The sequence below is a fragment of the Kitasatospora atroaurantiaca genome (assembly GCF_007828955.1).
Lineage (GTDB): Bacteria > Actinomycetota > Actinomycetes > Streptomycetales > Streptomycetaceae > Kitasatospora > Kitasatospora atroaurantiaca.
In genome coordinates this window covers 7,317,967-7,374,401 of the sequence record NZ_VIVR01000001.1, presented here as the reverse complement: position 1 = coordinate 7,374,401, position 56,435 = coordinate 7,317,967, and the positions used below count along the sequence as shown (strand labels likewise).

Annotated in this window: 50 protein-coding genes and 2 pseudogenes (2 of these 52 only partly in view); 22 read left to right on the top strand and 30 right to left on the bottom strand. The window is 72.6% G+C overall.

The genetic code is table 11. The features are described from left to right. Both FB465_RS33040 and FB465_RS33035 read right to left on the bottom strand, forming a co-directional pair. A protein-coding gene (locus FB465_RS33040) for a polysaccharide biosynthesis tyrosine autokinase (protein ID WP_170290746.1) crosses the window boundary here: on the bottom strand, positions 1-2,565 show its 5' portion. Its footprint begins 234 nt before the window's first position; the window shows 2,565 of its 2,799 coding nt (coding positions 1-2,565); the start codon lies at positions 2,563-2,565; its stop codon lies beyond the left edge, outside the window. Positions 2,566-2,725: 160 nt separating this feature from the next. Further along, the gene (locus FB465_RS33035; protein ID WP_145796511.1) at positions 2,726-3,802 is read right to left on the bottom strand and encodes an LCP family protein; all 1,077 of its coding nucleotides are present in this window, start codon (positions 3,800-3,802) and stop codon (positions 2,726-2,728) included. A 255-nt stretch (positions 3,803-4,057) separates the two neighbouring features. On the opposite strand from FB465_RS33035, the gene FB465_RS33030 reads away from it, so the two are divergent. Further along, positions 4,058-4,699, top strand: a complete 642-nt coding sequence (locus FB465_RS33030) for a sugar transferase (RefSeq protein WP_281292371.1) — start codon at positions 4,058-4,060, stop codon at positions 4,697-4,699. 32 nt (positions 4,700-4,731) lie between these two features. Further along, positions 4,732-6,189 carry an oligosaccharide flippase family protein gene (locus FB465_RS33025; RefSeq protein WP_170290745.1) on the top strand — a complete coding sequence of 486 codons (1,458 nt, stop codon included), beginning with the start codon at positions 4,732-4,734 and terminating at the stop codon, positions 6,187-6,189. Positions 6,190-6,198: 9 nt separating this feature from the next. Here the strand turns inward: FB465_RS33025 and FB465_RS33020 are convergent, their stop codons facing one another. The 5 genes from FB465_RS33020 to FB465_RS33000 form a co-directional block, all read right to left on the bottom strand. Next, entirely contained in the window at positions 6,199-7,092 is an 894-nt protein-coding gene (locus FB465_RS33020) for a glycosyltransferase family 2 protein (RefSeq protein WP_145796506.1), read from the bottom strand. 66 nt (positions 7,093-7,158) lie between these two features. Then, a complete protein-coding gene (locus tag FB465_RS33015) occupies positions 7,159-8,304 on the bottom strand; it encodes a glycosyltransferase family 4 protein (RefSeq protein WP_145796505.1) in 1,146 nt (381 codons plus the stop codon). Beyond that, on the bottom strand, positions 8,301-9,065 hold the full coding sequence (locus FB465_RS33010; RefSeq protein WP_211785912.1) for a WecB/TagA/CpsF family glycosyltransferase: 765 nt from the start codon (positions 9,063-9,065) through the stop codon (positions 8,301-8,303). Before FB465_RS33010 ends, FB465_RS33015 begins: the two co-directional genes overlap by 4 nt. Next, the gene (locus FB465_RS33005; RefSeq protein WP_145796501.1) at positions 9,065-10,060 is read right to left on the bottom strand and encodes an NAD-dependent epimerase/dehydratase family protein; all 996 of its coding nucleotides are present in this window, start codon (positions 10,058-10,060) and stop codon (positions 9,065-9,067) included. The genes FB465_RS33010 and FB465_RS33005 overlap by 1 nt, the downstream gene beginning before the upstream one ends. A 147-nt stretch (positions 10,061-10,207) precedes the next feature. Beyond that, positions 10,208-10,741 (bottom strand): GNAT family N-acetyltransferase, encoded by a 534-nt coding sequence (locus tag FB465_RS33000; protein ID WP_145796500.1) that lies wholly within the window; start codon positions 10,739-10,741, stop codon positions 10,208-10,210. 135 nt (positions 10,742-10,876) lie between these two features. Here FB465_RS33000 and FB465_RS32995 point away from each other — a divergent pair, with 135 nt between their 5' ends. The 4 genes and pseudogenes from FB465_RS32995 to FB465_RS32980 all read left to right on the top strand — a co-directional run bounded on the left by FB465_RS32995 (position 10,877) and on the right by FB465_RS32980 (position 13,398). Next, positions 10,877-11,215, top strand: a complete 339-nt coding sequence (locus tag FB465_RS32995) for a metalloregulator ArsR/SmtB family transcription factor (RefSeq protein ID WP_145796498.1) — start codon at positions 10,877-10,879, stop codon at positions 11,213-11,215. Beyond that, positions 11,212-11,940 carry a DUF2071 domain-containing protein gene (locus FB465_RS32990; RefSeq protein WP_211785910.1) on the top strand — a complete coding sequence of 243 codons (729 nt, stop codon included), beginning with the start codon at positions 11,212-11,214 and terminating at the stop codon, positions 11,938-11,940. The genes FB465_RS32995 and FB465_RS32990 overlap by 4 nt, the downstream gene beginning before the upstream one ends. A 43-nt stretch (positions 11,941-11,983) precedes the next feature. Next, positions 11,984-12,238, top strand: a pseudogene (locus FB465_RS32985) (GH25 family lysozyme); the annotation flags it as partial. 71 nt (positions 12,239-12,309) lie between these two features. After that, entirely contained in the window at positions 12,310-13,398 is a 1,089-nt protein-coding gene (locus FB465_RS32980) for a hypothetical protein (RefSeq protein ID WP_145796495.1), read from the top strand. Positions 13,399-13,405: 7 nt separating this feature from the next. On the opposite strand, the gene FB465_RS32975 is transcribed toward FB465_RS32980, so the two are convergent. The 5 genes from FB465_RS32975 to FB465_RS32955 form a co-directional block, all read right to left on the bottom strand. Next, positions 13,406-14,305 (bottom strand): Gfo/Idh/MocA family protein, encoded by a 900-nt coding sequence (locus FB465_RS32975; RefSeq protein ID WP_145796493.1) that lies wholly within the window; start codon positions 14,303-14,305, stop codon positions 13,406-13,408. Next, positions 14,305-14,973 (bottom strand): O-methyltransferase, encoded by a 669-nt coding sequence (locus FB465_RS32970; RefSeq protein WP_145796491.1) that lies wholly within the window; start codon positions 14,971-14,973, stop codon positions 14,305-14,307. Before FB465_RS32970 ends, FB465_RS32975 begins: the two co-directional genes overlap by 1 nt. Before the next feature lie 54 nt (positions 14,974-15,027). Then, on the bottom strand, positions 15,028-15,690 hold the full coding sequence (locus tag FB465_RS32965; RefSeq protein WP_145797736.1) for a DedA family protein: 663 nt from the start codon (positions 15,688-15,690) through the stop codon (positions 15,028-15,030). Positions 15,691-15,813: 123 nt separating this feature from the next. Continuing rightward, positions 15,814-16,653 carry a class I SAM-dependent methyltransferase gene (locus tag FB465_RS32960; RefSeq protein WP_145796489.1) on the bottom strand — a complete coding sequence of 280 codons (840 nt, stop codon included), beginning with the start codon at positions 16,651-16,653 and terminating at the stop codon, positions 15,814-15,816. A 122-nt stretch (positions 16,654-16,775) separates the two neighbouring features. Next, positions 16,776-17,630 (bottom strand): spermidine synthase, encoded by an 855-nt coding sequence (locus FB465_RS32955; RefSeq protein WP_211785909.1) that lies wholly within the window; start codon positions 17,628-17,630, stop codon positions 16,776-16,778. Between the two features lie 129 nt (positions 17,631-17,759). Here FB465_RS32955 and FB465_RS32950 point away from each other — a divergent pair, with 129 nt between their 5' ends. After that, a complete protein-coding gene (locus FB465_RS32950) occupies positions 17,760-18,719 on the top strand; it encodes an alpha/beta hydrolase (RefSeq protein ID WP_170290744.1) in 960 nt (319 codons plus the stop codon). 102 nt (positions 18,720-18,821) lie between these two features. Here the strand turns inward: FB465_RS32950 and FB465_RS32945 are convergent, their stop codons facing one another. The 4 genes from FB465_RS32945 to FB465_RS32930 are packed head-to-tail and all read right to left on the bottom strand — an operon-like array spanning position 18,822 to position 22,958. Next, positions 18,822-20,033 (bottom strand): cytochrome P450, encoded by a 1,212-nt coding sequence (locus tag FB465_RS32945; RefSeq protein WP_145796486.1) that lies wholly within the window; start codon positions 20,031-20,033, stop codon positions 18,822-18,824. Then, positions 20,030-20,620, bottom strand: coding sequence for a cupin domain-containing protein (locus FB465_RS32940; RefSeq protein ID WP_145796484.1), 591 nt, complete (start codon positions 20,618-20,620; stop codon positions 20,030-20,032). Before FB465_RS32940 ends, FB465_RS32945 begins: the two co-directional genes overlap by 4 nt. 2 nt (positions 20,621-20,622) lie before the next feature. After that, positions 20,623-21,828, bottom strand: a complete 1,206-nt coding sequence (locus FB465_RS32935; RefSeq protein WP_145796483.1) for a cytochrome P450 — start codon at positions 21,826-21,828, stop codon at positions 20,623-20,625. A 29-nt stretch (positions 21,829-21,857) separates the two neighbouring features. Next, entirely contained in the window at positions 21,858-22,958 is a 1,101-nt protein-coding gene (locus tag FB465_RS32930; RefSeq protein WP_145796481.1) for a type III polyketide synthase, read from the bottom strand. Between the two features lie 268 nt (positions 22,959-23,226). Here FB465_RS32930 and FB465_RS32925 point away from each other — a divergent pair, with 268 nt between their 5' ends. Beyond that, the gene (locus FB465_RS32925) at positions 23,227-24,177 is read left to right on the top strand and encodes a hypothetical protein (protein WP_145796480.1); all 951 of its coding nucleotides are present in this window, start codon (positions 23,227-23,229) and stop codon (positions 24,175-24,177) included. Positions 24,178-24,230: 53 nt separating this feature from the next. Here FB465_RS32925 and FB465_RS32920 read toward each other — a convergent pair whose 3' ends face one another. The 4 genes from FB465_RS32920 to FB465_RS32905 form a co-directional block, all read right to left on the bottom strand. Further along, complete coding sequence (locus FB465_RS32920) at positions 24,231-25,319, bottom strand: winged helix DNA-binding domain-containing protein (protein WP_170290743.1); 1,089 nt, start codon at positions 25,317-25,319, stop codon at positions 24,231-24,233. Then, the gene (locus FB465_RS32915) at positions 25,316-26,008 is read right to left on the bottom strand and encodes a glycerophosphodiester phosphodiesterase (RefSeq protein WP_145796478.1); all 693 of its coding nucleotides are present in this window, start codon (positions 26,006-26,008) and stop codon (positions 25,316-25,318) included. The genes FB465_RS32920 and FB465_RS32915 overlap by 4 nt, the downstream gene beginning before the upstream one ends. Positions 26,009-26,039: 31 nt before the next feature. Continuing rightward, positions 26,040-26,456, bottom strand: a complete 417-nt coding sequence (locus tag FB465_RS32910; protein ID WP_211785907.1) for a TOBE domain-containing protein — start codon at positions 26,454-26,456, stop codon at positions 26,040-26,042. Between the two features lie 285 nt (positions 26,457-26,741). Next, entirely contained in the window at positions 26,742-27,923 is a 1,182-nt protein-coding gene (locus FB465_RS32905; protein ID WP_145796476.1) for an ROK family transcriptional regulator, read from the bottom strand. An 84-nt stretch (positions 27,924-28,007) separates the two neighbouring features. Between FB465_RS32905 and FB465_RS32900 the strand changes: the two genes are divergently transcribed. The 5 genes from FB465_RS32900 to FB465_RS32880 all read left to right on the top strand — a co-directional run bounded on the left by FB465_RS32900 (position 28,008) and on the right by FB465_RS32880 (position 32,849). Beyond that, the gene (locus FB465_RS32900; protein WP_145796474.1) at positions 28,008-29,201 is read left to right on the top strand and encodes an MFS transporter; all 1,194 of its coding nucleotides are present in this window, start codon (positions 28,008-28,010) and stop codon (positions 29,199-29,201) included. 271 nt (positions 29,202-29,472) lie between these two features. Further along, positions 29,473-30,144 carry a hypothetical protein gene (locus tag FB465_RS32895; protein WP_170290742.1) on the top strand — a complete coding sequence of 224 codons (672 nt, stop codon included), beginning with the start codon at positions 29,473-29,475 and terminating at the stop codon, positions 30,142-30,144. 210 nt (positions 30,145-30,354) lie between these two features. Then, positions 30,355-31,308, top strand: a complete 954-nt coding sequence (locus FB465_RS32890) for a deoxyribonuclease IV (protein WP_145796471.1) — start codon at positions 30,355-30,357, stop codon at positions 31,306-31,308. Positions 31,309-31,361: 53 nt separating this feature from the next. Then, a complete protein-coding gene (locus FB465_RS32885; protein ID WP_145796469.1) occupies positions 31,362-32,093 on the top strand; it encodes a hypothetical protein in 732 nt (243 codons plus the stop codon). 96 nt (positions 32,094-32,189) lie between these two features. Further along, a complete protein-coding gene (locus FB465_RS32880; RefSeq protein WP_145796467.1) occupies positions 32,190-32,849 on the top strand; it encodes a TVP38/TMEM64 family protein in 660 nt (219 codons plus the stop codon). Positions 32,850-32,920: 71 nt separating this feature from the next. On the opposite strand, the gene FB465_RS32875 is transcribed toward FB465_RS32880, so the two are convergent. From FB465_RS32875 to FB465_RS32865, 3 genes and pseudogenes are all read right to left on the bottom strand, one after another. Beyond that, positions 32,921-33,583: an ATP-binding cassette domain-containing protein gene (locus tag FB465_RS32875; protein WP_145796466.1), complete on the bottom strand. Its 663-nt coding sequence runs from the start codon at positions 33,581-33,583 to the stop codon at positions 32,921-32,923. Next, positions 33,580-36,329, bottom strand: a pseudogene (locus tag FB465_RS32870) (ABC transporter permease subunit). The gene FB465_RS32875 and the pseudogene FB465_RS32870 overlap by 4 nt, the downstream one beginning before the upstream one ends. Before the next feature lie 6 nt (positions 36,330-36,335). Next, positions 36,336-36,842 carry a hypothetical protein gene (locus FB465_RS32865; protein ID WP_425461228.1) on the bottom strand — a complete coding sequence of 169 codons (507 nt, stop codon included), beginning with the start codon at positions 36,840-36,842 and terminating at the stop codon, positions 36,336-36,338. Between the two features lie 210 nt (positions 36,843-37,052). On the opposite strand from FB465_RS32865, the gene FB465_RS32860 reads away from it, so the two are divergent. The 6 genes from FB465_RS32860 to FB465_RS32835 all read left to right on the top strand — a co-directional run bounded on the left by FB465_RS32860 (position 37,053) and on the right by FB465_RS32835 (position 42,523). Next, a complete protein-coding gene (locus tag FB465_RS32860; RefSeq protein ID WP_246193022.1) occupies positions 37,053-37,655 on the top strand; it encodes an MTB12 C-terminal domain-containing protein in 603 nt (200 codons plus the stop codon). Continuing rightward, positions 37,646-39,073, top strand: coding sequence for an ABC transporter substrate-binding protein (locus FB465_RS32855; RefSeq protein WP_145796464.1), 1,428 nt, complete (start codon positions 37,646-37,648; stop codon positions 39,071-39,073). Before FB465_RS32860 ends, FB465_RS32855 begins: the two co-directional genes overlap by 10 nt. A gap of 73 nt (positions 39,074-39,146) precedes the next feature. Continuing rightward, a complete protein-coding gene (locus FB465_RS32850) occupies positions 39,147-39,656 on the top strand; it encodes a DinB family protein (RefSeq protein ID WP_145796463.1) in 510 nt (169 codons plus the stop codon). A gap of 260 nt (positions 39,657-39,916) precedes the next feature. Then, entirely contained in the window at positions 39,917-40,309 is a 393-nt protein-coding gene (locus tag FB465_RS32845; RefSeq protein WP_170290741.1) for a cell division protein SepF, read from the top strand. A gap of 118 nt (positions 40,310-40,427) precedes the next feature. Then, positions 40,428-40,982: a TetR/AcrR family transcriptional regulator gene (locus FB465_RS32840; protein ID WP_145796459.1), complete on the top strand. Its 555-nt coding sequence runs from the start codon at positions 40,428-40,430 to the stop codon at positions 40,980-40,982. Then, the gene (locus tag FB465_RS32835; RefSeq protein WP_145796458.1) at positions 40,979-42,523 is read left to right on the top strand and encodes an MFS transporter; all 1,545 of its coding nucleotides are present in this window, start codon (positions 40,979-40,981) and stop codon (positions 42,521-42,523) included. The genes FB465_RS32840 and FB465_RS32835 overlap by 4 nt, the downstream gene beginning before the upstream one ends. Before the next feature lie 7 nt (positions 42,524-42,530). On the opposite strand, the gene FB465_RS32830 is transcribed toward FB465_RS32835, so the two are convergent. From FB465_RS32830 to FB465_RS32820, 3 genes are all read right to left on the bottom strand, one after another. Then, a complete protein-coding gene (locus tag FB465_RS32830) occupies positions 42,531-44,996 on the bottom strand; it encodes a SpoIIE family protein phosphatase (protein ID WP_145796456.1) in 2,466 nt (821 codons plus the stop codon). A gap of 274 nt (positions 44,997-45,270) precedes the next feature. Then, positions 45,271-45,909, bottom strand: a complete 639-nt coding sequence (locus tag FB465_RS32825; RefSeq protein WP_145796454.1) for a TetR/AcrR family transcriptional regulator — start codon at positions 45,907-45,909, stop codon at positions 45,271-45,273. Between the two features lie 59 nt (positions 45,910-45,968). Continuing rightward, positions 45,969-47,549: a 4-coumarate--CoA ligase family protein gene (locus tag FB465_RS32820; RefSeq protein WP_145796452.1), complete on the bottom strand. Its 1,581-nt coding sequence runs from the start codon at positions 47,547-47,549 to the stop codon at positions 45,969-45,971. A gap of 140 nt (positions 47,550-47,689) precedes the next feature. Between FB465_RS32820 and FB465_RS32815 the strand changes: the two genes are divergently transcribed. Next, positions 47,690-48,292: a hypothetical protein gene (locus FB465_RS32815; protein WP_246193021.1), complete on the top strand. Its 603-nt coding sequence runs from the start codon at positions 47,690-47,692 to the stop codon at positions 48,290-48,292. Then, positions 48,279-49,016 carry a class F sortase gene (locus FB465_RS32810; RefSeq protein WP_145796450.1) on the top strand — a complete coding sequence of 246 codons (738 nt, stop codon included), beginning with the start codon at positions 48,279-48,281 and terminating at the stop codon, positions 49,014-49,016. Before FB465_RS32815 ends, FB465_RS32810 begins: the two co-directional genes overlap by 14 nt. Before the next feature lie 99 nt (positions 49,017-49,115). On the opposite strand, the gene FB465_RS32805 is transcribed toward FB465_RS32810, so the two are convergent. The 4 genes from FB465_RS32805 to FB465_RS32790 are packed head-to-tail and all read right to left on the bottom strand — an operon-like array spanning position 49,116 to position 55,602. Continuing rightward, entirely contained in the window at positions 49,116-50,276 is a 1,161-nt protein-coding gene (locus FB465_RS32805; protein WP_145796448.1) for an acyl-CoA dehydrogenase family protein, read from the bottom strand. 44 nt (positions 50,277-50,320) lie between these two features. Beyond that, positions 50,321-52,252 (bottom strand): acetyl/propionyl/methylcrotonyl-CoA carboxylase subunit alpha, encoded by a 1,932-nt coding sequence (locus FB465_RS32800; protein WP_145796447.1) that lies wholly within the window; start codon positions 52,250-52,252, stop codon positions 50,321-50,323. 15 nt (positions 52,253-52,267) lie between these two features. Further along, a complete protein-coding gene (locus FB465_RS32795; RefSeq protein WP_145796445.1) occupies positions 52,268-53,866 on the bottom strand; it encodes an acyl-CoA carboxylase subunit beta in 1,599 nt (532 codons plus the stop codon). Then, the gene (locus FB465_RS32790; RefSeq protein ID WP_145796444.1) at positions 53,863-55,602 is read right to left on the bottom strand and encodes an acyclic terpene utilization AtuA family protein; all 1,740 of its coding nucleotides are present in this window, start codon (positions 55,600-55,602) and stop codon (positions 53,863-53,865) included. Before FB465_RS32790 ends, FB465_RS32795 begins: the two co-directional genes overlap by 4 nt. Before the next feature lie 126 nt (positions 55,603-55,728). Here FB465_RS32790 and FB465_RS32785 point away from each other — a divergent pair, with 126 nt between their 5' ends. Continuing rightward, a protein-coding gene (locus FB465_RS32785) for a transglycosylase domain-containing protein (RefSeq protein ID WP_145796442.1) crosses the window boundary here: on the top strand, positions 55,729-56,435 show its beginning. It continues 1,342 nt past the right edge of the window; 707 of the gene's 2,049 nt are visible here — the first part of the coding sequence; its start codon is at positions 55,729-55,731; its stop codon lies off the right edge, out of view.

Genomic DNA, 56,435 nt, shown 5'->3' with positions numbered 1-56,435 from the left:
CCGCACCACCAGGACGGCGCCGTCCACCAGCGGGGCCAGACCCACGGTGTCGGCCACGGGCATCAGCGGTGCGCTGTCCACGACGACGACGTCGAAGGCCTCGGCGAGGCCCTCCAGGACCTGCCTCATCCGGTCGGAGGTCAGAATCTCCGCCGGGTTGGGCGGGATGGGCCCCGAAGTGAGCACGCTCAGCTTGCCCTCACCGCCCTGCTGCAGCACCTCGTCGACCGTCGCGGTGCCGATCAGCACGGTGGTCAGTCCCGCGTCCTGCACGAGCCCGAAGGTCTTGGCGACACTCGGGCTGCGCAGATCGGCGTCGACCAGGCAGACGCTGCGGCCGGCCTCGGTCAGGGAGAGCGCCAGATTCGCCGCGGTGTTGGTCTTCCCCTCTCCGGGGAGCGGGCTGGTCACCACGATCACCCGCGGACTGCGGTCCACCTGGGCGAACTGCAGGTTCGTACGGACCAGCCGGAACGCCTCTGCGCGTGCGCTGTGCGCGCCGGGGCCGACGGCGAGCGGGCTGTCCTGGGCGTCCTTGTCGTACGGCACCGCCCCGAGTACCGGCAGCCCGGTGGCCTCGGCCAGCGCGTGGCTGGTGCGCAAGGTGGTGTCGAGGATGTCGCGCAGCACGGCGAGCGCGACACCGGCGATGAGCCCGGCGAACAACCCCGCCGCGGCGTTCAGCAGCGGCCTCGGGGACAGCGGTGCGGTCGGGGCCGAGGCGCTGCGCGTGGTGCCGATGTGGACCGGCGCCGACTGCCCGGGCGGAGTCTCCAGACTGACGATCTGCACACCGGCCTCGTCGGCGACGGTGTTGGCGATCTTCGCTGCGCGCACGGCGTCGGTGTCGGTGACCGCGATGTCGATGAGTACGGTGTTGGGCTTGACTCCGGCATTGATCCGCTTCGCCAACTGATCCGGTGTCATGTCGAGCCCGAGCCGGTTGATGACGGGCGCCACGATGCGGGCGCTCGACACGATGTCGGCGTAGGACTGCACTCGCGCCTGGGAGAAGGCACTCCCCTGGTTCAGCTCCGCGATGTCCGAGGTGGCCCGGGTGGAGACGAAGATCTGACTGCGCGCCTCGTACTGCGGAGTGGAGACCTCGGTGACAGCGAGCCCGGCGCCGAGGCCCGCCACGGTCAACATGGTGATGGACACCCACCGTCGGGTGAGAACCCTGAGAAAACCGCGCAGATCCAACGTGAACCCCTTCGGGTTGTTCCGATCGTGGCATCCGAGGTGCCCCGATCTCGGCACCAGGGCGTGATATGTCGCTTTTGGCGAGTTTAGGCACTTTTGAGCATTCTTCAGCTCAGCAGCCCCGCGACTCACTTGAGGCCGAGCGGGTGAGACGTCCCCATCAGTCACACGGGCTTGACCGATGCTGGTGCCGACGACCACCGCGACCGGGACCATCACGAAGACGTAGACCAGCAGGTTGGACGTGACCACGTTGAGGCTCAACCCGATCAGGGCGAGCAGTGCGGCCTGGTGGATCGCCCAGTCGGCGCTGTCCGTGGCGGCCCTGCGGCGGCGGTACGCGTCGCGCCCGAGAAGGAGGATCGCCGCCACCCACAGGGCGAGACCGACCAGCCCGAGGTCGTTCCACAGTCTCAGGTAGTCGTTGTGGGGATGCCCCAGGGTCTCCGTGGCGTCCAGGGCGGCCAGCAGGCGCTCCACGCTTCCGATGCCATGGCCCAACCACGGTGACTCCTTGATGGAGTCCCAGGTCACCGCCCACAGGTCCGAGCGTCCCGAGGTGCCGATCTGCAGCCCGGCGACCGTCCGGCTGTCGTTCTGGGTGAAGCGGTCCCGTAGCGGCTGGAACCGAGTCATCAGCACATACGTTCCGCCCACGACCACCGAGGCCAGCACGACGAGGCGGCGGAGTTCACCGCGGCTGCGGCCCTTGGCGACGACCCCCAGGAAGAGCAGAGCACATACCACGGCGGAGGTGCGGGACAGGCTCAGGACATCGGCCGTGATCAGCAACAAGGGGGCCGCGTAGCCCCATCGTGAGCGTCCGGCGAGCGGCACGGCGGCGACCATGCCGATCCACACGACCTCACCGAAAATCCGCTTGGGGTACAGGCTGCTGTTTCCCGGACCGTCCAGCGCGACCGACAGCAGGTAGCCGACAGCCGCCACCACGGCGGCCGCGCGCACCCACCTCAGCAGCAGCATCGCCGACCCCGGTGAGGTCCAGGCGGCGGCGATGGCCATCACGGCGACGAAGGTCAGGTACACCAGGGCGTTCTGGACCCCGGCTTCGGTCCGCTGCTGGACCGCCGACACGGTGGCAAGGCCGGCGAAGGCCCACAGGGGCATCGGCAGCGGCACCCGCAGCAGTCTGGGAGTACCCGCCCCACCGGTCCTGCCCTCGCCGGGCCTGCGGACCGCGGCGCACGGCAGCACGATGGCCGTGGCCAGGAAGACCAGAACGGTGGCGGGGCCGTTCAACCCGAATCGGCCGAGGCTCCCGCCGACAAGGATCCAGAAAGCCGCCACGGTGATCGGCAGCAGGCGTGGTCGCCCACCCAGCACCGGTGGCGATTCACCCATGTGAGACCTCACGCCTTCTGACAAGGACCGCTGCTTGCACGCAGTCTGGATTTTCCGGGCCCGGCTCCGCGAAGTGAGAAAGGTGGAGCGGCAATCATCCCCATCATCTCCACGTCGCATCGCCCCTGGTCATTCGCCACACCGACCGCACGAAACGAATTCACCGTCCTTTGATCGGAAGATCGCGATCTTCTCGCAGGGCCGCGAACAGCGCTGAGGCCGCGGGCTGTTCCAGCACATCGCGGTCGGGATCGGCCGGATAGGGCTGCCGGGGAACGGTCCGGAAGTCCACCTTCCCGTCGGGAACCGCGCGGAGCCGCTCCACCAGTCCGTACAGCTTGCTGAGCGAGTTCAGGCCGGAGTCCGCGGTGAGCGCGGAGGTGGCCGCGTCCAGAACGGGGAACAGCCGGGCGGGGTTGAACAGCACGCCGTTGCTGCGCAGCTTCGCGGAGAGCAGGCCGAGGAACTGCTGCTGACGGCTCATCCGGTTGGTGTCACTACCGTCCCCGACGTACTCGCGTGCCCGGACGTAGGCGAGCGCGTCCGTGCCGTGCAGCAGGTGGTGCCCGGCGGTGAGGTCGAGACCCACGTTGGGGTCGCGCTCCGCTTTGGGCAGGTCCACCTCCACCCCGCCGACCGCGTCGATGATCTTCGCGAAGCCCTCGAAGCCCACGACCAGGTGGTGATCGACCCGGATGTCCGTGAGCTTCTCGAACGTACGGATGGTGCAGGCCGCCCCGCCGAGATCGAAGCTCCAGTTGAACTGCGAGTACTGCGCCCGGCTGGCGCCCCCGCCGGGCGTGGGACAGCTGGGGATCGACACCATCAGATCCCTTGGCACGCTGATCACCTGGGCCCTGCTGTCGTCCCCCGACACGTGCACCAGGAGCACCGTGTCCGAGCGGGCGCTGCCCAGCTCGGGGCGGTAGTCCGAACCCATGATCAGGATGTTCTGGGCCGAGCCGGACGCCGGCGGCCGCTCACCGGCCTGGGCCGCGAGCGCCCTCTCCGTCGCACTGTCGGTCCGGATGTTCCCGTCCAGATGCCGGTACGCCCACCAGCCCAGGGCCGACACTGCCACCAGCACCAGCAGGGCCGCCAGCGCCAGGACCTGCAGCACCTTGCGCCGCCGCGACTTCGGCGCGGGCGGGGGCGAGAGCGGGGGCGGGGGCTCTGAGGGGCCTTCAGGCCTCACGGCAGGGCCGGCCGGAAGGGTCAGCTTCGATTCGTCGGTCATGGTCGGGTCCCGACCTCCCAGCTCGATGTCGTTCGCAATTCCGCCATCCGGTAAATCCCGCCTGCCTGCCGAACGGGCGATATCTCCCGCTCGGTCAGTCAGCAATCCCGCCGCACACACCGATCGGCGCCGCTCCGAGTGGAGCAAACGATGCGTGGCGCGCCCGCAGGATCCTCGGCACTGTGTGAGAGTGATTTCCGGGCACGTTGTGATTTACCTCTTGACGAAGAAAATTTCCTCCTAAAGGAGTGGGACGTGACGATCTCGGTTACGCGTCCGTCGCCCAAATGGCTCTCGTCCAAACGCCTCTGGGCCAAATGGCTTGTCGATATGACAGTCGGCGCGTTTCTGCTGCTTCTTGCTCTTCCGCTCATGGCCGTCATCTACCTCGTCATCAGGACCACCTCACCTGGGCCCGTGCTGCACCGCCAGATGCGCACCGGCCACCACGGCAGGCCGTTCTGCATACTGAAGTTCCGCACCATGTACGCCGGTGCCCATGCCGCACGCGCCGCCCTGGCCAAGCACAGCAAGGCCGGCCGTCACCTGTTCAAGCTGCGGCACGATCCGCGGATCACCCCGGTCGGCCGCTTCCTGCGCCGTCTCTCCCTCGACGAACTCCCCCAGCTGATCAACGTCCTGCGCGGGGAGATGTCCCTGGTGGGACCTCGCCCGCTGCTGGTGGAGGACTCCGACTACGAGGGTGAGGCCAGGGACCGGCTGCTGGTGCCACCCGGCATCACCGGCCTGTGGCAGGTGAGCGGACGGTCGAACCTGCCCTGGGACGAGATGCTCCGGCTCGACCTGCACTATGTCGCGAACCGCTCTCTCCGCCTCGACCTTCTCATCCTGGCCCGAACGGTCCTCGCGGTTCTCACCGCTCGCGGGGCGCACTGAGAACTGGCCAGGCACTGACAACTGGAGAGTCCTTGCCCACCGGAACCGCAGCACCCGAGGCGCGCACCACGCTGGTCGCGCTGGTCTGGAACTACTCCTCGGCGATCGCCGCCACCGTCATCCAGATCTGCTACACGGCGTACACCGCCCGGGTGGTGCTGCCCGACAGCTTCGGAGCCTTCGCCGCCGCCGGCGCCGCCACCACGATTCTCGGCTACGTGGCCGGCGCCGGCCTGGCCACCTACCTGCTGCGGGCCGAGCAGCTGACCCGGCAGACGGTACGGACCGCATACCTCGTCTCGGTGGCGAGCGGCGTGCTCTGCTGCCTGGCGACCCAGGCGGTGGCCCCGCTGTCCGTCACGGTGTGGGGGCTGCCCGAGATGGAGCCGCTCGTGCAGCTCTACGGGCTCTACTTCCTCACCCAGCCCGCGTCTCTGGTGGCCGTCGCCGCGCTGCGCCGCCTGGACCACGCCCGCTTCTGCGCCCTCACCGAGACGGCCGCCCAGTTCGTGGGCATGGCCACCGGCGCCGTGCTCCTCGCCATGGGCTGGAGCCCGTACGGCCTGGTGATCGCGCAGGTCGTGGCGCCCACGGTCACCCTCGCGGCCGCCGCGCTGCGGCTGGCCCGCTGCCCGGTCCCGCAGGGGCCCCGCGTACCGGCCCGGGCCATGCTCGGGCTCTCCGGGGCCTTCGCGGGGTACGGAATGATCCAGGTGACCACCACCGACGTCTCCCTCTGGGCGGTCGCCCGCTTCCTCGGCCCGGGCGCCGCGGGCCAGTTCTCCCGCGCGTACCTCATGGTGAGCCTGGTGGTCGCGCTGCTCTGCCAGAGCCTGCGCCGCGCCGTCATGCCCTCCCTGGCCCGTATCAACGGCGAGGGACGAACGCTGGGCAACGCCCTGCCCGATGTGCTCAGTGCCGCGTCCGCGATCGCCTTCATCTCCTTCGGCATGATGGCGGGGGTCGGCCCGGCCGCGCTGCAGCTCCTGATGGGGCCGGGCTGGGAGCGGGCGGGCGCGCTGGTGACCGTCTTCGCCCTGGGTGCACCGCTGATGCTGCTCTGCGGGTTCAGCTATGCCGCGGACGAGATCGGCCGAGCACTGGGCAGCCTGTTGCGGACCCAACTGCTGGTACTGGCAGCCACGGTGGGCCTGGTCGCGGTCGTGGTGGCCACGACCCGCAGCCTGGCGCTCATCTCCGCGGCGATGTCGGCAGCCGCCGGGGTCGGCCACCTGGCGCAGCTGGTCCGATGGCACCGCACAGGGCTGTGCCCGCTGCCGTCACTGGTCCGGCCGTACCTCGTCCACGCGGCGGTCGGTGCGGCACTGTTCGGCAGCGGGTACCTGGCGGCGGGCTACGGCACCGGGCCGCTGTCCCAGGTCCTGCACGGGATGTTGGGCATGGTGCCGGTCGCCCTGGTGTGCGTGGCGGCGCGCCGCCGGCTCCCGCTCTACTCGGCGGCCGTCTCGCGCGGGCTGGTCACCGGGTGAACGGGCCCGTCACGAGTCGCCCGCGCTCCGGCGCCGACGGGCCAGGACCGCCGCCCGCAGGGCCGTGTTCACGTACGGTGCGATCATCAGCAGCGGCGCCCAGGGCCACAGGTGCCGGCCGCAGTAGGCCCACCACTGACGGGGCGGCAACTCCCGCTGCGACACCAGCCTGCGCAGCGCCTCACGCGCTCCGATGCCCGGCTCCATCGCGCCGACGCCCGGCGGGTTGTTGTCACAGGCGCCGACGTGCCGCGGGGCGACGTAGACGGGAATGCCGACCCGCCGGGCCCTGAGCCCGTAGTCGAAGTCGCCCATCGAGTGCTTGAACCTGGCGTCGATGTCGCCGAGCCGGCCGCGCACCGTGCGGGGGACGAGCAGCACGTTGCCGTTGCAGGTGTCGCAGAGCGCGGGCTTACCCGTGGGGTCGACCAGTGAGAAGTGGTGCCAGCGTGGATGCCAGCGCGGCAGAGTGCGCCGCCTGCCCGAGTACGTGGTGCGCGCTCCGTCCCGCGAGCGCACGGCCCCGACCACGATGGCCTCGCCGCCGACCTGCTCCTCCGTGGCGAGCAGCTGGGAGAGGGCGTCGTCGTCGAGTTCCACGTCGTCGTTGAGCCACAGTTGATAGTCCCAGGCGGAGCCGGCCGCCTCCCGGCTGTGGTGGCTGGCAAGGCGCATTCCCTCCCCCCAGAAGACATCGGTGCCGACCACGGTCACCTCGACCTCGGGGAAGTTCTCGGCGACCGCCTCGGCCGTACCGTCACTGCTGCCCGCGTCCACCAGATGGACCGAGAGCGAGGTCCCGTCCGACAGCCCGCGCTGTTGTCGGAGGGAGGCGAGTGCGGCGAGGGTCTTCACCCTCCGGTTGTGACTGGTCATCAGGACGGTGATGCGGGGGGTGGACACGGGGTTACTCCGGGATCGGACGGCGGTGCGGTCGCCGGGCGACCGCCGGGAACGGGGAATGGACGGTCAGATCGTGCTCAGCACCTCGCGGTAGAGCCGGTCGATGCTCCGCGCCCAGGTCTGTTCGGTGAAGTGCTCGTCGAAGACACGGCGGCAGTGGGAGCGAAGCCCGGGGAACCGTGCGGCGGCCTGGCGCAGGGCGGGCAGCAGGGGTTCGGCCCAGGAGACGACCGCTCCCGTGCCGCGCGCTCGGACCGACTCCGCGACTGACGAACCTTCAAAGACCAGGATGGGAAGCCCTGCTGCGAGTGCCTCGACCTGGACGAGGGGGGCGCCCTCCAGGCAGCGGCTGGGAAAGACCAGGCCGCGCCAGGAGGGCAGCCGTCGGCGCAGCTCGGCGCGGTCCAGGCGGCCGAGGAAGCGTACCGACGGGGGTGCCACCGCGCGGGCGTCGTCCAGGAGTTCACCATCGCCGACGATGTCCAGAGGCTCGCCGGCCGGCCAGCGACGGAGCAGCTCGAGTGCGCCCTTCTCGGCGGTGAGGCGTCCGACGAAGACCCAGCGTCCGCTCGAGGAGGTTGGCTCGGCCGGGCCGCCCGGGTCGTCGACGAAGTTGGGGATCAGCGCGGTGCGTCGGGCGGGGATCCCGGCCCGTAGGTAGGTGCGGAGACTGAGCTCGGAGAGCATCACGAGACGGTCGGCGCGGCTCAGCAGCGGATCGCCCGCCGGGCCCTTGCGGTTGGCCCAGGCGAGCGGTGCGGTGGCGAGCCGGGACTCGCGGTAGCAGCCGTGCCGCAGACCGGCCCAGCGGTCACCGTCCAGGCAGCTGGTGCAGGCGGTGCCGGCCCGGTAGAGGGTCGCACCGGCGCACAGCGGCCGGTAGTTGTGGAGCGTGGCGACGAGCGGCCCGTCCCAGTCGTGGACCCAGCCGCGCGCGAAGTTGGGGAAGAGGTTGTGGACGTGGACCAGGTCAGGACCGAACTCGCGCAGCTCGGCGAGCGGCGTACGCCCGCGGCCGGCCGCGACGGTCGCGGCGGCCCGCAGCGGGTAGAGCCTGGAGCGGGCCAACTCGTCGGTGCGGGCGGCCACGACGGCCACCTCGTGCCCTGACTCGCGCAGGGCTCGGGCCTGGTCCCGGACCGCCTCGTTCTCGCCGCTCGGCTGGCCGGAGGCGTAGAAGCTGTGCACGAGCGCGATCCGCAGCGGTGTCATACCCTTCCCCGCATCCTCGGTGGTCGGAGCGCGATCCGGGCCAGGTAGGCCGGGTTGTTGCGCAGATAGCGCCGCCACAGCCGGCGGGGCTCCTTGGCGAGGCGGTACGACCACTCCAGGCCGCGCTGCTGCATCCACAGGGGTGCCTGGGACTTGAGTCCGGCGTGGAAGTCGAAGGCCGCGCCGACGCCGAGGAGTACGGGCGCGGCCAGCCGGTCGCGGTGCGCGGCCATCCACCGCTCCTGCTTGGGTGTCGACAGCCCGACCCAGACCAGGTCCGCACCGCTGTCGTTGATCCGCTCGACGGCCTCGGCGTCCTCCTGCGGCGTGAGCGGGCGGAACGGCGGCGACTCGGCGCCGGCGATCTTCAGGCCCGGGAGGCGCCCCGTCAGCCGCTCGCCGAGCAGCTCCGGGACGCCCTCCCCCGCGCCGTAGAGGTACGAGCTCCAGCCGCGCTCGGCGGCCCGGGACAGGACGTCGAGCATCAGGCCGGGCCCGGGGACCCTGCTCATCCGCTCGGCCCCGGCCCTGCGCCCGGCCCAGACCATGGGCATGCCGTCGGGAACGGTCAGCCCGGACTCGTTGTGGATGCGCAGGAGTTCCGGGTCCCGCTGGCACTCCATCACCCCGTGCACGCCGGTGACGCAGACGTAGCCCGGCCGGCCCTCGTCGATCCAGCGGGTGATCTCCTCGAGTGCCAGCCGGGGGTTGACCGCGCTGATCCCGACGCCGAGTACGTCGACCCGTGGGAGTACGGGCATCAACGCTGGTAGGGCCGGCCGTCGAGCTTGGCCTTGACCTGGTCGTGGACCCAGCGGTAGGTGAGCTCCAGACCTGCCAGGAGCGGCGTCGAGGGTGCCCAGTCGAGCTCCTTGACGATCCGGGTGTTGTCGCTGTTGCGTCCGCGCACGCCCAGCGGGCCAGGGATGTGACGGTACTTCAGTGTCACGCCGGCGACCGACTCGACCAGGGCGTAGAGCTGGTTGATGGTGACCAGCTGGTCGGAGCCGATGTTGAGGGGATCGGTGACCTCACTGCGGGTCAGGCGCAGGGTGCCCGCGACGCAGTCGTTGATGTAGGTGAAGCTGCGGGTCTGCTCACCGTCGCCCCAGATCTCGATCTCGTCCGCCCCGGTCAGGACGGCGGTCGCGATCTTGCGGCAGGCGGCGGCGGGCGCCTTCTCGCGGCCGCCGTCCCAGGTGCCGTACGGCCCGTAGACGTTGTGGTAGCGGGCGGAACGCGTCGCCAGACCGTGGTCCTCGCGGAAGTGCCGCGCCATCCGCTCGCTGAAGAGCTTCTCCCAGCCGTAGCCGTCCTCGGGCATGGCCGGGTAGGCGTCCTCCTCGCGCAGCGGGAGGACGGCGGCCTCGGTCTGCTTCTCGGCGGCGTACACGCAGGCCGAGGAGGAGTAGAAGTAGCGGCCGACGCCGCAGTCGCGGGCCGCGAGCAGCATATGGGTGCTGGAGAGCACCGAGAGCATGCAGGCGGCCTTGTTGCTCTCGATGAAGCCCATGCCGCCCATGTCGGCGGCCAGGTGGTAGACCTCACCGGCACCGCCGTCGAGCACCTCGGTGCAGGGCTCGCGGAGCGAGAGGTCGCGGACGAGGTTCTCCGCCTCGGGGTGCGCCTGGTACCACTCGTTCAGCGGCTTGCGGTCGACCGCCCGTACGGACTTGCCCTCGGCCAGGAGCGCCCGGGTGAGATGTCCCCCGATGAACCCTCCAGCACCGGTCACCACAGCATCGATTTGAGGCACGACTCAGCTCCTTTCGCGGCAATCTGGACAAACCGCTTGAAAGGTACTGTTACGCCAGGTCAGTGGAGCGACACATCAAGTCACTGGGCGAGCGCGCCCATCCATTCGGTCCAACGCAGTCGATGCGCTACACGCTTCAGCGCACGCTCAGAGCAGCTTGGCGAGCTTCTCGAAGCGCAGGTCCGGCCGCCGCGGGATGCCGAAGCGCTCGTCACCGTACGGGAAGGGCGAGTAGACGCCGGTGCGGCGGAAGCCGCGCCGCTCGTACCAGGCGATCAGGTCCTCGCGCTGGGCTATGACCGTCATCTCCAGCTCCGCGGCGCCCCACTCCTCGCGCGCGACACGCTCGGCATGGGCGAGCACCGCGCGCCCGAGCCCGCCACCCTGGCGCTCCGGCCGCACCGAGAACATGCCGAAGTAGGCGGCCGCCCCACGTCGCTCCAGCTGGCAGCAGGCGAGCAGCTCCCCCGCCCGCTCGGCCACCAGGACCACGCCGTCCGGGCCGGCGATCGCCTCCGCGACGCCGTTCGCGTCGGTACGCTGCCCGTCCAGCAGGTCGGCCTCGGTGGTCCACCCGGCCCGGCTGGCCTCGCCCCGGTATGCGGACTCCACCAGCGCCACCAGCGCGGGGACGTCATCCGCCACGGCCTTACGGAAGCTCAGTTCAGGGCTCTCGGACACCACGTGGGCCTCTCCGTTTCTCCACCACCGGTACGGGCCGCCGCCCGGCCCCGCCCTGCATCGTGCCACAGCCCACCACGCCCGACGTCGGTTCTGGCATTGATAGCTATTTAGCTACTGTGCTAATAATCGACCATGGACAGTACCGAGGACGAGGCGAGCGTGTTCCGCGCACTCGCCGACCCGACCCGCCGGCAGATCCTGGAGGATCTGCGCGAGGGCGAACTGGCCGCCGGTGAGATCGCGAGCAGGTTCACGATCAGCGCCCCGTCGGTCTCCCGGCACCTCGGCGTCCTGAAGTCCGCAGGACTGGTCCGCGAACGGCGGGATGCCAACCGCATCCTCTACTCGCTCGTCGAGGAACGGCTGGCGACCTGCGTCGGCCGCTTCCTCAGCGCCGTCTGCCCGGACCAGATCGTGCTGCGGCACACCAGGCGGCGCACCGCCGCCGAGACAGAGGGGGACCCGTCGTGATCACACCCCGACTGGCGAGCGTGATCGAACGCCGCCTGCTGGTGAACTACCGAGTCGACCCGCAGGTCGCCGCCCGGCAGCTGCCCGCAGCGCTGCGGCCCCAGCTGGTACGCGGCTGGGCCGTGGCCGGCATCTGCCTGATCAGGCTCGGCGACACCCGCCCGCGCCTGGCACCCGGCGGCCTCGGCCTGCGCAGCGAGAACGCCGCCCACCGCTTCGCCGTCGAGTGGGACGGCCCGTCGGGCCCGGAGACCGGGGTGTACATCCCACGCCGGGACAGCGGCTCCGCGATCAACGTGTTGGCCGGCGGCCGGATCTTCCCGGGCGACCACGACCGGGCCGACTTCGACGTCCAGGAGACGCCGGACGAGCTGAGCATCGCGTTCGCGAGCCGCGACGGCCGGACCACGGTGGCCGTGGAGGCCGCCGTCGCCGAACGGTTCGGTGGCAGCAAGCTGTTCGACGGCCTCGACGAGGTGTCCGCCTTCTTCCGCAAGGGCTCCAAGGGTTTCTCGGCCACCCGCGCCGGCCGGCGCCTCGACGGAATGGAGCTCAGGACGGACGCCTGGCAGATCGAACCGGCCACCCTCCGCTCCGTCCGCTCGTCCTTCTTCGAGGACCCGGAGCGCTTCCCGCCCGGCAGCGCCACCCTGGACTGCGCGGTGCTGATGCGCGACGTACCGGTGACCTGGCACCCGCTCCCCGCGATGGCGACCGCCGCCTGACGCCCGACGCAATGTCACCGCCCCACATCGGTCAGCCGTTTCTGTGCACAGCCGGACCGGCCGCTACCTTGCCATCTGCACCACCACCAACTGGTGGACCACCTGCACCGGCAACAACAGCAGCTTCGGCGGCACCAACCCGCTCTGGAGCGCCCGCTACGCGAGCAGCGTCGGCACCCTCCCGGCGGGCTGGGCATATCAGACCATCTGGCAGTTCGCCGACTCCGGCACCCTGCCCGGCGACCAGAACTGCTTCAACGGTGCCTACGACCGGCTGCAGGCCCTCGCCAAGGGCTGAGCCAAGGGCTGACAGCGGAGGCCTGGCGGGCCGGTCGGCTGCCGACGGCCCCGCCAGGCCACAATGGCGCCATGAGGTTGATCTACACCCTGGCCGGGGTGCTGTTGCTGCTGCTCACCATCGCCGGCATCCTGCGCACCATGGTCGTGCCGCGCGGACTGTACTCGGTGCTGGCCTACCGGCTCTGGGCGGTGCTGCGAACGGTGCTGCGGATCATCGCGACACCCTTCGGCGGCTACCACGCGCAGGACAGGGTGCAGACCTGGCTGGCCCCGCTGATCCTGATCGGCATGCTCGGCACCTGGCTCACCGGCATGCTCTTCGCCTACACACTGCTGCTGCACGGGACGTCCGAGCTGGACTGGTCGGTCTCCTTCCGGGAGGCCGGCTCCAGCCTCTTCACCCTCGGCTTCGCCAGCGGCGAGCGTCTCCATCTGTCCATCATCGACTTCCTCGCCGCCGCCACCGGGCCGCTGATCATCGCCCTGCTGATCGGCTACCTGCCCACCCTGTACGGCGCGTACAACCGGCGCGAACTGGAGGTCACCCTGCTGGAGTCCCGGGCCGGCGAGCCCGCCTGGGGCCCGGAGCTGCTGGCCCGGCAGTCCCTGGTCGGCACCGAGACCGCGCTTCCCGACCTCTACCGCGACTGGGAGCGGCTGGCCGCCGACATCGGCGAGGGCCACTCCAACTACCCGGTGCTGCTCTCCTTCCGTTCGCCGCAGCCCTACCGCAGCTGGATGGTGGGGCTGCTCGCGGTGATGGACGCGGCCGCCATGCAGCTCGCCATCGCCCCGCGCTCGGCCCCGCCGGAGGCCCGGCTGGTCCTGCGGGCCGGCTTCACCGCCCTGCGGGACATCGGCCGGACGCTGCGCATCGAGTTCGACGCGGACCCCGAGCCCGACAGCCCGATCCGGCTGACCTTCGAGGAGTTCGACGCGGCGGTCGCGATGGTCACCGCCAGCGGCTTCGTCAAGGAGCGCCCGACCGCCGAGGCCTGGCCGCACTTCAAGGGCTGGCGGGTCAACTACGAAGCCCTCGCCTATGAACTCGCCCGCCGCAGCGATGCCGTCCCCGCCCTCTGGGCAGGCCCCCGGGACTTCCCCACCACGCCCATCCCACCCAGCCGCCCCGCCGACCGCCGCCCGAAAACGGGCTGACGCCCGGTCAGAGCGAGACGGCGGCCCCCGTCGCGACCGACTGCTCGGCGGCGGCCAGGATCTCCACCACCCGCAGACCGAAGGCCGCGTCGCAGGGGTGCGGCTCGCCGCTGCGGGCCGAGGCCAGAAGGGCGTCGACCGCGCGGCCGAAGGCGGTGGCCGGGCTCTCGTCGCGATCCGGCATCCGGGTCAAGCCGGCCGTGCCGCGCAGCTCCAGGCCGACGCCGTCGACGGCGGCCCCGGGAGGCGTGGTGAGGCTGAGGGTGGCCGTGCTGGACGCGCCGGCGGCATGGCGCAGCACCAGGTGCACCGTGTCCCCCGGCCCCTGGGCGCCGGTGACCTGCACCGCGTCGCCGAGGACCGGCAGCAGGACGGAGAGCGCGTGCGGCCCGACGTCCCACAGCGCGCCCTTCTCCCGGCGCCAGGGCGAGGCGGCGTACGGGCTGTCGGCGGTGAACACCGAGCCGAGCCACTCGCAGCGCGCGGTGAACCAGCCCTCGCGCGCGGCCTGCTCGGCCAGCCAGGGTGCCTGGGTGCCGCCGAAGCGCAGGGTGAAGAAGACCACCGAGGCGACGCCCGCACGCGCGGTCGCCTCGGCCACCCGCCGGGCCTCGGGCACCGTCAGGGCGACGGGCTTGTCCAGCAGCAGGTGGCAGCCCGCCTCGGCGGCGCGGACCGCGAACTCCGCCTGCACCGCCGGCGGCAGCGCGATCGAGACCGCGTCCGCCTCGGCGAACAGCTTGTCCACGTCGGCGTACGCGGGCACCTCGTACCCGGCCGCCAGCGCCGAGGCCGCCTCCGGGCGGCGCCCCCACACACCGGCGAGCTCCACCTCCGGGTGCGCCGCCAGCGCGGGCGCGTGCACCCGCTCCGCCCAGGGCCCGGTGCCGAGCAGGCCTATCCGCATCAGCTCTCCACCCGGGCCAGCAGGAACCCGTCGTACCCCTTGACGCCCACCGTCTGCACCGAGGTCGCCGAGACGCGCGGCTCGGCGGCGACCACCTCGTGCAGGCGACGCGAGCCGGTCACGCTCGGGTCGGTGCTGGCGGCATCGGCGACCGCGCCGCCGCGCACCACGTTGTCCACCACGATCAGCGTGCCCGGGCGGGAGAGCTTCACGGCCCACTCGAAGTACGCCGGGTTGCCCGGCTTGTCGGCGTCGATGAAGACGAAGTCGAACGGCTCCGCACCCTCACGGGCCAGCTGTGCCAGCGTGTCGGCCGCAGGGCCGATCCGCACCTCCGCGACCTCGGCCAGGCCCGCGTGCTTGAGGTTCCCCCGGGCCACCTCGGCGTGCTTCGGGTCGATCTCCAGGGTGATCAGCTTCCCGTCGGCCGGCAGCGCGCGGGCCATCCAGATCGCGCTGTACCCGCCGAGGGTGCCGACCTCCAGGATCCGCCGGGCACCCACCGTGAGGGCCAGCAGGTGCAGGAGCTTGCCCTGGTTGGGCGCGACGTTGATGTGCGGCAGCCCCGCCTCGTCCGCGCCGGCGAGCGCCGACTCCAGGACGGGATCCGCACCGATCAGGACCTCGCCGAAGTACTCGTCGACTGCCGTCCACTGCTGCTGGCTCATACCGGCCTCCCGTCGGGTCTGCCGCTGATCGTACCCACCGGCGCTGACAGACGGTCAGTCGGCGACCGGCGCGGCCACCGTGTCGCTCGTGGCGACCGCCGCCTCCGCGTGGGCGGCCCCGGCCTTGGCCGCACGGCGCTTGAGGATCCAGGCCGACAGGGCGCCGCCGAGCACGGCCGCGATCAGACCGATCCAGGAGAAGCTCTTCAGCCAGTGCTCGGCCACCTTGCCGACCTGGTAGACCAGCAGCGTGGTGCCGCCTGCCCAGCAGATGCCGCCGAGCACGTTGGCGATCAGGAACTTCCAGTACGGCATCCGCAGCGCGCCCGCGAGCGGCCCGGCAAAGATCCGCAGCAGGGCGATGAACCGCCCGAAGAAGACCGCCCACATCCCCCACTTCTGGAACGCCTTCTCGGCGGTCGCCAGGTGGTCGGGCCCGAAGTGCTTGGGGAACTTCCGGCCGAGCTTCTCGAACAGCGGCTTGCCGCCCTTGCGCCCGATCGAGTACCCGATCGAGTCACCGATGATCGCACCGGCGATCGCACACAGGGCCACCCCCCAGGGGTTCACCACGCCGCTCGCCGCCAGCACCGAAGCCGTGACCAGTGCGATCTCACCCGGCAGGGGGATCCCGAGGCTCTCCACCAGGATGATCAGCCCCACCAGCCCGTAGACCGCGGTGGGCGGGACACTCTCGATCCACTGGGCGATGTGCAAGGCCGGTACCTCCATGGGCAGGACGCTCGGTTACTCGGTCGGGCATGGCGGTGCCGCCCCCCTCATGCAGGGTAACCCGACCGAAGCGCCCCACCGGTAACGGGCAGAGCCGCGCCGGGGTTCCTACCGGTCCGAGAACCGCACCGCCACCACCGACGGCCGCCTTGCCGAGACCACCGGCAGCCTGGCCAGGTACGGCAGGAGTGCGCCCACCACGCCCCGGCCGCCCACCGGCAGCACGTCGCGGATCTCGGCGACGCCCGGGTGCGCAGTGGCCAGCTTGTCCCGCTCGGCGGCGTCCATCCCCCAGGGCATCGGCGGGGCCTGGTAGCCATGGCTGCGCAGCTTCCCCTGCGTCGCCATCCGGCTGAACCAGCGCGGAACGGCGTCGAGGACCAGCGTGCCGCCGGGGAAGCGTTCGGCGCAGCCGGCGATCAGGTCGCGGACCTCACCGGGCCGCAGGTACATCAGCAGGCCCTGGGCGGTGATCAGCACGCCCCGCTCGGCGTCGACCTCGTCCATCCAGCGCGGGTCGGTGACGGAACAGGCGATCAGCCGTTGGCGCGGCCCCGGCGGCAGCAGCTCCTCACGCAGCGCGACCGCCTCGGGCAAGTCGACCGTGATCCAGGTGGCGCGCCCGTTGTCCACCCGCCAGTACTGCGTCTCCAGCCCTTCGCCCAGGCAGACCACGGTGCCGCGCGGGCAGCGGGCCAGGAAGTCCTCGATCTCGCGGTCGAAGCAGCCGGCCCGCAGCGCCTGGAGCTGGCCCTGGAGTCCGCCGTCGGGGCCGAAGCGCTCCTCGAAGGGGTAGTCGATCCGCTCGACCAGCTCGACGGCCTTGGGGTCGTCGAGCACGGTGTCGAGGCGGCGGGCCTCCACCGCGCGGTGGTACAGCGTCCAGAGGGCGGTCTCCGGGATCGCCTCCAGCTCGGCCTTGACCCTCTCGGGCTGATCGGACGTCATCCGGTTCTCCTTCGGCTGGCCCATTCCGGCATTCTGGCACCGCACCACGGCCGGCGCCCGGTCCGGCCCGCGCCACTCGGAGCTCGTGTCACCCCGGCACCGGTACCCACACCGGCTGCGCGCTACAGGATGCTGAACGCACCGTCCGGCGGTGGCGGCGAGTCCTCGGCCGCCGCGTCCAGCACGGGGGCGACTCCCCTGACCAGCTCGGCGAGCTCCTCGGCGTCGTGGAGCCGGGCCGGGAAGGGGTCGGCCGCGAGCCGGCGGCTGAGCTCCTTGACGGGCAGCGGCCGGTCGGAGCCGATCAGCAGGATGTTGCCGTACCTACGGCCGCGCAGCACCGAGGGCTCGGCGGCCAGACAGGTCTGCGGGAAGACCGCGCGCAGTGTCGCGGCCTGGGCCTTGGCGAAGGCCAGTGGCGGGCCGTCCGCGAGGTTGGCGGCGTAGCAGCCGCCGGGGCGCAGTACGGCGGCCGCCTGCCGGAGGAACTCGACGGAGGTGAGGTGGGCGGGGGTCCGCGAGGCGCGGAAGACGTCGGCGACCACCACGTCGACGGAGGCGGGCGGGATGCTGCCGAGCGCCTCGCGCGCATCGCCGATGGTGACGTCGATCCCGGACGGCCACGGCAGCGTCTCGGCCACCAGCTCCATCAGCGGGCCGTCGATCTCGACCACCCGCTGGCGGGAGCCGGGCCGGGTGTCGTCGAGGTAGCGCGGGACGGTGAGCGCTCCACCGCCGAGGTGCAGCACGTCCAGCGGCCGCCCGGCGGGCGCGAGCACGTCCAGCAGGTGGGCGATCCGCCGGGTGTACTCGAACTCGAGGTGGGTGGGTTCGGCGAGGTCGACGTACGACTGCGGAGTGCCGTCCAGGGTGAGCAGCCAGCCGTGCTCGTCGTCGAGGTCGGGCATCAGCTTGGCCGTGCCCAGCGCGACGGCCCGTTCGACCGGCATCCGGGCGTCGTCACTCGAACTCAGCATGTCGTCCTCAGCATGTCGGCAGCATAGGTCTTTCTCCCGGTCCGGAGTCGGCGCACCCCGGCGAGCTACCGACCGGTATGGTCGGTGCTCCTGGCACGGTCGGAGCAGAGATTGGGTGGGGCAGCAGACGTGGAGTTCCGAGAAGACATCCTGGGTGCACCCTACGAGGCGGCCGAGCTGCCGCTGACCCCCGACGACGAGGGTGCGGTCAGCGCGACCCTGGTCAGGCGGCTGGTCCCCGGTTCCGAGAAGGCCGTGCTCTACCTCCACGGGTACACCGACTACTTCTTCCAGACCCATCTCGCCGACCACTTCGTGCGGGCCGGCTTCTCCTTCTACGCCCTGGATCTGCGCAAGTACGGGCGCTCGCTGCGCCCCCACCACTCGCCGAACTTCGTCCGCGACCTGAGCGCCTACGACGAGGAGCTGGACGAGGCGGTCCGGATCATCCGCGAGCAGGACGGTCACACCCGGCTGCTGGTCAACGGGCACTCCACCGGCGGCCTGGTCGCCGCCCTCTGGGCCTCCCGCAGGGCCGGCCAGGGCCTGGTGGACGGGCTCTTCCTCAACAGCCCGTTCCTCTCGATGCCCACCAGCCCCGCCATGCGCGCCCTGGGCGCACCCGCCGTCGGCGCGCTCGGCCGGCTGGCGGCGACCCGCAAGCTTCCGGCCCCGCTCAACCCGCACTACGTGCACAGCCTGCACCGCGACCACCGCGGCGACTGGGACTTCGACCTCACCCTCAAGCCCGCCGAAGGCTTCCCGCTCTACGCCGGCTGGCTGGCCGCCATCCAGCGCGGCCACCGCCAGGTGCGACGCGGCCTGCACATCGACTGCCCGGTCCTGCTGATGGCCTCCACCGCCTCCACCATCACCGGCAAGTGGGACCCGGCCCTGATGCACACCGACGCCATCCTGCGCGCGGACGACATCGCCGCGCTCGCCCCCCGCCTCGGCCGCCACGTCACCACCGTCCGGATCGACGGCGGCGTGCACGACCTGGTCCTGTCCGGGCCGGCCGCCCGTACCCAGGTCTTCTCCGAGCTGGACCGCTGGATCGGCACGTACTTCCCGGCGCTGGCGGGCTGAGCGTCTCCGCAGTCGGGTATCCACAGGGGCGCGGGGAGTTCTCCCCCAGCCTTCGGCCGGGAGGTGCCCCCACGCGCCCCTGGGATACCCGATCCTGATCAGTCACCAGGTCAGCGGCAGGGTCTCCGGGCCGCGGTTGACGGAGCCCCGGCGCCAGCGGACCTGCTCGGGTTCGACCGCCAGGCGCAGCCCCGGCAGCTCCCGCAGCAGGGTGGAGAGGATCACCTCCGCCTCCATCCTGCTGAGGGCCGCCCCGAGGCAGTAGTGCGCGCCGTGCCCGAAGGCGAGGTGCGGCGCCTCGTCGCGGGTCAGGTCCAGCCGGTCCGGGTCGGCGAAGACGGCCGGATCTCGGTTGGCGGCGAGGTAGGAGACGTAGACCGCCTCGCCGGCCCTGATCAGTACGCCGCCGATCGCGACGTCCTCGGTGGCGATCCGGGGCATGCCGACGCCGTTGCGCTGGGGGATGAACCGCAGCAGCTCCTCGACGGCCTGCGGCAGTAGGGAGGGCTCGGCCCGCAGCCGGGCCAGCTGCTCGGGGTGGGTGAGCAGCGTGTAGACCATGGTCGAGGTCTGGTTGCGGACCTGGTCGAGGGCGTTGAGCACGACCATCACCGACAGCGAGATCAGTTCGGGCCGGCTGAGCGCGCCTGCGGTCTGCGCCGCGACCAGTTCGCTGAAGAGGTCGTCGCCCGGCTGCCGCACCCGGTGGTCGGCCAGCTCCCGGAAGTACCCGGCAATCTCGGCCTTGACGGCGTTGCCCTCCTGCAGGGAGTGGTTGCTGGAGAGGATGACGCCTCGCCAGGTCTGCAGCCGGCCGAAGTCGGCGGCGGGTACGCCCAGCAGCCTGCCGATCACCTGCTCCGGGAGCGGGCCGGTCAGCGCCTCGGCCAGTTCGGCGGGCGGGCCCTGCTCGGCCATCGTGACCACCAGCCGGTCGGCGATCTCCTGTGCCTCGACCCGCAGGGCGGCCGCCCGCCTGCGGTTGAAGGCCTGGGCGACCAGCCGCCTGAGCCGGGTGTGCTCGGGCGGGTCGGTGCGTCCGATGCCGCCGACGGGGGCCACCCGGTGCGGGGTCATGCCGGTCACCGGCCGGTCGACGGTCAGCTCCCGGCTGAACCGCGGGTCCGCGGTGATCTCCTTGACGTCCTCGTACCTGGTCACCAGCCAGGCCTCGCCCTCGCCGAAGCGCATCCGCACCCTGGCGATCGGCTCCTCGCGCAGCAGCCGGTGCAGCAGCGGGTCGAACTCCAGGGCGTCCAGATGCTCCACCGGCCAGTAGTGCACGGCCGGCCGCACCGGACAGGTCTCGGTCATGGCGTCGCTCCGATCCGCGCACCGGCCGCCGGTGCGTGCCGTAGCGGGGTCAGCTGCTCGATGTCGTACCGCCGCCGGAGCTCCTCGACCGCCGCCGGGTCGATGTCGCCGCCGCTGTTCAGCAGATCCAGCAGCTCCTCGAAGTACCGCTCGTGGTCCGGCGGCGGGGAGGCCTGGAAGAGCATCCGGGCCGGCCGTCCGGTGGGGTTGGCGAAGGCGTGCGGGCAGCCGGGCGGCACCAGGATCAGCGTGCCCGGGGTGGCCCGGACGTGCCGCTCCCCGGAAGGGGACTCCCAGGTCCGCCAGTCGGCGCGGGTACGGATCCTGGGCTCGAAGGCCAGCACGTCCAGCTCGCCCTCGATCAGGTAGAACAGCTCCTCGCTGCGGTCGTGGGTGTGGGCCCCGACGTCGAAGCCGGGCGGGACGACCACCTCGAAGGTGGACGCGACGCGCGAGTGGGCGCCGGTGACCTTGAAGGTCACCTGCTGCGCGGCGGTTCTGATGGTGCGTCCGGCGCCGGGCGGGACCACCAGGCCATCGGTCGGACGAGGCCGGGGCACGGCAGGCTCCTCTCTGTTCCGGGGCATGGTCACCACTCGACCGGCAGGGCTTCGGGTCCGCGGATCAACGCTCCGCGCTGCCAGCGCAGTTGCTCCTCGGGCACGGCCAGCCGCAGGCCCGGGAAGCGGTCCCGGAGCGAGGCGAGGATGATCTCGGACTCCATCCGGGCGAGCGAGGGCCCCGGGCAGTAGTGCGGGCCGTGGCCGAAGGCGAGGTGCGGGTTGACGGCGCGGTCGAAGTCGAGCCGGTCCGGGTCGGCGAAGACCTCCGGGTCGCGGTTGGCGGTCAGGTACGAGACGTACACCGGGTCGCCCGCCGGGATCAGCACGCCGCCGACCTCGATGTCCTCGAGCGCGATGCGGGCGAGGCCGACGGCGTTGCGGTGCGGGATGTAGCGCAGCAGTTCCTCGACGGCCTGCGGGACGAGCGCGGGCTCGGCCCGCAGTCGGGCGAGGAGATGCGGCCGGGTGAGCAGCGTGTAGACCATGGTGGCGCTGTTGTTGCGGACGGCGTGCGGGCCGCTGATCTGGATCAGAACCGCGAGGCCGACGGCCTCGTCGAGGGTGAGCACGCCCTCGTCGGTGGCCTCGGCCAGCACGCCGGCCAGGTCCTCGCGCGGCTCGGTGCGGCGGCGGGCCAGCAGTTCGGTGAAGTACTCGGCGAGCTCCGCCTTGGCCTGTTCGGCGGCCTCGCGTCCGTGCACGGCGGAGATGACGGTGTCCGCCCAGTGCGCCATCCGGTCGTGGTCCTCGGCGGGTACGCCCATCAGCTCGCACACCATGGCCAGTGGGAAGGGGCGGTTGAGGTGCGCCACCAGGTCGAGCGGTGGGCCGTGCCGTTCCATCTCGTCCAGCAGGCCGTCGATCACCTGCTGGGCGTGGTCGCGCAGGCGGCGCATCCTGCGGGCGGTGAACGCACCGGCGACCACCCGTCGGATCCTGGTGTGGTCCGGAGGATCGGCCAGGCCGACGGCGCCGTCCAGCGGGATGAAGTGCGGGGCGAGCCTGGTGACGGGCCGTCCGACGACGGCCTTCCTGCTGAACCTGGGGTCGACGGAGACGAACTTGACGTCCTCGTAGCGGGTCACCAGCCAGGCGTGCCCCTCACCGTGCGGCAGCCGGACGCGGGCGACGGGCTCCTCGTGCAGCAGCCGTGCGAGCAGCGGATCGAAGTCGAGGCCGGGGAGGTCCGGAGGGCTCCAGAAGTGGACCCGGGCGGTCGGCGCGGTGGTCATGGGCGGTCCCTTGGTGTCGGTCGGCGGGTTCAGCGGGCGAGATCGAGCACGGCGTCGTCGACGGACCGTTGACGGCCGATCCGGGCGCCCGTCCACCGGCCGAGGGCGATCTCGGCGGTGATACCGGGACCGAACCCGGCGATCAGTCCCTTGGCACGCTCCGGCGCTCCGCCCTCGTCGAAGAGCCGGGCGAGCGCGTCCAGGACGACCGCGCTGGCGATGTTCCCGTACTCGGTGAGCGTGGCCCGGCTGAACCGGAAGGCCTCCGGCTGCACTCCGAGGTACTTGCAGAGGTCGTCCAGGATGCGCGGGCCGCCGGCGTGGACGATGTAGAAGTCGAGTGCGGAGGCCTCCCAGCCGTGCCGGCCGGCCAGTTCGGTGAGGACGGGCGCGAGCGGCTCCATGGTGCCGGGCACCCGCCTGTCCAGCAGGAAGTGGAAGCCGGTGGCGCGGACGCTGTAGGCGATCCAGTCCTCGGTGTCCGGCACCAGATGGGATCCGTTCCGTTCCAGCCGGATCCCGGTGCCGCCGGTGCCGCGCACCGCGGCTGCGGCCACCGCGTCGCCGAACAGCCCGTTGGACAGCAGCGTTCCGACGCCGAGGTCGGTCGGCTGGTAGCACAGCGAACAGAACTCGCAGGCGACGATGAGCGCGTTGGCCTCCGGGTAGGCGGTGCAGAAGTCGTGCGCCCGGTTGATCGCGCTGCCACCTGCCGCGCAGCCGAGCTGGGCGATCGGCAGCTGCCGGGTGTCGGACCGGAAACCCATGGTGTTGATCAGCCATGCGGTCAGCGAGGGCATCATGAAGCCGGTGCAGGACACGTAGACGATCAGGTCGATGTCACGGACCGTCAGCTCCGCACTGTCCAGCGCACGACGGACGACCTGCGGCACGCGGCGCTTCGCCTCGGCCTCGTACAGCCGGTTGCGGGCCTCGAACCCCGGGTGGCGCAGGGTCTCCTCGATCGGCTGGACGAGGTGTCGCTTGCGCACCCCGGTGTTCTCGATCAGCCGTAACGCCAACGGGAGTTGGGGGTGCCCGGCGTGGAGGGACCGAGCCAGATCGAGGGTCTGCTGCAGAGTGATCACATGCTCGGGCACGGCGACGGCAGGCCGGCACAAGGTAGCCATGGTGGGACATCCCCCGATACGCAAAAGGACGCCCGGCCGAACCCGGCCGGGCGGGGCCGTAGGCGGCCCTGGAGGATCGTTCCCGATCTAGAGGAGTTTGGGCAAACCGGTATGAAACACCCATAACCATGTCATCGGCTCGTCGTCATCCCCTGATGCCGCGTCAACTCCCCCGAGACACCTCCGGACGGGCCCGGGCCCTCGCCGGTACGACACATCGTGGGACGCGATTGTCCGGCCCGTGGTCGTCCCCCTACCCTCGATCACCATGCCGATCTTTGGACGACGCCGAAGTACCACCCCCCGTCTGGCTCCTGAGCTGGACGACGCCGAGCTGGGCAAGGTGTGCAGAGCACTGGGCGCCCCTCGGGTGCAGGGGCACCTCGACCTCTCGGCCGGCCTGGTCGAGCAGCTGCTCCGGGACACGGGCAGGAACTGGGACCTCCGCACACACCGGTTCACCGTGCTCTCCGCGATGGCGCCGCTGGCCCTGGCCCAGGTCTGGCGCAGACAGCGCCCGAAGGACCCGGACGCGTTGCTCTTCCAGGCCTGGACCGCCCTGCAGGAAGGACGCGTAACGGGCAGCCCGGACGACCCGCAGGCGATCGCGGACCGGTGCCGCCGGGCCGCCGAGCTGCTGCCCGAGGACCCGCTGCCATGGGTCTGCCTGCTGGGCGTGCTGCGGCTGCTGCGCCGCCCGGAGGCCGAGGTCTACCCGGTCTGCCAGGAGATCGGGGCGCGGGACCCCTGGAACCGCGAGGCGCACCTGGAGATGCTCGGCTACCTCTCGCCGGACGAGTGCGGCTCCCACAGCCAGGTGATGGACTTCGTCGAGGCCGTCCGGTCCTCGGCGCCGCCCGACTCCCCGGTCGCCGGTGTGGAGCTGGCGATGATCGTCGACCGCTACCGGGCGAACCTGTCGGCCGGCGGTGTGACCGCACTCGGTGCCCGGCACCGCTGGACCCGTCCGGACACCGAGGCCGCTCTGGCGCGGGCCCTGACCACCTGGCCGCAGCCCGGCTTCCTCACCCATGCGGCGGCGGCCGCCGACCTCAACCTGCTGGCCTACGCACTGGTCCAGGCGAACCGACTGCCGCACGCCGCAGAGGTGTTCCGGGCGATCGGTCCGACCGTCACCGCCTGGCCGTGGGAGCAGCACGGGGACCCGCTTCAGCAGTACGTGTACTGGCGGGACCAGGCTCAGCTCGTCTCCGCCTGACCGCACGACGGCTGCGGGTCGCGACGGTGGGGCCACCGGCGCCGGGCCGGACCTCAGCCCGCGGCCTCCACCTCGACCCGCTCCCCGCCGACGCCCGCGAAGTCGAGCAGCAGGCGGCCCTCCGCCTCGGCGCCCGCGACGTCCGCCGGCCGCAGCGGCCCGAACGGCCGCACCCGCAGCACCCCGTCGGCCAGCCGCCAGGAGCCGGCCACCAGCCCGTCCACCAGCAGGGAGCCGAGAACGATCCCGTTGGGCGTCATGACCCGCGGCCGGTACTCCTCCGGCAGCACCCGGGTGCGGTCGGCGTGCGAGAGCAGCAGGTTGTCGAAGGGCGCCAGCAGCCGGACGGGGGCCGGGGTGTCCTCTTCCGGACGCGGCGCCTCCGGCAGGTCGTACAGCGTCCTGCCCTGCTCGTCCCCGAAGGTCTCCAACTGCGGTGCCAGTCGGGCCAGTACGGGGCCCAGCCCGGTCAGCCCGGACCACTTCTGGACGTCGGCGGCGGTGGCGGGGCCGAAGGCGGCCAGGTAGCGCAGGACCATCCGCTCCAGCGAGGGTGACGGGTCGAGGGGCCGGCCGAGCCAGTGCTCGGCGGTGGTGTGGGCGGCCGGCCCGCTGCGTCCCCAGAGTCCGCGTGGCGGGACCTGAACCAGCGCCAGCTCCGCCCGGACCGCCTGGGCCAGCGCCGCCGGGTCGCGGCCGGGGAAGCCCGGTGCGAGCAGCTCGCCGAGCTGCTGGAAGGTCCGGGGCTCCTGCTCTACCAGCTCCCGGGCCCGCGCGGCGATCTCGGCGAGGTCCAGGCCCTCCAGTCGCTTGCCGAAGGTACTGCGCAGCCCACGGTCCAGGACGGGCTGGACCAGCGGACGGAGCGTCAGGCAGTCCTCGGCGGTGACCAGGTGGATGGTGCCCCGCTGGAGACCGACCCGGACCGCCTGGCGCTGTTCGATCAGCTCGGTCAGGTTCTCGGGGCGGAAGCCCTCCAGGCGCGACCAGAGGCCCACGTACGGCGGATCGGGGACGGCCTGCGCCTGCAGGCCGACCAGGTGCCCGACCATGGCGGCCGGGGCCATCGTGGTGCGGGTGAGCAGGTGCTGGCGGGCGAGCAGCGCCCGGCCGAGGGCCCGTCGGGTCAGGATCCCGGTCACGGCCGTGCCCCCAGGACCGTCCGCAGCAGGGCGATCCGGTTGCTGGTCAGCGAGTCGACACCGGCGTCGAGCAGCCGTCTCATGGTGCGGCGCCGGTCCACCGTCCAGGTGCTGACGGCCACTCCGGCCTCGTGGGCCGCCTCGACGTACGCGCGGTCGACCAGGCCGAACGGCGGGTTGACGTAGTACGGCCGGAGGTCGTCCAGCAGCGGGCGGGAGGGCAGCCGGGGATGCCGCCAGGTGAGGGCGAGTTCGGCGTCCGCCGTACGCTCGCGGACGGCGAGCATGGCGGCGACCGGACCGCAGTAGGCGACCCGGCTCTCGGCGCCGAGGCCGGTGACGGCGGCCAGGGTGGCGGCCACCGGCCCGGGCTCGTCGAGGTCGATCAGCAGCCGGGCCCCGGTGGTCTCACCGACCGCCTTGAGCACCTCGGCGAGGGTCGGCACCCGCACGCCGGGGCTGCCGATGGCGCTCAGCTGGTCCAGGGTGAGGGCACCGACCGGGCGCGGGTCGCGCCAGAGGCGCTCCAGCGTCCGGTCGTGCAGCAGGACGGGTACGCCGTCCCTGGTGAGCTGGACGTCCACCTCGACGGCGTCGGCGCCGGCCGCGAGCGCGGACTCCACCGAGGCCAGGGTGTTCTCGCGGAAGCGGTACGGATCGCCCCGGTGGGCGACGGCAAGGACGGGCACGGAGATCCTCACTCGACGGGGTGGCGGGCCGTCAGCTGCGCTCGACCACCACGTTGGTGGACTTGATGACGGCGGTGGCGGGGGCGCCCGGCACCAGGTTGAGCTCCTCGGCCGACTCCCGGCTGATCAGCGAGACGACCCGGAACGGCCCGGCCTGGATCTCCACCTGGGCGGCCACATCGCCCAGGATCACGTCGGTGACGATGCCGGGGAAGCGGTTGCGGGCGGAGGAGGGGCGGCCCTCGGCCTCGGCGTTCTCGGGTTTGGCGAGCTCGCGGGCGAAGGCTGCCAACTGGGCTCCGGCGATGATCCGGTGGCCGTGCTCGTCGCGCTCGGCGGCGAGCCGGCCCGCGTCGACCCAGCGCCGCATGGTGTCGGCGCTGACGCCGAGCATCGCCGCGGCCTCGCCGATGCGATAGTTGTTGACCGGCCGGTCGGGCTGGCCCATGGGGCACTCCTGGCGATCGCTCCGAATGCTGTCCCCGCCATCCTGCCGTACGGCGCGGTGCGGACGCGAAGCAGGATCGGGTAGCCCTGGAGTTGTCGACTCGAGCCGGCCAAGGGCGTCCGCCAGTAGGCGGGCACCCGATCAGGTTCGGGCATCCCAGGGGCGTGGGGGCACCTCCCGGCCGAAGGCTGGGGGAGAACTGCGCGAAGCGGGAGACTGCAGGCCGTTGCCTTCCGATTCTCGCGCAGTTCCCCGCGCCCCCTGGGGTTGCTCCGATCCGAGCAGCTAGGGCTCCCCGAAGAGGTCCCGGCGGACCGCGTCGCCTGCCGTGAGCACCGCACCCGCCAGGACCGCCCCGCCGCCGGCCGTCCCGGCGCGGACCTCCGTACGCAGGGGTGAGAGCCCCGCCAGCCGGCGTTCGACCAGGCTCGCCAGGTCCGCGCCGCCGGCCCGGCCGACCTCGCCGCCCAGGACCAGGCAGCCGGGGTCGAGCACCACACAGACGGCCGCCGCACCGACCGCGATCCGCTCGGCCAGCTCCGTCAGGAACGCCGCACCGGCCGGCCCCCCGCCGACTGCGGCCCGTACCACCGCCTCGGCCTGCGGCGCCTGGCCGCTCTCGGGCACCGGGAGCCCGTGCCGGCGGGCCAGCTCGCAGATCGCCTGGCTGCCCACCAGCGAGTGGAAGCCGCCCTCGCAGCCGGTCGCGCTGGGCAGGGTGACGGTGCCGGGCACGGGCAGGAAGCCGATCTCCCCGGTGCCGCCGGAGGCGCCCCGGCGCAGCCGCCCGTCCAGCATGACGGAGGCGCCGACGCCGTGGCCGAGCCAGAGCAGGACGAAGGTGTCGCGGTCGCGGGCCGCGCCGATCCGGTGTTCGGCGATGCCGGCCAGGTTGACCTCGTTCTCCAGGATCACCTCGGTGCCGGGCAGGGCGCGCAGGGCGGCCAGCAGCTCGGTGTGCCAGCGCGGGAGCTTGCCGGAGTTGCCCAGTTCGCCGGTGGCCGGGTCGACGAGGCCGGGTGCGCCGACGGCGACGGTGTGCAGCCGGTCGGCGCCGACCGACCGGGCGGTCTCCAGCAGCGTGCCGACGGTACGGTCCGCCAGGTCGTCGGAGCCGGGCTGGGCCGGGATCTCGGCGGTGGCCAGCGTACGGCCCGTCAGGTCGGCGACGACCAGGGTGACGCCGGTGGAGCGTACGTCGATGCCGCCGAGGTGCGCGCGGTCCGCGACCAGGGCGTACAGCCGCGCGTTCGGGCCGCGGCGCTGTTCACCGCGCTCGCCGACCATCGCGACCAGCCCGCCGCGCTGCAGCCGCTCCAGCAGGTCGGCCACGGTGGGCCGGGAGAGCCCCGTCAGGGTGCGCAGCTCGGGCGCGGTCAGGGGGCCCTGACTGAGCAGCAGGTTGAGCGCCAGCCGGTCGTTGATGGCGCGGGCGGTGCTCGGGGTGGCCGTGCGCGCGGTGGTCATGAGGAAGCATCTTTCCAGAGGTTTCTATCAGGGTCCCTGCCTGATAGTTTAGCGACACACCACCACGACGGGGAGGGGACGAGAATGGACCAGGACAGGCAGAGCGTCAGGCGGGCCAGAGTGAGCATCGCTCTGGTCTTCGCCGTGCACGGCGCCGTCACCGGCAGCTTCGTCACCCGCATCCCGTGGATCCAGGACCACCTGGACCTCAGCCCGGGCCAGCTCGGGCTGGCGCTGGTCACCCCCGCCCTGGGCGCCTCGCTCGCGATGCCGCTGGCCGGGCGTTTCGTGCACCGCTACGGCGCCCGCGCCGCCGTCCGGGGCCTGATGACGCTCTGGTGCCTGGCCCTCGCGCTGCCCGCCCTCGCCCCCAATCTCCCCGTGCTCTGCCTGGCCCTGTTCACGTACGGCGCGACGGCCGGCATGGCCGACGTGGCGATGAACGCCCAGGGCGTGGAGGTGGAGCAGCGACTCGGCCGCTCGATCATGTCCGGACTGCACGGGATGTGGAGCGCGGGCGGCCTGGTCGCCTCCGGCTTCGGCGTGCTGGCGGCGCATCAGCAGTTCGACGCGCGCCTGCAGCTCGCCGTCACCGCCCTCGTTCTGACGGCCCTCACCCAGCTGGTCTGCGGCGGCCTGCTCGACGTCCGCCCTGAGGCGGAGGCCGAGGCTCCCCCGCGCTTCGCGCTGCCGCCGCGCTCGGCGCTGGCGATCGGCCTGGTCGGCTTCTGCGCCGTCTTCGCCGAGGGCGCCAGCATGGACTGGGGCGGTGTCTACCTGCGCGACGTCACCGGCTCCTCGGCCAGTACGGCTGCCGCCTGCTACACCGCCTTCGCCGCCACCATGACCATCGCCCGCCTCGCGGGGGACCTGCTGATCCGCCGCTTCGGCCCGGTCCGCGCGGTGCGCCTGAGCGGGGCCGTCGCCACGCTCGGCGGCGTGCTCGTGGTGGCGGCGGACACGCCGTACCTCGCCATCCCGGGGTTCGCCCTGATCGGCATCGGCATCGCGGTGGTCGTCCCGCTGGCCTTCGCTGCGGCCGGCCGCAGCGGCCCCAACCCGAGCCAGGCGATCGCGGGCGTCGCCACCATCACGTACACCTCCGGCCTGGTCGCCCCGGCCGTGATCGGCGCGATCGCCCAGGCCAGCTCGCTCACCGTCTCCTTCGCCGTGGTGACGGCGCTCACCGCCTGTCTGGTGGTGAGCGCCGGCGCCCTGCGGCAGAGCTCCCCGTCCAAGAAGTCGCCCGAGCCCGTCAGCCTTCAACGCGCCGGGTGAGGTCGACGGGCAGGGCCGGCCCAGGGGCCGCGAAGCGGGTGACTGCCACCTGCAGGACCACCGCGGTGACCGGACGGCCGGGCCCCAATGCCCCGAATCGGGTGGTGTGGTCGCCAAGGTGACGACCTCCGCCCCGACGGTGTCGCTGCGGCTGCCCGGCGCGAACCAGCAGTACCGCCTCACCTGCCGCGTCCAGACGGGCCCGACCACGCTCGGCACGGTCGCGCTCGACCAGGACACAGTCGCCCGTGACCCGAGGATCCCGGCGCCGATGATCGACCAGGAGGCCGCGGCCACGGCAGAGCTGATGACCGACTTCCGCGGGTACGTCATCGAGGCGGCGGCCGGCACCGGCGCAAACGGCATCACCTCGCTCTTCCTGGCCTCGCTTCTGCGGAACGAGATCGCCAACACACCACCGCTCCCCGGCCAGTCGCCCCGCGCGGCGCGGGAGCGGGAACTCGCCCGTTCCGACGCCGCGGTCCGTGAGCGGGAGCGTGGCGGTGCACCCGAGGCCGATGTCCTCAACGCGTCGATCGGCGTCGGACAGATCAAGCCGAGCACAGCGGCGACGGTCACGGGCGCGACCCCGTGGGTGGAACAGGACCGCAACGACCGGGAACCCGGCCGCAGACGCGCCCTGGCGAACTACCTGGGCCTGAGTCCCGCGCAGCAGCGGGAGATCCTCACCCTCCTTGCCTGGCCGCGCGGCAACATCACGACGGCGGCGCGGCTGCTGGCCCGCCTGAAGAACCGGTCCAATCGTTACCCCGGCCTGACGCAGGCGGCGTTCGGCGCCAATGAGCGCGCAGTGAAGATCGTCGCCACCGAGTACAACATCGGCGCGTCCACGACGCATGAGGCCCTCGCCCAGCCGAGTACTTACGGCGACACGGTGTGGACGAACATGCAGGATCCGCTGATGCGGCAGTTCTTCCCCTGACAGGTCACAGGGCGCGATCGCGGGCGTCGTCGACCGGCGCGACGTCCCTGATCAGTTCACCAACGTGGTGGCCACCACGGCAACCGCGAATTCCGGCACCGCAACGCCCAGCGCCCGCCTGCTGGCCGTCGCCGTCGCCGAACACGTCGAGACCACCGTCGACCCCCACCGCTGACGGCGCCTCGACCCGGGCATGGCATCCTCGCTCCCATGCCCACGCCCGTGAACGCCCCAGCTCAGCCGCCATCCGACCCCGTCGGCCGCAACCCTGTCGGCGCGCACGTCCCGGTCGCCGGGCGCGGGCTGGTCGGCACCGGGCTGGCGTACGCGCGGCGGGTCGGGGCGGAGGCGGTGCAGGTCTTCGTGGCCAACCCGCGCGGCTGGGCCACGCCCGCGGGCGATCCGGTGCGGGACGCGGAGTTCCGCGCGGCCTGCGCGGCGGAGGGCATCCCGGCGTACGTGCACGCGCCCTACCTCATCAACTTCGGCTCCGACAGCCCCGCGACCAGGGAGCACTCGGCCGAGTCGCTGCGCCACTCGCTCCGGCGCGGGCACGAGATCGGCGCCCTCGGCGTCGTGGTGCACACCGGCTCCGCCGTGGGCGGCTCGCGGTACGCGGAGGCCATGGCCCAGGTACGGGAGGACGTCCGGCCGCTGCTTGACGAGTTGGACGCGCTCGGCGAGGACACCCCCTGGCTGCTCCTCGAACCGACCGCCGGGCAGGGAAACTCGCTCTGCTCCCGGATGGAGGACCTGGCCGCGTACGCCGAGGCTCTGGACCACCACCCGAAGGTCGGTGTCTGCCTCGACACCTGCCACGCCTTCGCGGCCGGCCACGATCTGGCGGCACCCGGCGGCACGGCCGAGACCCTGGACGCGCTCGTGGCGGCCGTCGGCCCCGGCCGGCTGCGCCTGATCCACGCCAACGACTCGATGGACCTGGTCGGCGCCCGCAAGGACCGGCATGCCAACATCGGCGCCGGGCACATCGGCGCCGCCGCCTTCGGTGAACTCCTCGCGCACCCGGCCACCGAGGGCGTACCGCTGATCATCGAGACCCCCGACGGCCGCCACGACCCCCAGCGCGTCGAGGGCGCCCGCCACGCCCAGGACATCGCGCTCCTCAAGGACCTGCGGGCCAAGGCGGGCCCCGCCTTCCCGTAGCGGCGCAGCGGGCGGACAATGGGCGGCTTCACGTCATCCAAGGAGGAGGCCAGGTGTTCCGCCGCTGGTGGTTCGTCAGGCTGTTGCGCGACGCCGGGCCCGAACAGCGCTCACCCGGCCGTCGGCTGTCGAAGGATCAGCAGGAGCTCGTGCTGCGCGAGTGGGAGGTCCTGCGCGACCGGCTGACCGGCTTCGCGAGCGAGCGGGTCGCGGCGGCGGGTGACATCTTCCGGGCCGCCGAGCTGCGGCTGCCGCCCGAGGAGGAGGCCGCCCGGCGCGACTACCTCTGGGCCCTGGAGGCCTACGAGGCGGCGGGCAAGCTCCTCGACGAGGCCTCGGACCTGCCGGACCTGACGGCGGCGGTCGTGCTCGCCGAGCGGGCGGTGGAGCGCCTCGCCGCAGCTCACGCCGCCCATGCGGGCGTCCGGCCCGGCCCGCCCGTCGTGCGCTGCTTCTACAACCCGCTGCACGCGCCCGTGCCGCCAACGCCCACCAGGAGCCCCAAGCGGGAACGGCAGCGCCGCAGGCTCGGCGCCCGGGAGGCGGCCGCCGACCGCCGACCCGCCTGCACCGCCTGCCGACGGGCCATCCTGGCCGGCCAGACACCCGACGTCCTGCCCGCCCTGCTCCCGGCCGGCGCCGCCGGGCGCAAATCGCCTCGCGTGCTGGTGCCGTACTACGCGGTGCCGCAGCAGTGGTCGCCGTGGGCGGCCACCGGCTGCGGCGCGTACGACGACCGGGCGCCCGCCCTGGTGCTGCGCGGGGAGCACCGGCGGAGGGTCTGAGCGAAGACCGACCGGCCAATGGTGAGGCAGCGGGGTAGCCAGAGGCATGCCTGACCGCATGCCCGAGATCGGCCGGACAGGCTTTAGGCTCACCAGGTGTCCGAAGCCCCCCGCCCCGCCCGCGCGCCCCGGCTGCGGCTGGCCCTGCTGCTGGCGGTCCTCGCCGCCGCGGCCGGCTCGCTGCTGCTCTGGGACCCGACGCAGCTGCTGGCGGCCGGCGCGCCCGGGCTGTGGCGGCTGCCCGCCTTCCTCGCCGTCTACGCCCTGGCCACGCTGGCGTTCGTGCCCAAGCCAGCCCTGAACGCGGCCGCCGGGTTGCTGCTCGGCGTCGGCCAGGGCCTGCCCCTCGCCGTCGCCGGCACCACCCTCGGCGCGGTGGTCGCCTTCGGCCTCGGCCGGGCGCTCGGCCGGGACGCACTGCGCCCGCTGCTCAAGGCCAGGGCGCTGGCGGCGCTGGACCGTCGGCTCACCGAGCAGGGCTTCCGCAGCGTGCTGCTGCTCCGGCTGATCCCCGGCATCCCGTTCCAGGCCGCCAACTACGGCGCGGCCTTCTCGGGCGTACGGGCCGCGCCGTTCGCCGCCGCCACCGCGCTGGGCGTGGTGCCGGGCACCGCCGCGTACGTCGTCGCGGGCGCCAGCGCGGACTCGCCCGGCTCGCCCGCCTTCCTCGTCTCCGCCAGCGTGATCGCCCTGATGGGCGCACTGAGCCTGGCCTCCCTCTGGCGCTCCTCCCGCCGATCCCGGGCCCTCGCCTGACAGGGCCCTGGAGTGACAGGGCCCTGGAGTGACGGGGCCCTGGAGTGACCCGGCCCTGGCCTGACGAGGCATCACCCGTCTCGCGCCAGCTCCCCCGGCTCGCCCGAGAAGACGACCCGCCCCCGGTGCAGCTCATGGACCAGGGCCTCCGGGGCCAGCGTCCGGGGCAGGACCTGAGCCGCGACCACCACCGTCCGGCCCTCGCGGGCGGCGTCGAGCAGCAGCCCGTGCAGCCGCGCGGTCACCGCCGGGGCCAACCCCCGGTCCGGTTCGTCCAGCAGCAGCAGGCGGGGCCGGCCGAGCAGCGCCCGGCCAAGCGCCACCAGTTGCTGCTGACCGCCCGACAGCGTCCCCGCCTGCCGGTCGAGCAGCTCGGCGAGCTCCGGGAAGATCTCCCCGGCGGCTTCCTCCCCACCCCCCGGCCCCGGCAGCCGCAGGTTCTCCGCGACGGTCAGCGAAGCGAACACCGCCCGCTCGGCGGGGACCATCGCCAGCCCGAGCCGGGCCCGGCGGTAGGCGTCGACGCCGCTCACCTCCCGGCCGCGCCACAGCACCCGCCCGGCCGACGGCCTCAGCACGCCCGCCAGTGCGGACAGCGCGGTCGTCCGCCCCGACCCGTTGCGTCCCAGCAGCACGGTGACCCGGCCTGCGGGGAAGGCCAGGTCCACGCCGTGCAGGGCCTCCAGCGGGCCGTAGCGCACCCGCACCCCGCGCAGCTCCGCCTCCACCGTCACCTGATCCCCGCCTCTCCCCACGCGCTGCCGACCCGAGGATCGGCCAGCACCGCGGCCGTCGGGCCGTGAGCCAGCACCCGGCCCGCCGCCATCGCGTACACGACGTCGGCCAGCTCCGCGACCAGCTCGGTGTCGTGCTCCACCAGGAGGAGCGCCATCCCCTCCGCGGCCAGCGCCCGCAGCACGGCGCCCAGCCGGGCGGTCTCGGCCGCATCGAGCCCGGCCGTCGGCTCGTCCAGCAGCAGGACCTTGGGCGTGGCAGCCAGCGCCCGGGCCAGCTCCAGCAGGCGCAGCGTCCCGGCGGGCAGGTCGCCGGCGGGCAGGTCCCGCACGGCTGCGAGGCCGAGCAGGGCGAGCGCCCGGTCCGTCGCGACCCCCGCCTGCTCGCTGCCCGGAGCGGGCAGCCCCAGCAGTCCCCGGACCAGCCCGCCGGCGTGCTGCTCGGCGCCGACTCGGACGTTCGCCGCGACACTGAGGGTCGGGAAGACCGCGATCTGCTGGAAGGTGCGGGCCAGACCCAGCCGGGCGCGAGCGTGTTCGGGCAGCCGGGTGATGTCCCGCCCGCCGAGCAGCACCCGGCCTGCCTCGGGGCGGGCGGTGCCGCTCAGGCAGTCGAAGAGGGTGCTCTTGCCGGCGCCGTTCGGGCCGATCAGCGCGGTGATCCGGCCGGGCGGGACGGCGAGGTCGACACCGTCGACGGCCGTGATCCCGCCGAAGCGCCGCACCACCCCACGGGCCGTCAGCCGGACGCTGTTCCCCGCGCTGCTCACCGCCGCGCCTCCGCATCCTGCTGCCGTCGGGTGATCAGCTCCCGGACGCGCACGCCCACCGGGCTGAGCCGCTCGGCCGACCACCCGACGCGAGCCGCCTCAAGGCCTGCCGGCCCGGGACGCGCCGCCCGGGCGGTGCGAGCGGCCACCCCCGCCAGTCCGCCCGGCATCCGTCCGAGGGCCATCGCCAGCGCGCCCACCACCACCGCCGACACCCCGGCCTCGGTGCCGGCGTCCAGGCCGATCAGCAGCGCGGCCGCCAGCACGGCGCCGACGGCGCTGTCCGCGCCCGCGACCACCACGGTGGCGAACCAGACCAGGCCCAGCACCGGGTCGAACGCCGCCGCGTCGAACGCCCGCCCCGCGAGGCCCATCAAGGCCCCGCCCAGAGCCGCGAGCCCGGCCCCTGCGGTGAAGGCGAGCAGCTTGAGCCGCGGTACGTCCACACCGGCCGCCGAGGCTCCGGCCTGGTGGTCCCGCATCGCCGTCAGGGCCCGCCCCAGCCGCCCGCGGTGCAGGTTGCGAACCACCAGCAGCCCGGCACCGAGCAGCACCAACTCGGCGGCGTAGAAGGCCCGGTCACCCTCCAGGAAGGCCGGCCGGTCGAGGGTGAGCCCGGTGGTCGCGTACGGCTGGTCGAAGACGAACCGGCTCATCGCCGTACCGACCGCGAAGGTCACCAGGGCCAGCGCGAGACCGCTCCGCCGGATGGCCGGCCAGCCGGTGAGCAGCCCCAGCGGCGCGGTGGCGAGGACGGCGAGCAGCAGCGCCGGGACGGCGGGCATGGCGGGGAGTCCGGGGATCCGGCCCGACATCAGCAGCGCCGTCCCGAGGGCGCCGAGCCCCGCGTAGCCGGCCTGCCCGAGCGAGACCTGCCCGCCGTAGCCGGTCACCACCACCACCGAGAGCAGGACCAGGGCGAGCGCCGGTACGAGCAGGGCCCGGCGCAGGTCGTCACCCTGGAAGCCGAGCGGCAGCAGGACCAGCACCACGCAGGCGGCCCGCGCCGCCGCGCCCTTTCCAGCTCCGCGCACGGTCCCGCCGCCGGCCGGGCCGCCGCCGAGCGCGCCGGCGTCGCCGGTCCCCGCCCAGAGCGCCGCGACCAGCAGCGCGATCACGAAGAGGTTCGTCTGCACCGCCTGGACCAGCGGCAGCAGGTTCCCGGCGGGCCGCAGCCTGGTCAGCTCGCTCTGGAGGATCCCGAGTCCCAGCCCGGTGACCACGGCCACCGGAAGACTCCGCAGCCGGGCCGCGACGGCCACCGCCATCGTCTCCATGACCAGCAGCGGCAGCCCGTACGGGTCGAGCAGCAGGTACGGCGCCAGCAGCACCCCGACCAGACCGGCAGCGAAGGAGCCGAAGGCCCATCCGGCCGAGGAGACCCGGTCGGCGTCCACCCCGGCGAGTTCGGCGAGCCGCCGGTTGTCGACCACGGCGCGCAGCTGGGTGCCGAAGGCGGTGAAGCGGGTGACGGCGGCCACCCCGAGGGCGAGGACGAGGACCGTGCCGAGCTCCACCGCGGTGTCGAGGCGCAGTACGTGCCCGCCGGGCAGGGTGATCGGCGTGGACGGGACCAGGGACGGTACGTCCGAGAGCGGTGCCGTGCCCCAGACGAGCACCACGGTGCCGATGAGCAGCACGAACACCCCGAGGCAGGCCACCATCGTCTCGGCAGGGCCCGCGCCGCGCCGTTGCAGGGGGCGGAAGACCAGGACGTCCAGCAGGACGCCCAGTGCCGGGGCGGCGATCAGCAGGCAGAAGACGGCCGCCAGGCCGGTCGGCCAGTGCTGCACCACCACCAGCTCGCGCAGCAGGTAGGCGGTGGCCATCGCCTGGGCGCCCTGCGCGAGGTTGAGCACACCGGTCGCCCGGTGGGTGACCACCAGACCGATACCGCTGAGTGCGGCGGCGCTGCCCACGGTGAGCCCGGCGAGGGCGAGGTCCACCGTGAGGCTGAGGGAGTCGGAGTCCGCCATGAGGGGTCAGTCCGTGTCGCCGGGCGGCGGGCCGGGGTCGCAGACGGGGCAGGGGGCGAGGCCGCGCTCCCTCACCCGGTCGGCGTCGACGGTCTCGGCCCGGTCCTTGCCGGCCGCCAGCGGGCAGCCTCGGCGGTGGTAGAGCGTCCCTTCCGGCAGGGCCAGCAGTCCCGCCTCGCCCGGCCGCTGCTCCTCGGACGGGGCCTCGACGGCCGTTCGGGGCTCCTCCGCCGGCTCGACCAGCAGGGCGTAGAGCCGCTCGACCCGGCGGTCCGTCAGGTCGTTCCCACCCCCGCGGCCCGAGGGACGCGCGGTCACCAGGACGGCGCCGGCCACGATCAGCGCGGCCCCGGGCACGGTCGCCGAGGCCAGGTAGGGCAGCTGCCGGGCGGCGAACCGCTCGCCCGAGACGCCGTACCAGCCGATCACGCAGAGCACCACGCCGGCCGCCGCGATGAACCAACCGGGCCACTCGCGCAGCGCTCGGACGAAGGAGCGAAGTCCACCTGCCACTCGGGCCGAGGCCGTCGGCTTGATGGCACTCTGCCCGGTTTCTCCCTCAAATTGCGATTCGCCCATAGATCCGCCTTCATGGTGTCAGTTGAGACGTTTCCAGGAACAGCCTGGACCAGCACCCCGGACACACCGGCTCGGAGCGGTGGAATCCAGTGGAGATCCGCCGAATGCCCTGCCCGGGCCCGGACACCGACGGTGAGAGAGCCCATGGACATGACGCAGAGCGAGAAGCAGCAGCACCGGCAGCAGGACGTGCCCGATCCGGGCCCTCGACCCGGCCCCAGGAGCGGCAGACGGGTCGCGGGCGCCCTACTGGCTCTCCTGCTGACCGCCACCGCCGTGGCCTGCAGCAGCAGCAAGAGCTCGTCGTCGGCGTCGCCGTCGGCGTCTGCGAGCGCTTCCGCCTCTGCCAGTGCCTCCCCGAGTGCCTCGGCGAGCGGCAGTGCCCCCGCCGACCAGGCCGCGGCCGCGGCCCAGGTCAAGCAGAACTGGGAGAAGTTCTTCGACCCGTCGACCACGCTGACTGACAAGGCGGCCCTGCTGGAGAACGGCGACCAGCTGCTGCCCCTCCTCCAGGGCTTCTCCCAGGACCCCCGGGTCGGCCAGGTGAAGGCGGAGGTGACCAACGTCGCCTTCACCTCGCCCACCACCGCCGACGTCACGTACTCGCTCTCCCTGCAGGGGACCGTGGTGGAGCCCAGCGCCAGCGGCAAGGCCGTGCTGGTGGACGGCACCTGGAAGGTCTCCCGGGCGACCCTGTGCGGCCTGGTCACCCAGAGCGGGGCGACCGCGCTCCCCGGATGCAGCTGACCGTGTTCCGCCGCGCCGCCGACGCGTACCCGCGTCGGCGGCCTCGGACGTCCGCACGTCCCACGGACGGCGCAACCCGCCGGACGATTTCCGCGGCCCGCCTCCTTGCCGGGGTCTGCGCCGCCGGTGTGCTCCTCGCCGGGTGCGGCAGCCGCCTGCCGGAGAGCGACTTCGCGCCGGGGCCGGCCACGCCCGCTCCCGGCGGCGCGACCGACACGGGCGTCACCCCGACCGAGATCCGCATCGGCATCGTCACCTCCCGCACGAGCCCCGTCGGCAGCGAGACCTTCAGCGGCCCGCTGTTCGGCGCCCAGGCCTTCTTCCGCTCCCTCAACGACCGAGGCGGCCTGCACGGACGCACCGTCAAGGTCCTGACCTGCGACGACAGCGGCAGCGGCGTCGGCAACCAGGACTGCGTGCACCAGCTGACCGACCGCGACCAGGTCTTCGCGTTCTCCTCCGGCAGCGTCCTGAACTACGCGGGCGCCCCGTACGTCAGCGGCAAGGCCGTCCCGGACGTCGGAGGCCAGCCGATCGGCACGGCGTACGAGCGCTGGCCGCACCTCTACGGCATCTACGGCAGCAGCGCGCCGCGCGACGGCCGCGCGGTGGGCTGGAACGGGACGCTGTACCAGACCCCCGAGATCTACCGCTTCTTCAAGGAGCGGCTGGATGCGCGGAGCGCCGCCGTGGTGGCCTACAACCAGGCCGACTCCGCCCGCTACGCCAACCAGCTGGTCCAGGGCCTCACGGCGGAGGGCTACCGCGTCCTGCGCCAGACGGTGGACTTCGCGCTGCCGGACTTCCAGTCGGTGGCCGCCGCCGTCAAGGCGGACGGCTCGCAGCTGGTGCTGGACGCGATGGACACCCGCGGCAACGCGGCGCTCTGCCGTGCGCTGGACGCCGCCGGGGTTCGGATCGCGGCCAAGGTGACCAACGTCCAGAACTGGTCGGAGTCCGTCCGCGAGGACTACCGCGCCTCGCCGACCTGTCGCAACGCCCTGTGGGCGACCTCCGCCAGCCGCAACTACGAGGACGTCCGCTACCCGGCGGTCAAGGAGTTCCGCGACGCCATGACCCGGTGGTACCCGGACCGCGAGAACCTGCTGTCGGCCTGGGAGTTGGAGGGGTGGGCCGGCGCCCAGTGGCTCACCGACGCGATGGACTCCTGCGGTACCGGGCTGACCCGCGAGTGCGTCGAGCGCTTCATGAACCGTACCGAGCCCTACGACGCCCACGGGCTGCTGCTGCCCGCCTCCTTCGTCCCCACCCCGCCGCCCACCGGCACCACCAGGGCCTGCCTGAACGCGGCCCGGTGGCAGGACACCGCGTACGCCGGGCACGGCGGCTGGGTCACCGAGGTCGCCGACATGACGACCACCTGCTTCGACGTCCCCGAGCTCCCCTACCGGCCGTGACCGCCCTGCGGCGAGGGCCGTGCTGCGGACAATTCGGTACCGCCTGTCGGTGGTCTACGCCAGGATGGCCGACATGACGACACCCCGCATCGATCCCCCCATGGCCGCCGACGAGACGGCGATGCTGTCCGCCTGGCTCGACTTCCACCGCGCGACGCTCGCCCTCAAGTGCGAGGGCCTGACGGCCGACCAGCTCCGGCTGCGCTCCGTCCCGCCGTCCACCCTCTCGCTGCTCGGCCTGGTGCGGCACATGGCCGAGGTCGAGCAGCACTGGTTCGTCGGCATCCTCGGCGGAGACGAGCTCACCCAGGGCATCTACTGGTCCGAGGAGGACCCGGACGGCGACTTCAACGGCGTCGACACGGCCGATCCGGCCGAGGCCTTCGCCACCTGGCAGGAGCAGATCGAGCTGGCCAGGGCCGCGGCCGCCGGGCTTCCGCTGGAGACGGTGGGCAAGCGGCAGCGCCGGGGCGAGGACGTCACGCTGCGCTGGATCCTGGTCCACATGATCGAGGAGTACGCGCGCCACAACGGACACGCGGACCTGCTGCGGGAACTGGTCGACGGCACCACCGGGGAGTGAAGCCGTTACATTACTGTTGACAGATAGTCAACTATTGCCTGACGTACGCCGATATGGTCTACGCGCGCAACCGTATGTCGACCTGCGGCGTCGCAACAGGTGTCTCCAGAGCCTGCACGCCACAACTCGTACGGCGGTCGCGAGCAGGCACCGGAGCGGTGATCAGTGCGATACTCGGACAGTTCCGACGAGTGGATGACGTGTCAAAAGGGCGCGGACACCCGGGGGACGAGTACGGGACGAGGCAGGGAGGCGCGGCAATGGGAGCACTTCGCGACGAGCACCACAACGGGTGGCTGATGCCCTCCGGTAACTACCCGGCCGCGGTGTACGACGACCCGTGGGCGACGCAGGAGACGGTTCCCGCCGTGCCGGCGCCGGCGAAGATCGTCTCCCTGAAGCCGACCGGCTTCGAGGCGGCCCGCGTGGTCGGCGAGCACATCCGCTCGGGCACCCCGGTCGTCATGGACCTCACCGAGATGAGCGACGCCGAGGCGAAGCGCATGGTCGACTTCGCGTCCGGGCTGGTCTTCGGCACCCAGGGCGGGATCGAGCGGATCGCCCGCCGGGTCTTCCTGCTCACCCCGGCCGATGTCGAGGTCACCGTGATCGACCGGCCGCTCGACGACTCGGGCTTCTACAACCAGAGCTGACCCGAACCGCTTCTTCGACCGGGGACGACATGTGTCGTCCCCGGTTTTTTGCTGTCTCGCGTGAGTCGCACGAGAAAAGAATGAGACATCCATGTCTCATCTGACCTACACTCGACGCATGGCTACTGACCGCGACTCCGTCCTCGAAGCCGCCGTCGGCGTGCTCTCCCGTCGTCCGACGGCGCACCTCGACGAGATCGCCCGTGCGGCGGGGATCAGCCGTGCCACGCTGCACCGGATCTTCCCGGGCCGCGAGGCCCTGATCCGCGAGGTCGGCGCGCGCGGGCTGCGCAAGTTCGCGGCGGCGCTGGACACCGCCGAGATCGAGTCCGGTGACGCCCAGGCGGCCCTGCGCCGGCTGGTCGACGCCGTCGTCCCGGACGCCGCGCTCTGCGCCTTCCTGGCGGGCGAGAACCAGCTGTACGACGACCCCGAGATCAACGAGCTCTGGGAGATCCAGGACGCCCGGGTCCGCGCACTCTTCCTGCGCGGCCAGCAGCAGGGCGTGTTCCGGATCGAGCTCTCGGCCGGCTGGCTCAGCGAGGCCTTCTTCGACCTCGTCGCCGGCGTCGGCTGGGCCGTCCAGGACGGCCGCCTCGCACCCCGTGACAGTGCCTACTCGCTCGCCGAGCTCTTCCTCGGCGGCGCCCTCAGGAGCCCTGACCAGTCATGACCACCCCCTTCCAGGCCGGCCCCCGTCGGCGCTGGGCCGGCCTCGCCGTCCTGGTCCTGTCGGTGAGCCTGGTCGCCATCGACGCGACCGTCCTGTCCCTCGCCATCCCCTCCATCAGCGAGACCCTGCGCCCCACCGGCACCCAGCTGCTCTGGATCGGCGACAGCTACTCCTTCGTGCTGGCAGGTCTGCTGGTCAGCATGGGTGCCCTGAGCGACCGAATAGGCCGTAAGAAGCTGCTGCTGCTCGGCTCCTCGGCGTTCGGCGCCGCCTCCCTGCTCGCCGCGTACGCGCCCGGCCCGGGCTGGCTGATCATCGCCCGGGCGCTGCTCGGCGTCGCCGGGGCGACGATCATGCCGTCCACCCTGTCCCTGATCCGCAGCCTCTTCCCGGACGCCCGGGAGCGCGCCACCGCGATCGGCATCTGGGGCGCCGGCGCCACCGCCGGCGCCGCGCTCGGCCCGCTGGTCGGCGGGGTGCTGCTCGAGCACTTCTGGTGGGGCTCGGTCTTCCTGCTCAACCTGCCCGTGCTCGCCCTGCTGCTCGGCCTGGGTGCCTGGCTGCTGCCGGAGTCCAGGGACCCGAAGCCGGGCAGCTGGGACGTGCTCAGCGTGCTGCTGTCACTGACCGGCGTGATCGGCGTGGTGTACGCGATCAAGGAGGCCGCCGCCGACGGCCTCGCGCACTGGTCCGTTCCCGTGGCCTTCGTGCTCGGTGCGGCGGCGCTGACCGTCTTCGTCCGCCGCCAGCTGCGCCTGCCGGCCCCGCTGCTGGACGTCCGGCTCTTCGCCAACCCGCGCTTCACGGCGGCCGTGCTCGGCTCGCTCACCGCCCTGATCGGGCTCTCCGGCGTGGTGTTCTTCATGTCCCAGTACCTGCAGCTGGTGCGCGGATACTCGCCGCTGGCCGCCGGTGTCGCCGAGATGCCCGCCTTCGTCGGCGCGGTGGTCGGCGGACTGCTGACGGCCCAGCTGGCCCGCCGCACGGGCGCCAGGGCCACCCTGGTCGGCGGCCTGTTCGTGATGGGCGCGGGCATCGCGCTGCTCGGCTGGGTCCAGCAGGACAGCACCTACCTGCTGCTCGGCACGGCCTTCCTGGCCGTCGGCACCGCCGAGGGCGTGGTCTACACCCTCGCCGCCGACCTGGTGCTCGGCGCGGCCCCCGCCGACAAGTCCGGCGCCGCCTCGGCCGTCTCCGAGACCGCGTACGAACTCGGCACTGCGCTCGGCATCGCCCTGGTCGGCTCCGTCGTGACCGCGATCTACGCCGGCAGCCTGGCGATCCCGGCCGGGACGGACCCCGGCGCCGCGGCACAGGCGAAGGAGTCGATCGGCGGGGCGGTCGAGGCCGCCGGTGCGCTGTCTCCCGAGCTCGGCGGGCCGCTGCTGGCCCGGGCGCAGGACGCCTTCGTGCACGGGATGAACACCGCCGCCCTGCTCGCGGCGGGGCTGCTCTTCGTGGCGGCCGCCACCGCGTGGTACCTGCTGCGCAGCAGGCCGGGGGTCGAGGCCCGGGCCGAGCAGCCCGAGCTGGTGGCCTGAGGCCGGGTCAGCGGCCGAGCGGGAGCTCCAGTTCGGCCCAGACGACCTTGCCCTCCTTGGTCGGGCGGGTGCCCCAGCGGTGGGCCAGTTCGCTGACCAGGTGCATACCGCGGCCGCCCTCGTCCTCCTCGGCCGAGCTGCGCACCCGCGGCGCCTGGCCTCCCGAGTCGGCCACCTCCACCGTCAGGGTGCGGTCGCGGAACAGCCGCAGCCGGCGCGGCGCCTCCGCGTGCAGCAGGGCGTTGGTGACCAGTTCGCTGACCATCAGTTCGGCGAAGTCGGAGAGCGCCGAGAGGCCCCACTCGCGCAGCTTGGCGCGAGTGAATCGGCGGGCCAGGCTGGGCAGCGGGCCGTCCCCGGAGAGGGGGAGGGTGGCGATGCGGTCACTGGGGACGGGCAGCGCCCGCGCCATGATCATGGCGATGTCGTCCTCGGTGCCGTCGGTCACCAGCGCGGCGAGCACCGCGTCGCAGTTCTCCTCCAGGGTCCGGCCGCGCCCCGCGAGGGTGCGCGAGAGCAGGCCGATGCCCTCGTCGATGTCCTGGCCCCGCCGCTCGACCAGGCCGTCGGTGTAGAGGGCGACCAGGCCGCCGTTCGGGAGGGTGAACTCGGTGCTCTCGAAGGCCACCCCGCCGACCCCGAGCGGCACGCCCGGCGGCATGTCCACCGTCCGCGCGCTGCCGTCGGGGGCGAGCCAGACGGGTGGGAGGTGGCCGGCCGCGGCGACCGTACAGGTCCGGTCGACCGGGTCGTAGACCGCGCAGATGCAGGTCGCGAACTGGCCCTCGCCGATGCCCATGGCCGTCTCGTCCAGCCGGGTCAGCACCTGCTCGGGCGGCATGTCGAGGGTGGCCAGCGTACGGGCGACGGTGCGCAGTTGGCCCATCGTCGCGGCGGCCCTGATGCCGTGGCCCATCACGTCGCCGACCACCAGCGCGACCCGGCCGCAGGAGAGCGGCACCACGTCGAACCAGTCGCCGCCGACCTCGCTGACCACGCTGCTGGGCAGGTAGCGGTAGGCGATCTCCAGGCCGAGGGTGCGGTGGATCTCCTGCGGCAGCAGGCTGCGCTGCAGGGTCAGCGCGGTCTCCCGTTCGCGCCGGTAGAGCCTGGCGTTGTCGAGCGCGATCGCCGCGCGGGCGACCAGTTCCTCGGCGAGCTCGACGTCGGCGGCGGTGAACGGCTCCGGATTGCGCATCCGGACGAACTCCGCGCCGCCCAGCACCATGCCCCGCGCCAGGATCGGCACCATCAGGTACGAGTGGACACCGGCCTCCATGCTCGGGGCGACCCGGGTCTTCTCCGAGATCAGCCCCGAGAGGATCTCCTCGTCGACGTGCGCTCTGAGCAGCGGCCGGCCACTGCGCAGGCACTCGGTGTAGACCCGCTTGGAGTCGTACTCGGAGGTCTCCCCCACCGCGTCGGCGGCCGTGGTCATCCCGGACTCGTAGGCCTCGCCGACGGCCACGGCGCGTAGCTTCACCCCGCGGTCGGGGGCCAGCTGGGACGGCTCCTCACCGCGCAGCACCGGCTCCAGGAGGTCGACGGTGGCGAAGTCGGCGAAGCGCGGGACGACGGCCTCGATCAGCTCCTCGGCAGTGCGCTGCAGGTCCAGGGTGGTGCCGATCGCGGCGGTGGCCTCGGCGAGCAGGGACAGGCGCTCCTGGGCGCGGGCCGCGCGGGCCTCCGCCTGGAAGCGCTCGGTCACGTCGATGATCGAGGAGCTGACGCCGAGGACCCGGCCGGTGGTGTCCTCCAGCCGGAAGTAGGAGGCGGACCAGGCACGGTCGCGGCGTGGGTCGCTCGGTGTGCGGCCGTGCGACCGGGCGTCGACGATGGGCCGTCCGGTGGTCAGCACCTGCCGCATCACGGCCTCGATCTCGGTGCTGTTGATGCCCGGCAGGACGGAGCTGATCCGCCGTCCGAGGTGGTCGCCGATCGGGATGCCGTTGATCCGGGCGAGGGCGTCGTTGAGCCGGACGTACCGCAGGTCCGTGTCGTAGACGGCCATCCCGATCGGGGACTGGGTGAAGAAGCCGTCCAGCACCGCGAGGTCCGCCTCGACCTGGCGAAGTGCCTTGACGTCGGAGGCGGTGGCCAGCAGCAGCTGCAGGCCACCCGGTCCTGCGATCGGGTAGGTGTGGAACTCCAGCTCGACCTTGTGCCCGTCCCGGTGCCGGACGGGAAGGACGCCGGACCAGCCCCGGCCCTCCATGATCCGGTCGAAGAGCGCCTGCATCTCGGCCCGTGCGGACTCGGGCACGAGCAGCCGGGAGGCGTACGCGCCCACGGCCTCCTCGGCGGTGAAGCCGGTCAGGGACTCGGCGTCCTCGCTCCAGTGCAGGATCCGGCCGTCCCCCTCGACCAGGGCGGTCGCCAGCGGGACGAGGCGGTGCCCCTCCAGACGCGCCGAGGCGGCGCCTGCCGCGTCCCGGCCGGCGCCGTCTGGGGCGGACCACTCGAATCCGTGCATGATCAGGAAACCACCTGCCAGTGTCCTTCCCGGTCCGGACCGGCCCAATCCGGCTTCCACCAGACAGACTGCACGGAGCCGTGCGACTCGGCGACTCCTCGCGACCGAAACCGTCCCAGGGGCTCCGCCGGTAGGTGGGGCAGCTGGGTGACCACTACTGGGGCGCGGGGAACTGCGCGCAGCGGCAGGGCATAGGTCGGTGCCTTCCGGTCTCGCGCAGTTCCCCGCGCCCCTGGGGGTACCCCGCCGCTCACGTACTGGACGTCCGACGCGGTCAGCCGGCCGGGGGTGCGGCCAGGACGGCGTCCAGGATGCGTGCCCACTGGCGGACGACTCCCGTGCGGCGGGGGCCGTCGTCGGTCAGCAGATTGGCGAGGCCGAGGCCGCGGGCCATGTCCATGGTGGCCTGGACGGTCTCCCGGACACCCGGCGTGCTCTCCGCCGCGCCGAGGAACTCCACCGCCGCCCGGTGGGACTCGCGGCCGACGTGGTTCTCCAGCGCGATGATCCGCTCGCGCAGCGGCTCCTCGGTGGCGGCGGCCACCCACAGGTGCAGCGCGGCCCGGAACAGCGGGCCGGTGTAGAGGCGGACGATCATCTCGACCACCGCCTCCGTCCGGGCGGGTCCGGCGGGCGGCAGCTCACCGGTGTCCGCCCGGACGGCTGCGAGCCGCTCGGCGGTGACGTGCTCGACGGCCGCGGTGAAGAGGTCCTCCCGGGTCGGGAAGTGGTGCTGGGCCGCGCCCCGGGTGACTCCGGCGCGCTCCGCCACCACCGTCACCGTGCTGCCGTTCCACCCCAGCTCGGCGAGACACTCCACAGCCGCCTCCAGCAGCCGGCGCCGGGTGGCGCGGCTGCGGCTCTGCTGCGGGAGGCGGGAGGCGGCGGGGGTGGCGGCGGCGGGGGTGGTCATGGCTGCCCTTTCGAAGCGGCACAGCGGCTGGCGTTACGAGGTCCGGTGATCCTCTCAGATCAGCGGGCCCGGTCGCGAAGTTCACGGCGCAGGATCTTCCCGCTCGCGGACTTCGGGACCACGTCCAGGAACTCCACCTCCCGGACCTTCTTGTACGGGGCGACCTGACCGGCCACGAAGTCCGTCACCTCCTGCTCGGTGAGCCCGCTCCCGGGTGCCCGGACCACGTACGCCTTGGGGCGCTCGACACCGTCGCCGCCGGTCACGCCGATCACGGCGGCGTCGGCTATCTCCGGGTGGGTCAGCAGCAGTGCCTCGAGCTCGGCGGGGGCGACCTGGTAGCCCTTGTACTTGATCAGCTCCTTCACCCGGTCGACGACGAAGAGGTAGCCGCGCTCGTCCACATAGCCGACGTCGCCGGTGTGCAGCCAGCCGTCCGGGTCGATCACGGCGTCCGTCTCGGACTGCCGGGCGAAGTAACCCCGCATCACCTGCGGGCCCCGGAAGAGCAGTTCCCCGCTCTCGCCCGTGCCGAGGTCCTTGCCCGGGTCGTCCAGCGAGACCACCCGCAGCTCGGTGGAGGCGACGAGCCTGCCGACCGTGCCGGGCGGCGCGTCGGCGTCGTCCAGCGGCACGACGTGGGTGACGGGCGAGAGTTCCGTCATGCCGTACCCCTGGAGCACCCGGGGCAGCCCCAGCCGGCGGGCGCAGGCGTCGGCGAGCTCGGCGTCGAGCGGGGCGGCCGCGCTCAGCAGGTAGCGGACGGAGGACAGGTCGTACTGGTCGACCAGCGGGTGCTTGGCCAGGGCGAGGACGATCGGCGGGGCGGCGAGGATGGCCTCGATGCGGTGTTCCTGGATGGTCCGCAGGAACTGCTCCAGGTCGAAGCGCGGCAGGACGACGACCGTGGAGCCGCAGCGCAGCGGGTGGTTGAGGAGGGCGTGCAGACCGTAGATGTGAAAAAAGGGCAGTACGGCCAGGATGCGCTCGCCCACGCCGGTGGTGTGCAGCGTGTCGGTCTGCAGCAGGTTGCTGCTGATGTTGCGGTGGGTGAGCATCACGCCCTTGGGCAGGCCGGTGGTGCCGCTGGAGTAGGGCAGCACGGCGATGTCGGTGGCCGGGTCGAGCTGCGGGGCGGGTTCGGGAGCGGTGGAGGCCAGCAGGTCGGTCAGCGAACGGTGGCCTTCGCTCGCGTCGCAGACGAAGATCTCCCGGATCGGGCTGCCCTCCGCCGCGAGGACCTCGGCGGCCGCCAGGGCCACCGGGAGGAAGAGCGAGATGGTGATGATCCAGCGCGCCCGGCTGTCCCGCAGCTGGCTCGCCAGCTCACCGGCCGTGGCCAGGGAGCTGACGGTGGTCACGGTGGCCCCGGCGCGGGTCGCACCGTAGAAGGCGGCCGGGTACGCGATGCTGTTGGGGCTGTGGAGCGCGATCACATCGCCCTTGCGGACACCCGCCTCGGCCAGCCCCGCCGCGATCCTCCTGCTGCCCGCGTCGAGTTCGGCGTAGCTGACGGACCGGCCGGTGATGCCGTCGATCAGCGCCGGGGTGTCCGGGTGTTCGGCGGCGTTGGCGAGCACCGCTTCGTGGATGGGCAGGTCGAGGGGCTCGATGTCGGGGTAGTCGCTGCGAAACGCCATGCATGCCTCCGATGGGCTGGACTGACGAATTATCACGTTCATATGCGCGGCACGCTTGCAGGAATACACACAGTGACAAATCTTGGGGGCAACCGGAAGTCCGATCACAGGAAATTCTCGGCCACCACTGGGAGGCCGCCGTGAGCCCGTCCCCCCGTTCGACCGCCCCTGTCCGCCGCGGAACCATGCTCGCCTGCACGCTCGGTGCGAGCGCGGCCGTGCTGGCCATCGGACTCGCCCCGGCCGCTCAGGCCGCGCCGGGTGACAACGGGGACGTCAAGGTGCACGACAGCAGGACGGCCGTCGACAGGCAGCAGGACGACCCGAAGGTCTGCAAGTTCTATCTCGACGCCTTCAATTTCGACGCCGGCCAGAAGGTCACCTACACCGTCGACCAGCAGCCCCCGACGGGCACGGCGCAGGTGCTCGCCGGCCAGCTCACCCTGCCCGAAGGCACCGGGCACACGCCCGACCTGAGCCTCCCCGACGGTCATTACAAGGTCACCTGGACCTTCGAGGGCGAGCAGGGCAGCGCCAAGCACAAGGTGTTCAAGGTGGAATGCGCGACCACCAGCCCGACCCCTCCCGGCGGGCCGATCGGCGGCGTGGGCACCGGTGGCGGCGGCAGCGTGCACGGGCCGGACACCGCCGAGATCGCGGCGGGATCGGCGGTACTGGCCGTCGCAGCCGGTCTCGGCATCCGCGCCGTCCGCCGTCGCTCCGCCCGCAATGCCACGTCCTGACCTCCCCGCGGAACGGGCCGCCCGGCGCCGGCCGGGTACCTCGCGCAAGGGCCCCGGCCGGCTCACGGCCGGGGCCCTTGCGGTCGCGCTGGCCACCGGGGTCTGGCTGGTCCACGACGGCGCCGCCAAAACCGGCCCGCCGCAGCCGCCCGCCGCCGCGTCCGACGCGGGACTCGGGCCGGCGGGCGCCGACGGAGCCACGGCCAAAGAGCCAACCCCGGGCGCCCGGCCCTCCGTTGAGCCGGAGCGGCCGGTGCCCGCACCGCTGCCGCCCTCGGCACCGGCCAGGATCAGGATCCCGGCGATCAAGGTCGACGCACCCGTGGTCGGCCTGGGCCTGGACGCCGCCCGGCACCTGGCCACCCCGCCCATGGAGAACCGCAACCTCGTCGGCTGGTACCGCGACGGAGCCACCCCGGGGTCGAGCGGTGCCGCCATCGCCGTGGGGCACGTGGACAACCGCTCGGGCCCCACCGTGTTCTACCGGTTGGGGCTGCTGCGCAAGGGCGACCGGGTCGAGGTGGTCCGCAAGGACAGGCGCACGGCGGTCTTCACCATCGACTCCGTGCAGACCTACCCGAAGGACAGGTTCCCCGGCGGTGTGGTATACGGTGCCTCCGAGCGGCCCGAGTTGCGGATCATCACCTGCGGCGGCCACTACGACAAGCACTCGGGGTACGAGTCCAATGTGGTCGTCTTCTCCCACCTGACCTCGACGCGCTGACACGTAGGGCCTCCGCCAGTGGGTGGGCAAGCGAGCAGGCTCGGGCATCCCCTGCTGTCGGCCCACTGCCTCACCTACCGGCGGACGCCCCCGGAGGGCTCAGTACGACCTGGGCAGGCCGAGGGTGTGCTGGGCGACGTAGTTGAGGATCATCTCGCGGCTGACCGGCGCCACCCGGCCGACCCGGGTGGCGGTCAGCAGCGCGGCCAGCCCGTACTCCTGGCTGAGCCCGTTGCCGCCGAGGGTCTGCACCGCCTGGTCGACAGCCCGGCAAGAGGCCTCGCCGGCCGCGTACTTGGCCATGTTGGCGGCCTCGCCGGCCGCCGGGTCGTCTCCCGCGTCGTAGAGGTGGGCGGCCTTCTGCATCATCAGCCGGGCGAGCTCGACCTCGATCGTGCACTGGGCGAGCGGGTGCGCGATGCCCTGGTGGGCACCGATCGGGGTGTCCCAGACCGTACGGGTCTTGGCGTACTCCACCGCGGTGTTGAGCGCCTGGCGGGCGATGCCCAGGGTGAAGGCCGCGGTCATGATGCGCTCGGGGTTGAGCCCGGCGAAGAGCTGGAGCAGCCCCGCGTTCTCATCGCCCACCAGCGCCTCGGCGGGCAGCCGGACGTCGTCCAGGAAGACCTGGAACTGCCGTTCGGCGGTGACGAGTTCCATCGGGATCGGCCGGTACTCGAAGCCGGGGGTGTCGCGGGGGACGATGAAGAGGGCGGGCTTGAGCTTGCCGGTGACGGCGTCCTCGGTGCGGCCGACGAAGAGCACGGCGTCCGCGTGGTCGATACCGGAGATGAAGACCTTGCGGCCGGAGAGCAGCCAGTCGCCGCCGTCGCGACGGGCGATGGTGCCGATGCGGTGGGAGTTCGACCCGGCGTCGGGTTCGGTGATGCCGAAGGCCATCCGGCGGCTGCCGTCGGACAGACCGGGCAGCCAGCGCTGCTTCTGCTGCTCGGTGCCGAAACGGGCTATGACGGTGCCGCAGATCGCCGGTGAGACGATCAGCATCAGCAACGGGCAGCCCGCGGCGCCGAGTTCCTCCAGGACGATCGCCAGCTCCGCGATGCCGGCTCCCCCGCCGCCGTACTCGGCGGGGAGGTTGACGCCGAGGTAGCCGAGCTTGCCTGCCTCGGCCCAGAGTTCGTCGGTGGGTTCGCCGGCCCGGGCCTTGGTCTGGAAGTACTCGGCTCCGTAGCGGCGGGCGAGGTCGCCGACGGCGCGGCGCAGGGCCTGGTGTTCGGGCGACTCGATGTACACGGACATGGGTCTGTTCCTTTCCGTGCGGGGAGGGTTCCGTCAAGGGAGGGTTACTCGGCCGGCTGGACGACGGCGAGCAGGGCACCCAGCTCCACCTGCTGGCCTGGGCTGACGCGCAGTTCGGTGAGCAGCCCGTCGGCGGGGGCGCAGACGCGGTGCTCCATCTTCATCGCCTCCAGCCAGAGCAGCGCCTGGCCCGCGGTGACGGTGTCGCCGGGGGCCACGGCGGTACGGACGACGGTGCCCGGCATGGGGGCGAGCAGGGCGCCGGGGTCGTGGTGGGCGGCGGGGTCGGGGAAGCGGTCCACGACGGTCAGGGCGACCGGGCCGAGCGCGGAGTCGACGTGCACGGTGCTGCCGTACCGGGCGATCTCGAAGGTCCGGGTGAGGCCGTCCGTCCGCAGGGTGACGCGACTCGGGCTCGCCGAGACGAATGAGGTGCCGGGGTGGCCGTCCGCGCTCAGGCCCTCGCGCAGGAGCCGGTAGCGGACTTCGTGCTCGGTGCCGTCGTCTCCGCGGTAGCGCTTGAGCTGCGGCTGGGAGGGCAGGTTGCGCCAACCGGAGGGGAAGGGGCTACGACGGGTGGCGGCCTCCGCGAGGGCGGCGGCGAGGGCGGCGAGCGGGGTGTGTTTGCCGGGGCCGGGGGCGAGCCCGTCGGCGTGCTCGGTGAGGAAGCCGGTGTGCACGCGGGCTTCCAGGAAGGCCGGGTGGCGCAGCGCCGCCACCAGCAACTCGCGGTTGGTGGCGAGGCCGTGGATCCTGGCCCGGCTGAGCGCGTCGGCGAGCCGCCGGGCGGCCGCGGTCCGAGTGGGGGCCCAGGCGATGACCTTGGCGAGCATGGCGTCGTAGTGGACGCCGACCTCCGTGCCGTTGCTCACGCCCGAGTCCAGGCGAAGGCCGGTGTCCTCCGAGGTGGTGGTGAACTCGACCTGACTACCGGTGAGTTCGAGGCGATGGAGGGTGCCGGTCTGGGGCTGCCAGTCGCGGCCCGGGTCCTCGGCGTACAGGCGGGCCTCGATGGCGTGGCCGCGGACGGGTGGCGGCTCGGCCGGGAGCCGCTCCCCCTCGGCGACGCGGAGTTGGAGTGCGACGAGGTCCAGGCCGGTGACGCACTCGGTCACGGGGTGTTCGACCTGGAGGCGGGTGTTCATCTCCAGGAAGTAGAAGCGGCCGTCGGGGGCCAGCAGGAACTCGGCCGTTCCTGCCCCGGTGTAGCCGATCGCGCGGGCGGCGTCGACGGCAGCGCGGTGCAGCTCCGCCCGCAGCGCCTCGTCGAGGCCGGGCGCCGGCGCCTCCTCGATCACCTTCTGGTGCCTTCGCTGGAGCGAGCAGTCCCGTTCGCCCAGGGCCCAGACCGTGCCGTGCGCGTCGGCCATCAGCTGGACCTCGACATGGCGGCCCGTCGGCAGGTACGGCTCGCAGAAGACCTCGTCCGATCCGAAGGCCTTCGCCGCCTCCGTCCGAGCCGCTGCCAGCGCCTCGGGCAGCCGGGCGAGTTCGCGGACGACGCGCATGCCGCGCCCGCCGCCGCCCGCCGCCGCCTTGACCAGCAGTGGCAGGTCGGCCTCGGTCGGCTCCGCCCCCACGGTGAGCACCGGGACCCCGGCGGCCGCCATCAGCCGCTTGGCCTCGGTCTTGGAGCCCATCGCGGCGATCGCCTCGGGCGGCGGCCCGATCCAGGTCAGCCCGGCCGCCAGGACGGCCCGCGCGAACTCCGCGCTCTCGGAGAGGAATCCGTAGCCGGGGTGGACGGCGTCGGCCCCGGCCTCCAGGGCGGCCCGGACGATGAGGTCCGCCCGCAGGTAGGTGTCGGCCGGGGCGGCGCCCGGGAGGTGTACGGCGGTGTCGGCCTCGCGGACGTGCGGGGCGGCCGCGTCCGGGTCGGAGTACACGGCCACGGTGGCGATGCCGAGATCGCGGCAGGTCCGGAAGACCCGGCGGGCGATCTCGCCGCGGTTGGCGACCAGCAGGGATGTGATCATGTGTCAGGTCCTCCCCTACATCCTGAAGACGCCGTAGCCGCGCGCGCCCTCGACCGGGGCGCTGTGGATCGCGGAGAGGCAGATGCCGAGCACGGTGCGGGTGTCGCGGGGGTCGATGACGCCGTCGTCGTAGAGCCGCCCGGAGAGGAAGACGGGCAGCGACTCTGCCTCGATCTGCTGCTCGGCCATGGCCCGGATCGCCGCGGCCGCGTCCTCGTCGTACGGCTGCCCCTTCGCCGCCGCGGACTGCCGGGCGACGATCGAGAGCACACCCGCCAGCTGCTGCGGCCCCATCACGGCCGACTTGGCACTCGGCCAGGCGAACAGGAAGCGCGGGTCGTAGGCCCGCCCGCACATCCCGTAGTGCCCGGCGCCGTACGAGGCGCCCATCAGGACGGACAGGTGCGGGACGCGGCTGTTGGAGACCGCGTTGATCATCATCGCGCCGTGCTTGATGATGCCGCCCTGCTCGTACGCCTGGCCGACCATGTAGCCGGTGGTGTTGTGCAGGAAGAGCAGCGGGATGTCACGCTGGTTGGCGAGCTGGATGAACTGGGCCGCCTTCTGCGACTCGGCGCTGAACAGCACCCCCTGGGCGTTGGCCAGGATGCCGACGGGGTAGCCGTGCAGGCTCGCCCAGCCGGTGGCGAGGCTGGGACCGTACATCGGCTTGAACTCGTCGAAGTCCGAGCCGTCGACGATCCGGGCGATCACCTCGCGCGGGTCGAAGGGCACCTTGAGGTCGCCGGGGACGATGCCGAGCAGCTCGTCCTCGTCGTACTTGGGCGGCGGCGCGGTGAGGTCGGGCCCGGGGCCGGACTTCCGCCAGTGCAGGCGGTGGACGATGCGGCGGGCGATGCGCAGCGCGTCCGGCTCGTCCAGCGCGAAGTGGTCCGCCAGGCCCGAGGTGCGGGCGTGCATCTCGGCGCCGCCGAGCGACTCGTCGTCGGCCTCCTCGCCGGTGGCCATCTTCACCAGCGGCGGGCCGCCGAGGAAGACCTTGGCCCGGTCCTTGACCATCACGGTGTGGTCCGACATGCCCGGTACGTACGCCCCGCCGGCCGTGGAGTTGCCGAAGACGACGGCGACGGTGGGGATCCCCGCGGCGGAGAGCCGGGTGAGGTCGCGGAACAGCGCACCGCCGGGGATGAAGATCTCCTTCTGGCTGGGCAGGTCGGCACCGCCGGACTCGACCAGGTTGACCAGCGGGAGGCGGTTGCGCAGCGCGATCTCGTTGGCGCGCAGGGCCTTGCGCAGGGTCCAGGGGTTGCTGGCGCCGCCGCGTACGGTCGCGTCGTTGGCGGTGATCACGCACTCGGTGCCCTCGATCACGCCGATGCCGGTGACCATGGCCGCGCCCACCGGGTAGTCACTGCCCCACGCGGCGAGCGGGGAGAGCTCGAGGAACGGCGAGTCCGGGTCGATGAGCAGCTCGATCCGCTCGCGCGGCAGCAGCTTGCCCCGACTTCGGTGCCGCTCCACGTACTTGGGGCCGCCGCCGGCCAGCGCCTTGGCGTGCTCGGCGTCCAGATCGGCCAGTTTGGCGAGCATCGCGGCGCGGTTGGCCGCGTAGTCGGGGCCTGCCTGGTCGAGACGGGTCGGGAGGACGGTCACAGCAGGGCCTCCGGGATGTCGAGATGGCGGGCGCGGAGCCACTCCCCCAGTGCCTTGGCCTGCGGATCGAAGCGGGCCTGTGCGGCCACGCCCTCGCCGAGCAGGCCGGTGACGGTGAAGTTCACGGCCCTGAGGTTGGGGAACAGATGCCGTTCGATCTGCAGGCCGGCTGCCTCCGGCAGGAGTTCACGGATCTTCTGGACGGTGAGGGTGTGGGCGAGCCACCGCCAGCCGGGCTCGCTCCGGGCCCAGACGCCCAGGTTGGCGTCGCCGCCCTTGTCGCCGCTGCGGGCACCCGCCACCAGGCCGAGCGGCGCGCGACGCGTGGGCCCGGCCGTCAACTGCTGTGGAGGCGGCGGCGGTTCGACGGGCGTGAGCTCGCCGGTCGTCATTGCCGGGGGGACCGTACGGTGAGTGCCGTCCGGCAGGACCGCCGTGTGCGGTACGGTCCGCGCGTCGACGAAGGCCGCCTCGAAGACCCCGTACGGCGCGCCGGGCCCGGGCAGCGCGGTGAGGTGGAAGCCGGGGTAGCTCGCCAGGCCCAGTTCGACCGCAGCCGTGCTGACGGCCCGTCCGACGACCCGCTGGTCGCGGTCCTTGACCACCAGCCGGAGCAGCGCGGAGGCGGCCTCCTCGGTGTCCGCGTCGGGGTGGTCGGTACGGGCCAGTGTCCAGCTCAGCTCGGCCGGCCGAGGGTCGAGCGCGTGCTCCAACTGGGCCTGGACGAGCGCGGCTTTGGCGTCGATGTCCAGGCCGGTGAGGACGAACACGACCTCGTTCCGCCAGCCGCCGATCCGGTTGAGGCCGACCTTGAGCGCGGGCGGCGGGGCCTCGCCGCGTACGCCGCTGATCCTGACCCGGTCGGGGCCGACCTGGTCGAGGCGGACGGTGTCCAGGCGTGCCGTCACGTCCGGCCCGGCGTAGCGTGCGCCTCCCGTCTCGTACAGGAGTTGGGCCGTGACGGTCTCGGTGGTGACGGCGCCGCCGGTGCCCGGGTGCTTGGTGATGACGCTGCTGCCGTCGGCCTGGATCTCGGCGATCGGGAATCCGGGGGTGGTGACGTCGTGCTCGCGGAAGAAGGCGTAGTTGCCGCCGGTCGCCTGGGCTCCGCACTCGAGGACGTGCCCGGCGATCACCGCACCCGCGAGGGCGTCCAGGTCCTGCGGCCCCCAGCCGAAGTGCGCGGCCGCCGGGCCCGCCACCAGCGCGGCGTCGGTGACCCGTCCGGTCACCACGATCTCGGCGCCGGCCCGCAGGCACTCCGCGATGCCCCACGCACCGAGGTATGCGTTGGCCGCCAGGAGACCGGTGGGCAGGCCGAACTCCTCGGCGCGGGGCAGCAGATCGTCACCGGTGACGTGTCCGACCCGTACGGCGATGCCCTGCTTGCCCGCCAACTCGTCCAGCGCCTCGGCCAGCCGTGCCGGGTTCAGCCCGCCGGCGTTGACCACGATCCGCACCCCCCGGTCCACGGCGAGGCCGAGGCACTCCTCCATCTGGCGCAGAAAGGTCTTGGCGTACCCGAGTTGGGGATCCTTCAGCCGGTCGCGGGCCAGGATCAGCATGGTCAGCTCGGCCAGGTAGTCCCCGGTGAGGACATCCAGCGGCCCACCGGTGAGCATCTCCCGGAACGCGGAGAACCTGTCCCCGTAGAACCCCGACGCATTGCCGATCCGCAGCACCGCACGCCTCCCCAGCCGCCGCCCGCCTTCGGGCAGCAGCCTGGCAGCGGGCATCGAATAAAGCAAGCATGCATGCTTGTTTTGCCTCGGCCGGGGAGTGAGGATTTGTCGCAGGCTTGTGACAGACGGAGCGCGGAAGTTGGTCCGATTTTCTGATCAAGCACGCCTAGTCTCGGAGCCATGTCTTCGTCGCACTCGGGCTCCTTCGTACACAAGACCCGCCTCACCGCCAGATTCCTCAGCGTCAGCGCCGTCGCCGGCGTGCTCACCGCCGGGCTCGCCCTGCCCGCGGTCGGCAGTCTCGGCCTGGGGGCGAAGAACGCCGTCGAGGACTTCGACAGCCTGCCGGACGACTTCACCGCTCCCCCGCTCTCGCAGTCCTCCACCGTCTACAACGCGGACGGCGGCGTGATCGCCACCATGTACTACCGGGACCGCACGGTCGTGCCGAGCGACCAGATCTCCCCGGTGATGAAGGCGGCCCTGGTGGACATCGAGGACAACCGGTTCTACGAGCACGGCGCGGTCGACCTCAAGGGCATGCTGCGCGCGATCAACAAGAACGCGGCCAGCGGCTCGGTCTCGCAGGGGGCTTCCACACTCACCCAGCAGTACGTGAAGAACGTCTTCGTGGACAAGGCGGGTGACGATCCGCAGGCGGTGCTCGCGGCGCAGGCACAGACCGTCGGCCGCAAGGTCAAGGAGATGAAGTACGCGATCAAGCTGGAGGAGACCCTCAGCAAGGACGAGATCCTCACCAACTACCTGAACATCACCTTCTTCGGCGAGCAGGCCTACGGGATCGAGGCGGCCGCCCAGCGGTACTTCAGCGTCCACGCCAGCGAGCTGACGCTCCCTCAGGCTGCCCTGCTGGCCGGGCTGGTGCA

Excerpts from the sequence above, each read along its gene's own strand:
- FB465_RS33035 (WP_145796511.1), bottom strand. The coding sequence starts at position 3,802 with ATGACCGACGAATCGAAGCTGACCCTTCCGGCCGGCCCTGCCGTGAGG.
- FB465_RS33015 (WP_145796505.1), bottom strand. The coding sequence starts at position 8,304 with ATGACACCGCTGCGGATCGCGCTCGTGCACAGCTTCTACGCCTCCGGC.
- FB465_RS33010 (WP_211785912.1), bottom strand. The coding sequence starts at position 9,065 with ATGCCCGTACTCCCACGGGTCGACGTACTCGGCGTCGGGATCAGCGCG.
- FB465_RS32995 (WP_145796498.1), top strand. The coding sequence starts at position 10,877 with ATGGACAGTACCGAGGACGAGGCGAGCGTGTTCCGCGCACTCGCCGAC.
- FB465_RS32980 (WP_145796495.1), top strand. The coding sequence starts at position 12,310 with ATGAGGTTGATCTACACCCTGGCCGGGGTGCTGTTGCTGCTGCTCACC.
- FB465_RS32975 (WP_145796493.1), bottom strand. The coding sequence starts at position 14,305 with ATGCGGATAGGCCTGCTCGGCACCGGGCCCTGGGCGGAGCGGGTGCAC.
- FB465_RS32970 (WP_145796491.1), bottom strand. The coding sequence starts at position 14,973 with ATGAGCCAGCAGCAGTGGACGGCAGTCGACGAGTACTTCGGCGAGGTC.
- FB465_RS32960 (WP_145796489.1), bottom strand. The coding sequence starts at position 16,653 with ATGACGTCCGATCAGCCCGAGAGGGTCAAGGCCGAGCTGGAGGCGATC.
- FB465_RS32955 (WP_211785909.1), bottom strand. The coding sequence starts at position 17,630 with ATGCTGAGTTCGAGTGACGACGCCCGGATGCCGGTCGAACGGGCCGTC.
- FB465_RS32945 (WP_145796486.1), bottom strand. The coding sequence starts at position 20,033 with ATGACCGAGACCTGTCCGGTGCGGCCGGCCGTGCACTACTGGCCGGTG.
- FB465_RS32940 (WP_145796484.1), bottom strand. The coding sequence starts at position 20,620 with ATGCCCCGGAACAGAGAGGAGCCTGCCGTGCCCCGGCCTCGTCCGACC.
- FB465_RS32935 (WP_145796483.1), bottom strand. The coding sequence starts at position 21,828 with ATGACCACCGCGCCGACCGCCCGGGTCCACTTCTGGAGCCCTCCGGAC.
- FB465_RS32930 (WP_145796481.1), bottom strand. The coding sequence starts at position 22,958 with ATGGCTACCTTGTGCCGGCCTGCCGTCGCCGTGCCCGAGCATGTGATC.
- FB465_RS32925 (WP_145796480.1), top strand. The coding sequence starts at position 23,227 with ATGCCGATCTTTGGACGACGCCGAAGTACCACCCCCCGTCTGGCTCCT.
- FB465_RS32910 (WP_211785907.1), bottom strand. The coding sequence starts at position 26,456 with ATGGGCCAGCCCGACCGGCCGGTCAACAACTATCGCATCGGCGAGGCC.
- FB465_RS32905 (WP_145796476.1), bottom strand. The coding sequence starts at position 27,923 with ATGACCACCGCGCGCACGGCCACCCCGAGCACCGCCCGCGCCATCAAC.
- FB465_RS32900 (WP_145796474.1), top strand. The coding sequence starts at position 28,008 with ATGGACCAGGACAGGCAGAGCGTCAGGCGGGCCAGAGTGAGCATCGCT.
- FB465_RS32895 (WP_170290742.1), top strand. The coding sequence starts at position 29,473 with ATGATCGACCAGGAGGCCGCGGCCACGGCAGAGCTGATGACCGACTTC.
- FB465_RS32890 (WP_145796471.1), top strand. The coding sequence starts at position 30,355 with ATGCCCACGCCCGTGAACGCCCCAGCTCAGCCGCCATCCGACCCCGTC.
- FB465_RS32860 (WP_246193022.1), top strand. The coding sequence starts at position 37,053 with ATGGACATGACGCAGAGCGAGAAGCAGCAGCACCGGCAGCAGGACGTG.
- FB465_RS32855 (WP_145796464.1), top strand. The coding sequence starts at position 37,646 with ATGCAGCTGACCGTGTTCCGCCGCGCCGCCGACGCGTACCCGCGTCGG.
- FB465_RS32850 (WP_145796463.1), top strand. The coding sequence starts at position 39,147 with ATGACGACACCCCGCATCGATCCCCCCATGGCCGCCGACGAGACGGCG.
- FB465_RS32845 (WP_170290741.1), top strand. The coding sequence starts at position 39,917 with ATGGGAGCACTTCGCGACGAGCACCACAACGGGTGGCTGATGCCCTCC.
- FB465_RS32840 (WP_145796459.1), top strand. The coding sequence starts at position 40,428 with ATGGCTACTGACCGCGACTCCGTCCTCGAAGCCGCCGTCGGCGTGCTC.
- FB465_RS32835 (WP_145796458.1), top strand. The coding sequence starts at position 40,979 with ATGACCACCCCCTTCCAGGCCGGCCCCCGTCGGCGCTGGGCCGGCCTC.
- FB465_RS32830 (WP_145796456.1), bottom strand. The coding sequence starts at position 44,996 with ATGCACGGATTCGAGTGGTCCGCCCCAGACGGCGCCGGCCGGGACGCG.
- FB465_RS32825 (WP_145796454.1), bottom strand. The coding sequence starts at position 45,909 with ATGACCACCCCCGCCGCCGCCACCCCCGCCGCCTCCCGCCTCCCGCAG.
- FB465_RS32820 (WP_145796452.1), bottom strand. The coding sequence starts at position 47,549 with ATGGCGTTTCGCAGCGACTACCCCGACATCGAGCCCCTCGACCTGCCC.
- FB465_RS32810 (WP_145796450.1), top strand. The coding sequence starts at position 48,279 with ATGCCACGTCCTGACCTCCCCGCGGAACGGGCCGCCCGGCGCCGGCCG.
- FB465_RS32805 (WP_145796448.1), bottom strand. The coding sequence starts at position 50,276 with ATGTCCGTGTACATCGAGTCGCCCGAACACCAGGCCCTGCGCCGCGCC.
- FB465_RS32800 (WP_145796447.1), bottom strand. The coding sequence starts at position 52,252 with ATGATCACATCCCTGCTGGTCGCCAACCGCGGCGAGATCGCCCGCCGG.
- FB465_RS32790 (WP_145796444.1), bottom strand. The coding sequence starts at position 55,602 with ATGCCCGCTGCCAGGCTGCTGCCCGAAGGCGGGCGGCGGCTGGGGAGG.